Source organism: Streptomyces erythrochromogenes, assembly GCF_040684695.1.
Taxonomy (GTDB): Bacteria; Actinomycetota; Actinomycetes; order Streptomycetales; family Streptomycetaceae; genus Streptomyces; species Streptomyces erythrochromogenes_C.
This window is the reverse complement of record NZ_JBFBGM010000023.1, coordinates 1-56,561: the sequence shown is the minus strand read 5'-3', so window position 1 is coordinate 56,561 and position 56,561 is coordinate 1. Positions and strand designations below refer to the sequence as shown.

Annotated in this window: 46 protein-coding genes, 1 tRNA gene and 1 riboswitch (1 of these 48 running past the window's edge); of the genes, 24 read left to right on the top strand and 23 right to left on the bottom strand. The window is 72.2% G+C overall.

What is annotated here, in order from left to right; translation table 11 throughout:
* From AB0O53_RS28220 to AB0O53_RS28160, 13 genes are all read left to right on the top strand, one after another.
* Nucleotides 1-1,956: the 3' portion of a phage tail tape measure protein gene (locus AB0O53_RS28220; RefSeq protein WP_365199244.1), read on the top strand. 114 nt of this gene lie to the left of the window's left edge; 1,956 of the gene's 2,070 nt are visible here — the last part of the coding sequence; its start codon lies off the left edge, out of view; it ends in the stop codon at nucleotides 1,954-1,956.
* Nucleotides 1,957-1,969: 13 nt separating this feature from the next.
* Entirely contained in the window at nucleotides 1,970-5,284 is a 3,315-nt protein-coding gene (locus tag AB0O53_RS28215; protein WP_365199241.1) for a hypothetical protein, read from the top strand.
* An 11-nt stretch (nucleotides 5,285-5,295) separates the two neighbouring features.
* Nucleotides 5,296-5,769, top strand: coding sequence for a hypothetical protein (locus AB0O53_RS28210; protein ID WP_365199238.1), 474 nt, complete (start codon nucleotides 5,296-5,298; stop codon nucleotides 5,767-5,769).
* Entirely contained in the window at nucleotides 5,766-6,023 is a 258-nt protein-coding gene (locus tag AB0O53_RS28205) for a hypothetical protein (RefSeq protein WP_365199235.1), read from the top strand. Before AB0O53_RS28210 ends, AB0O53_RS28205 begins: the two co-directional genes overlap by 4 nt.
* A 64-nt stretch (nucleotides 6,024-6,087) precedes the next feature.
* Complete coding sequence (locus AB0O53_RS28200) at nucleotides 6,088-6,900, top strand: N-acetylmuramoyl-L-alanine amidase (protein ID WP_365199232.1); 813 nt, start codon at nucleotides 6,088-6,090, stop codon at nucleotides 6,898-6,900.
* 16 nt (nucleotides 6,901-6,916) lie between these two features.
* Nucleotides 6,917-7,174 carry a hypothetical protein gene (locus AB0O53_RS28195; RefSeq protein ID WP_365199230.1) on the top strand — a complete coding sequence of 86 codons (258 nt, stop codon included), beginning with the start codon at nucleotides 6,917-6,919 and terminating at the stop codon, nucleotides 7,172-7,174.
* On the top strand, nucleotides 7,174-7,653 hold the full coding sequence (locus AB0O53_RS28190; RefSeq protein WP_365199227.1) for a hypothetical protein: 480 nt from the start codon (nucleotides 7,174-7,176) through the stop codon (nucleotides 7,651-7,653). The genes AB0O53_RS28195 and AB0O53_RS28190 overlap by 1 nt, the downstream gene beginning before the upstream one ends.
* Nucleotides 7,643-7,987 (top strand): hypothetical protein, encoded by a 345-nt coding sequence (locus AB0O53_RS28185; RefSeq protein WP_365199225.1) that lies wholly within the window; start codon nucleotides 7,643-7,645, stop codon nucleotides 7,985-7,987. The genes AB0O53_RS28190 and AB0O53_RS28185 overlap by 11 nt, the downstream gene beginning before the upstream one ends.
* Before the next feature lie 12 nt (nucleotides 7,988-7,999).
* Entirely contained in the window at nucleotides 8,000-9,634 is a 1,635-nt protein-coding gene (locus AB0O53_RS28180) for a hypothetical protein (protein ID WP_365199222.1), read from the top strand.
* Between the two features lie 123 nt (nucleotides 9,635-9,757).
* A complete protein-coding gene (locus AB0O53_RS28175) occupies nucleotides 9,758-11,014 on the top strand; it encodes a helix-turn-helix domain-containing protein (RefSeq protein WP_365199219.1) in 1,257 nt (418 codons plus the stop codon).
* An 87-nt stretch (nucleotides 11,015-11,101) separates the two neighbouring features.
* Nucleotides 11,102-11,389, top strand: a complete 288-nt coding sequence (locus tag AB0O53_RS28170) for a DUF6415 family natural product biosynthesis protein (protein ID WP_365199217.1) — start codon at nucleotides 11,102-11,104, stop codon at nucleotides 11,387-11,389.
* Nucleotides 11,390-11,493: 104 nt separating this feature from the next.
* The gene (locus AB0O53_RS28165) at nucleotides 11,494-11,946 is read left to right on the top strand and encodes a glycine-rich domain-containing protein (RefSeq protein WP_365199410.1); all 453 of its coding nucleotides are present in this window, start codon (nucleotides 11,494-11,496) and stop codon (nucleotides 11,944-11,946) included.
* Nucleotides 11,943-12,254 (top strand): hypothetical protein, encoded by a 312-nt coding sequence (locus AB0O53_RS28160; RefSeq protein ID WP_435886680.1) that lies wholly within the window; start codon nucleotides 11,943-11,945, stop codon nucleotides 12,252-12,254. Before AB0O53_RS28165 ends, AB0O53_RS28160 begins: the two co-directional genes overlap by 4 nt.
* A 324-nt stretch (nucleotides 12,255-12,578) precedes the next feature.
* Here the strand turns inward: AB0O53_RS28160 and AB0O53_RS28155 are convergent, their stop codons facing one another.
* Nucleotides 12,579-12,815 carry a helix-turn-helix transcriptional regulator gene (locus AB0O53_RS28155; RefSeq protein ID WP_365199214.1) on the bottom strand — a complete coding sequence of 79 codons (237 nt, stop codon included), beginning with the start codon at nucleotides 12,813-12,815 and terminating at the stop codon, nucleotides 12,579-12,581.
* A 263-nt stretch (nucleotides 12,816-13,078) separates the two neighbouring features.
* Between AB0O53_RS28155 and AB0O53_RS28150 the strand changes: the two genes are divergently transcribed.
* Nucleotides 13,079-13,285: a hypothetical protein gene (locus AB0O53_RS28150; protein ID WP_365199212.1), complete on the top strand. Its 207-nt coding sequence runs from the start codon at nucleotides 13,079-13,081 to the stop codon at nucleotides 13,283-13,285.
* A 1-nt stretch (nucleotide 13,286) separates the two neighbouring features.
* On the opposite strand, the gene AB0O53_RS28145 is transcribed toward AB0O53_RS28150, so the two are convergent.
* Nucleotides 13,287-14,525: a tyrosine-type recombinase/integrase gene (locus AB0O53_RS28145; protein WP_365199210.1), complete on the bottom strand. Its 1,239-nt coding sequence runs from the start codon at nucleotides 14,523-14,525 to the stop codon at nucleotides 13,287-13,289.
* A gap of 102 nt (nucleotides 14,526-14,627) precedes the next feature.
* Nucleotides 14,628-14,709: transfer RNA gene (locus AB0O53_RS28140), tRNA-Leu, on the bottom strand.
* 410 nt (nucleotides 14,710-15,119) lie between these two features.
* Between AB0O53_RS28140 and AB0O53_RS28135 the strand changes: the two genes are divergently transcribed.
* Complete coding sequence (locus AB0O53_RS28135; protein WP_107064705.1) at nucleotides 15,120-15,884, top strand: ABC transporter ATP-binding protein; 765 nt, start codon at nucleotides 15,120-15,122, stop codon at nucleotides 15,882-15,884.
* Between the two features lie 59 nt (nucleotides 15,885-15,943).
* The gene (locus AB0O53_RS28130; RefSeq protein WP_350994203.1) at nucleotides 15,944-18,493 is read left to right on the top strand and encodes an ABC transporter permease; all 2,550 of its coding nucleotides are present in this window, start codon (nucleotides 15,944-15,946) and stop codon (nucleotides 18,491-18,493) included.
* A 101-nt stretch (nucleotides 18,494-18,594) separates the two neighbouring features.
* On the opposite strand, the gene AB0O53_RS28125 is transcribed toward AB0O53_RS28130, so the two are convergent.
* The 9 genes from AB0O53_RS28125 to AB0O53_RS28085 form a co-directional block, all read right to left on the bottom strand.
* Complete coding sequence (locus tag AB0O53_RS28125) at nucleotides 18,595-19,971, bottom strand: class I SAM-dependent methyltransferase (protein ID WP_350994205.1); 1,377 nt, start codon at nucleotides 19,969-19,971, stop codon at nucleotides 18,595-18,597.
* A 146-nt stretch (nucleotides 19,972-20,117) separates the two neighbouring features.
* Entirely contained in the window at nucleotides 20,118-21,503 is a 1,386-nt protein-coding gene (locus AB0O53_RS28120; protein WP_350994207.1) for an NAD(P)/FAD-dependent oxidoreductase, read from the bottom strand.
* Nucleotides 21,504-22,033: 530 nt separating this feature from the next.
* Nucleotides 22,034-22,984: a Ppx/GppA phosphatase family protein gene (locus tag AB0O53_RS28115; RefSeq protein WP_350994209.1), complete on the bottom strand. Its 951-nt coding sequence runs from the start codon at nucleotides 22,982-22,984 to the stop codon at nucleotides 22,034-22,036.
* Nucleotides 22,981-23,523 (bottom strand): DUF501 domain-containing protein, encoded by a 543-nt coding sequence (locus AB0O53_RS28110; protein WP_350994211.1) that lies wholly within the window; start codon nucleotides 23,521-23,523, stop codon nucleotides 22,981-22,983. The genes AB0O53_RS28115 and AB0O53_RS28110 overlap by 4 nt, the downstream gene beginning before the upstream one ends.
* 44 nt (nucleotides 23,524-23,567) lie before the next feature.
* Nucleotides 23,568-24,056, bottom strand: coding sequence for an FtsB family cell division protein (locus AB0O53_RS28105; protein ID WP_350994213.1), 489 nt, complete (start codon nucleotides 24,054-24,056; stop codon nucleotides 23,568-23,570).
* 99 nt (nucleotides 24,057-24,155) lie between these two features.
* Entirely contained in the window at nucleotides 24,156-25,436 is a 1,281-nt protein-coding gene (gene eno, locus AB0O53_RS28100) for a phosphopyruvate hydratase (protein WP_350994215.1), read from the bottom strand.
* 278 nt (nucleotides 25,437-25,714) lie between these two features.
* Entirely contained in the window at nucleotides 25,715-26,434 is a 720-nt protein-coding gene (locus tag AB0O53_RS28095) for a transglycosylase family protein (protein ID WP_350994217.1), read from the bottom strand.
* Nucleotides 26,435-26,437: 3 nt separating this feature from the next.
* Nucleotides 26,438-26,609, bottom strand: a riboswitch (cyclic di-AMP (ydaO/yuaA leader).
* 279 nt (nucleotides 26,610-26,888) lie between these two features.
* Nucleotides 26,889-27,929: a transglycosylase family protein gene (locus tag AB0O53_RS28090; RefSeq protein ID WP_365199204.1), complete on the bottom strand. Its 1,041-nt coding sequence runs from the start codon at nucleotides 27,927-27,929 to the stop codon at nucleotides 26,889-26,891.
* 88 nt (nucleotides 27,930-28,017) lie between these two features.
* Complete coding sequence (locus AB0O53_RS28085) at nucleotides 28,018-29,295, bottom strand: cytochrome P450 family protein (protein ID WP_350994221.1); 1,278 nt, start codon at nucleotides 29,293-29,295, stop codon at nucleotides 28,018-28,020.
* A 179-nt stretch (nucleotides 29,296-29,474) separates the two neighbouring features.
* Between AB0O53_RS28085 and AB0O53_RS28080 the strand changes: the two genes are divergently transcribed.
* Nucleotides 29,475-30,656: a globin domain-containing protein gene (locus AB0O53_RS28080; RefSeq protein WP_365199201.1), complete on the top strand. Its 1,182-nt coding sequence runs from the start codon at nucleotides 29,475-29,477 to the stop codon at nucleotides 30,654-30,656.
* A gap of 24 nt (nucleotides 30,657-30,680) precedes the next feature.
* Here AB0O53_RS28080 and AB0O53_RS28075 read toward each other — a convergent pair whose 3' ends face one another.
* Complete coding sequence (locus AB0O53_RS28075; protein WP_350994225.1) at nucleotides 30,681-31,733, bottom strand: nucleoside triphosphate pyrophosphohydrolase; 1,053 nt, start codon at nucleotides 31,731-31,733, stop codon at nucleotides 30,681-30,683.
* Between the two features lie 28 nt (nucleotides 31,734-31,761).
* Nucleotides 31,762-32,382, bottom strand: a complete 621-nt coding sequence (locus AB0O53_RS28070) for a SurA N-terminal domain-containing protein (RefSeq protein ID WP_350994227.1) — start codon at nucleotides 32,380-32,382, stop codon at nucleotides 31,762-31,764.
* A gap of 193 nt (nucleotides 32,383-32,575) precedes the next feature.
* Here AB0O53_RS28070 and AB0O53_RS28065 point away from each other — a divergent pair, with 193 nt between their 5' ends.
* Nucleotides 32,576-34,927 (top strand): YfhO family protein, encoded by a 2,352-nt coding sequence (locus tag AB0O53_RS28065; protein ID WP_365199197.1) that lies wholly within the window; start codon nucleotides 32,576-32,578, stop codon nucleotides 34,925-34,927.
* Between the two features lie 24 nt (nucleotides 34,928-34,951).
* On the opposite strand, the gene AB0O53_RS28060 is transcribed toward AB0O53_RS28065, so the two are convergent.
* The 3 genes from AB0O53_RS28060 to mfd form a co-directional block, all read right to left on the bottom strand.
* Nucleotides 34,952-36,475, bottom strand: a complete 1,524-nt coding sequence (locus tag AB0O53_RS28060; RefSeq protein WP_435886686.1) for a protein kinase domain-containing protein — start codon at nucleotides 36,473-36,475, stop codon at nucleotides 34,952-34,954.
* A 56-nt stretch (nucleotides 36,476-36,531) separates the two neighbouring features.
* Nucleotides 36,532-37,158 carry a hypothetical protein gene (locus AB0O53_RS28055; protein WP_350994233.1) on the bottom strand — a complete coding sequence of 209 codons (627 nt, stop codon included), beginning with the start codon at nucleotides 37,156-37,158 and terminating at the stop codon, nucleotides 36,532-36,534.
* A gap of 168 nt (nucleotides 37,159-37,326) precedes the next feature.
* Entirely contained in the window at nucleotides 37,327-40,860 is a 3,534-nt protein-coding gene (gene mfd / locus AB0O53_RS28050; protein ID WP_365199192.1) for a transcription-repair coupling factor, read from the bottom strand.
* A 305-nt stretch (nucleotides 40,861-41,165) separates the two neighbouring features.
* Between mfd and AB0O53_RS28045 the strand changes: the two genes are divergently transcribed.
* On the top strand, nucleotides 41,166-42,581 hold the full coding sequence (locus AB0O53_RS28045; protein ID WP_403138401.1) for a DUF2079 domain-containing protein: 1,416 nt from the start codon (nucleotides 41,166-41,168) through the stop codon (nucleotides 42,579-42,581).
* Nucleotides 42,582-42,729: 148 nt separating this feature from the next.
* On the opposite strand, the gene AB0O53_RS28040 is transcribed toward AB0O53_RS28045, so the two are convergent.
* Together AB0O53_RS28040 and AB0O53_RS28035 are read right to left on the bottom strand one after the other, a co-directional pair.
* The gene (locus AB0O53_RS28040) at nucleotides 42,730-45,315 is read right to left on the bottom strand and encodes an ABC transporter permease (RefSeq protein ID WP_365199189.1); all 2,586 of its coding nucleotides are present in this window, start codon (nucleotides 45,313-45,315) and stop codon (nucleotides 42,730-42,732) included.
* Complete coding sequence (locus tag AB0O53_RS28035; RefSeq protein WP_276566535.1) at nucleotides 45,312-46,088, bottom strand: ABC transporter ATP-binding protein; 777 nt, start codon at nucleotides 46,086-46,088, stop codon at nucleotides 45,312-45,314. The genes AB0O53_RS28040 and AB0O53_RS28035 overlap by 4 nt, the downstream gene beginning before the upstream one ends.
* 338 nt (nucleotides 46,089-46,426) lie before the next feature.
* On the opposite strand from AB0O53_RS28035, the gene AB0O53_RS28030 reads away from it, so the two are divergent.
* Both AB0O53_RS28030 and AB0O53_RS28025 read left to right on the top strand, forming a co-directional pair.
* A complete protein-coding gene (locus AB0O53_RS28030; RefSeq protein WP_350994238.1) occupies nucleotides 46,427-48,040 on the top strand; it encodes an MDR family MFS transporter in 1,614 nt (537 codons plus the stop codon).
* A gap of 81 nt (nucleotides 48,041-48,121) precedes the next feature.
* Complete coding sequence (locus tag AB0O53_RS28025; protein ID WP_350994239.1) at nucleotides 48,122-48,964, top strand: hypothetical protein; 843 nt, start codon at nucleotides 48,122-48,124, stop codon at nucleotides 48,962-48,964.
* Between the two features lie 19 nt (nucleotides 48,965-48,983).
* Here AB0O53_RS28025 and AB0O53_RS28020 read toward each other — a convergent pair whose 3' ends face one another.
* Nucleotides 48,984-49,532 carry a CGNR zinc finger domain-containing protein gene (locus AB0O53_RS28020; protein WP_350994241.1) on the bottom strand — a complete coding sequence of 183 codons (549 nt, stop codon included), beginning with the start codon at nucleotides 49,530-49,532 and terminating at the stop codon, nucleotides 48,984-48,986.
* 82 nt (nucleotides 49,533-49,614) lie between these two features.
* Between AB0O53_RS28020 and AB0O53_RS28015 the strand changes: the two genes are divergently transcribed.
* Nucleotides 49,615-50,481, top strand: coding sequence for an alpha/beta fold hydrolase (locus AB0O53_RS28015; RefSeq protein WP_350994243.1), 867 nt, complete (start codon nucleotides 49,615-49,617; stop codon nucleotides 50,479-50,481).
* 171 nt (nucleotides 50,482-50,652) lie between these two features.
* Here the strand turns inward: AB0O53_RS28015 and AB0O53_RS28010 are convergent, their stop codons facing one another.
* The 3 genes from AB0O53_RS28010 to AB0O53_RS28000 all read right to left on the bottom strand — a co-directional run bounded on the left by AB0O53_RS28010 (nucleotide 50,653) and on the right by AB0O53_RS28000 (nucleotide 55,065).
* Complete coding sequence (locus AB0O53_RS28010; RefSeq protein WP_350994245.1) at nucleotides 50,653-51,525, bottom strand: cellulose-binding protein; 873 nt, start codon at nucleotides 51,523-51,525, stop codon at nucleotides 50,653-50,655.
* A gap of 161 nt (nucleotides 51,526-51,686) precedes the next feature.
* On the bottom strand, nucleotides 51,687-54,062 hold the full coding sequence (locus tag AB0O53_RS28005; RefSeq protein ID WP_365199184.1) for an SUKH-4 family immunity protein: 2,376 nt from the start codon (nucleotides 54,060-54,062) through the stop codon (nucleotides 51,687-51,689).
* 7 nt (nucleotides 54,063-54,069) lie between these two features.
* Entirely contained in the window at nucleotides 54,070-55,065 is a 996-nt protein-coding gene (locus AB0O53_RS28000; protein WP_350994249.1) for an SMI1/KNR4 family protein, read from the bottom strand.
* Nucleotides 55,066-55,295: 230 nt separating this feature from the next.
* On the opposite strand from AB0O53_RS28000, the gene AB0O53_RS27995 reads away from it, so the two are divergent.
* Nucleotides 55,296-55,856, top strand: a complete 561-nt coding sequence (locus tag AB0O53_RS27995; RefSeq protein WP_350994251.1) for a YwqJ-related putative deaminase — start codon at nucleotides 55,296-55,298, stop codon at nucleotides 55,854-55,856.
* 2 nt (nucleotides 55,857-55,858) lie between these two features.
* Nucleotides 55,859-56,374: an SUKH-3 domain-containing protein gene (locus tag AB0O53_RS27990; protein WP_350994253.1), complete on the top strand. Its 516-nt coding sequence runs from the start codon at nucleotides 55,859-55,861 to the stop codon at nucleotides 56,372-56,374.
* The last annotated feature ends 187 nt before the right edge of the window (nucleotides 56,375-56,561 follow it).

Here is a 56,561-nt window from a genome sequence, read left to right as displayed (position 1 = left end):
GGTGCGGCCGCCGGCGCCGCCGTCGGCGCGATGTTCGCCGTCGGCCTGGCCAACGCCATGGACGCCAGCTCGGCCAACGCGAAGCTGTCCGCCCAGCTCGGTCTCTCCGAGGCCGAGGCCGAGCGCGCCGGCCACGTCGCCGGGGAAGTCTTCTCCGCCGGGTTCGGGGAGTCCATCGATGGCGTCAACGACGCGATCGCCGGGGTGTCCTCCGCGATGGGCGGCCTCGGCGCGATGAGCGACGCCGAGCTGCAGTCCCTCACCACCAGCGCCCTGGTCCTCGCCGACACCTTCGAAATCGACGTCGCCGACGGCGCGACAGCGGCCGGCCAGCTGATCCGGCAAGGCCTGGTGAAGGACGGCAAGGAGGCCTTCGACGTCCTCACCGCGGCCGCGCAGTCCCTGCCGAAGAGCATGGTCGCCGACATCCCGGCGATCGTCACCGAGTACGGCACCCACTTCAAACGCATCGGCCTGGACGCCAAGACCGCGTTCGCGATGATGGGCCAGTACGTGGCGGCCGGCGGCCGCGACCTGGACCAAGCCGCCGACGTGCTGCACGAGTTCGCGCGCATCACCTCCGAGGAGACCGACCGCGCCACCGAGGCCTACAAGGAGCTCGGCCTCAACGCCAAGCAGATGCTGGACGACGTCGGCAAGGGCGGCCCGGCCGCACAGAAGGCGCTGCAGACCTCCCTCGACGCGCTCGAGAAGGTCAAGGATCCGGCCAAGCAAGCACAGCTCGCCGTCGCCCTGTTCGGTGACATGGCCGGTGAATCGGCCTCCGCGCTGTGGGCGATGGACCCCGCCACGGCCGTCGCCTCGGGCGGCATGAAGAACGTCGAGGGCGCCGCCCAGCGCGCGCAGGAAGCGCTCGCCGCATCGCCCATGCACTCCTACGAGGCCATCACCCGATCACTGTCGACGGCCCTCGGGGAGTTCCTCGCGCCCGCCCTCGCCACGGTCGCGGACTTCGCGCACGACCACCCCGAGGCGTTCAAGGCCATCGCCGTGGCCCTCGGCATTTTCGCCGTCGCCATGGCCATCGCGGCCGCCGCGCAGTGGGCGATGAACATCGCGATGCTGGCCAACCCGATCACGTGGATCATCATCGCCGTGATCGCGCTGATCGCCGTGATCGTCCTGATCGCCACCAAGACCACGTGGTTCCAGACCGCGTGGAAGGCCACCATGGACGCGGTGGTCGCCGCCGCAGTGTGGCTGTGGGAACAGATCACCGCCGCGTTCATGAAGATCGGCCAGTTCTTGCTCACCTGGACCGGCTGGCAATTCGTGATCGACCACTGGGACAAGATCAAAGCCGGAGTCGGGGCGGCCACCGACTGGGTGACCGGCAACGTCGAGGAAACCGTCGCGGAGATCACCTCCACGATCGACTACCTGCAGGCCCTGCCGGGCCGGGTCGGCTCCTACTTCAGCGGCATGGCCACCGAGGCCAAGGCCAAGGGCGAGGCAATGCTCGCCTGGGTGCGCGGCATCCCGGGCAGCGTCGAGCGGGCCGTGGGCGACCTCGGCGGGCTGCTGCGCGGCGCCGGACGCTCCATCATTCAGGGCCTGATCGACGGCGTCACCGGCATGATCGGCAGCCTCCAGCGGCGGTTCTCCACGATCACCAACATGATCCCGGACTGGAAGGGCCCCATGTCCCTCGACATGCGGCTGCTGACCCCGTCCGGCGAGGCCCTCATGAGCGGCCTCATGGACGGCGTCGAGGACCGGCTGCCCGCCGTACGCCGCCTCTTCCAGGGCGTCACCTCCGACATCCCGCACAACGTCAACGTCGGCGTCGGCGCGGCCGGCGGCGGCCGCCAGGAAGTCGTCGCCCGACTCGTCATCGACAGCAACGTCGACTCCGCCTTCGCCACCGCCATCAAGAAGTCCGTCCGCACCGACGGCCGCGGCGACGCCGGAGGCTACTTCAGCACCGGCCGATAGACAGGGAGCACCCATGGGCCACGGCCTCCTGACCGAGCTGCAGATCGGCGGCGTGTGGACGCCCATCCAGAACGACGTGTACGCGCGCTCGCCCGTCGTCCTCGAGCGGGGCCGCCGCGATGAGGACTCCGTCGTCGGCCCCAGCAAGGCCCGGCTGCAGCTGAACAACCGGGACGGCGACTACAGCCCGGGCAACCCCCGCTCGGCGAACCACGGGCTGTTCGGCCGCAACACCCCGATCAGGTTCTCCGTCCCGGGCGAGTCCTACCTCGAGCTGACCGGGCTCAGCCCCGACCTGATCAGCACCCCGGACCATGCGAGCCTCGACATCACCGGGGACATCGACCTGCGCATCGAGGCGACCGTCGACTGGGAGAGCGACACCGCGACGATCCTCATGGGCAAGTGGTCCGCGACCGCCGGCCAGCGCTCCTACCGGCTGTCCGTGATCTCCAACTACCTGCAGCTGGTGTGGACTACCGACGGGACGACGATCCTGTTCGCGCAGGCGCCGCTGCCCGCAACCATCCCCGCCCGGGCGGCCGTGCGCGGGGCCCTGGACGTCAACAACGGGGCCGGAGGGTGGACGGCGCACCTGTACTGGGCGCGGTCCCTGGACGGCCCGTGGACGGAACTCCTGGAGGGCACCCAGCTGTCCGGCGTCGGGGTGACGAGCATCCACTCGGGGACGTCCGCGCTGCAGATCGCGCCCACCTCGGGAGCCGTCCTGCCGATGGCCGGCCGCGTACACCGGGCCGAGGTCCGCAACGGCCTCGCCGGGAGCGTCGTCGCCAGCCCGGACTTCCGCGCGAAGGCCGTCGGCACCACCTCGTTCGCGGACGGCGCGGGCCGTACGTGGACCGTCGCCGGGGTCGCCGCGATCCGCAACCGCTGGTACCGGCTGCACGCCGAGGTGTCGTCCTGGCCCACCCGCTGGGACGTCTCCGGCCGCGACGTCTACGTGCCCATCACGGGCGCGGGGATCCTGCAGCGCCTCGGGCAGGGGCAGAAAGCCCTCGCCTCGACGCTGGCCCGCCGGCTTCCCTCCCAAGGGCCGGTCGCCTACTGGCCGATGGAGGAAGGCCGCGACGCCGTACAGGCCTACTCGCCGCTCGTCGGCTGCGCCCCGCTGACCACGCCCGGGTTCTCCTTCGGCCAGGACGACAGCTGTCCCGGCTCGTCGGCCCTGCCGTCGATCGGTGCGGCCGCCATCATGGCCGGCGCGGTGCCCGAGTACACCAGCACCAGCAACGGCTATTTGATCAGCCTGGTGTTCCAGCTCGACGCACCCAGCGGATCGAAGCAGCCGTGGCTGGCGTTCCGTACCTCCGGCACCGCGGCTGGCATCGTCATGAGCTACACCTCGGGCACCATCGAGATCGACGGCTACGACGCCAGCAACACCCTCACCTGGAACGAGTCCTTCGGGAACTCCGACACCTACGGCCCGGGCCGGTGGTGGCGCTTCGACTTCTCCGCGCAGCAGAACGGCGGGAACGTCGACTACCACGCCGGGTGGGTCGAGGTCGACGGCGTCGGCAGCGCATGGAACTGGACCGAGGCCGGCACGGTCGGCACCGTCAAGCGGTTCGAGACCGCGTTCGGGGCGGCGTTCAGCGGCATGAAGATCGGGCACCTGACGGTGTTCCCGAGCTCGAACCTCGGCGTGTGGGGCGGCAGTGACAACGGCTACGGCGGCGAGTCCGCCGAAGGCCGGCTGACCCGCCTCGGCGCCGAGGAAGGCGTCGAAATCAGGACCCTCGGCGGCTCCACCCCGCTCGGCGCCCAACGCCCCGGCTCCCTGCTCTCGCTGTTCGGCGAGTGCGAGGCCGCGGACGGCGGCGTGCTGTTCGAGGACCGGGAACGGGTGGCCCTGGTCTACCGGGGCCGGGAGTCCCTCTACACCCAGCCCGTCGCACTCACCCTGGACTACAACACCAAGGGCCACGTGTCGCCCCCGCTGGAGCCGATCGACGACGACCAGCGGACCCGCAACGACTGCACGATCACCCGCACCGGAGGCTCCTCGGCCCGCGCGGTCGACGAAACCAGCCCCCTGTCGGTGCTCCCGCCGCCACTCGGCGTCGGCCCCTACGACACCTCCCGCACCCTCAACCTCCGCTCCGACAGCCAGGTCGAGCAGATCGCCGCATGGGACCTGCACCTGGGCACCTGGAACGAGCCCCGCTACCCGACCGTCCACATCAACCTGGCCGCAGCCCCGGAGCTGATCCCGGCCGTCCTCGCCCTCGACATCGGCGACCGGATCCAGATCATCAACCCGCCGCAGTGGCTGCCGCCCGGCCCGATCGACCTCCTCGTCGAGGGCTACACCGAGACCTTCGGCCACCCGAACAGCTGGGACGTCCTCCTCAACTGCAGCCCGGCCGGCCCCTGGAACGTCGCCATCGTCGGCGACCCCCTTTACGGCAAGGCCGACGTCACCCGGTCCGTGCTCGGCGCGGCTGCCACCAGCTCGGCGACCACCCTCGTCGTGCACACCGAGCAGACCGCGGTCGCGTGGTCGCGGTCGCGGTGGAGCCAGGACCCCGCCGAGTACCCGGTGAGGCTGCAGGTCGGAGGGGAGCACGTCGACGCGACCGCCGCGACGTCCCTCGCCGAGGACACCTTCACGAGGTCGGTCGCCGCGGGCGGCTGGGGCACCGCGTCCGACGGCCACGCCTGGACCCTCACCGGCGGCGTCTCGAGCTCCGAACGGTCCGTGTCCTCCAACCGCGGCGTCATCACCGTGACCGGGTCGCAGACCCTGCACCGGCAGCAGACCGTCTCCGAGACGTGCATGGACGCCGACGTGCGCTGCCAGGTGGCCGTGTCCGCCACGGCCACCGGCGGCACCCTCAACGCCTGCGTGCTGCTCCGCTGGACGAGCACCACCGCGCACTACCGGGCGCGCGTCGAGTTCACCACCGGCGGCGGCATCTCGGTATCGGTCACCAACGGCGCCACGATCATCGGGACCAGCGTCGTCACCGGCGTGACCTACGCGCCCGGCGACACGATCGAGGTCCGCGTGCGGATCATCGGCTACCGGATCCTGATGCGAGTCTGGCGCACCGGCACCCTCGAGCCGGTCCTGTGGCACATCGACCGCACCGACGTCGCCAACACCAACCCGGCCGGCGCGGTCGGCCTGTCCGCCCACGGCGGCACCGGCAACAGCAACGGCAGCGTCGACTACCGCTTCGACAACTTCCTCGTCGAGTCCCCGCAGAGGATCACCGTCACCCGCGCCGTCAACGACGTCGTCAAGGCCCACGCGGCCGGCGCACGGATCCGCCTCGCCCAACCCGCCCGCGCAGCCCTGTAGGAGGGAGACCAGTGGACGCCGGTCAGACCATCGACGCTGACTTCCTCACCCTCCTGGAACGGCCGCCCCTGGCCGTCCTCTACCAAACCGTGGTGCAGTCCGTCCCCAACGGGACCTGGGGCGTGATCACGTTCGACGCTGAGATCGTCGACACCTACGGCGGGCACTCCACCAGCAGCAACACCAGCCGCTACACATGCCAGTACGCGGGGTGGTACCGCGTCGGCGGACGCGCGGCTTTCGACCCCAACTCCACCGGGTCCCGGGGCTCCCGCGTCCACATCAACGGGAACTACATCAGGGGCGCCGCGACCCTGGGCGGGGCGGGAAACCTCTCCGGCATCCCGTACACCGAGCACATCCTCTACCTGCAGCCCGGCGACTACGTGGAAATCGCCGGCGGCCAGAACAGCGGCGGCAGCCTCTCCACCGCCAACGCGAACGAGGCCGCGTCCTACATGTACGTCGAATGGATCCACGCATGATGACCTGCAGCACGTGCGACGCCTCCGCCGTCGTCCAGTGGCAACGCCTCCTCCCCGACAGCACCGACACCGAGCCCGTCGGCGGATGCTTCGACCACGCACTGGCCCCCGACTTCGCCGGCTACGTACACCAGGCCGCATGCACCGGCCCCGGCAAGAACGGCACCTGCCTCTGCCCGCCGCCGTCCAAGGTCGAGTTCCCGTTTGAGGACCCGGCCGCCGAGCTCACCCGCCGCCTTCCGCCCGGCTGGTAATCCGCCTGCCTTCCCCGCCGCCCCGCGCCGCTGGCCGGGGCGTTTCTCATGCCCTGGAGGCACCATGGACCTGATCCGCAGATCCGCGTACGGCCTGCCCGCCACCTCCCAAGCCGCGTTCATCGCCAGTACCGAGGGCACGAAGGTGCACTACCTCGGCAGCGAGTACCTGAGCCGCCGGCACGACCTGTGCGACGACTACGTGAGGGCGATCCGCGCCAGCCACCTCGCCAACAAGGACGAGGGCTACGTCGACATCGCGTACACCGCGGCCGTGTGCGAGCACGGCAGCGTCTACGAGGGCCGCGGGGCCAACCGGCGCTGCGGCGCCAACGGCACCGCCGCGCTGAACTCCAAGCACTACGCGGTGGTCGCCCTCGTCGCGAAGGCCGGCGGCGGCCTCGACACCCCGACCGACGCGCAGCTGCACGGGATCCGGGACGCGATCGAGTGGCTCCGCGCCGAGGGCGAGGCCGGCGACTACATCGGCGGGCACCGCGACGGCTACGCCACCACCTGCCCCGGGGCGCCGCTGTACGACTGGGTGAAGCGCGGCGCACCCCGCCCCGGCGGCGCACCGACGCCGACCACGCCCGTGGTGGACCTCTCCCGGCTCATCTCAGCCGCGAGCGTCGACCCGCCCAAGTCCGGGACCCCAGTGTCGTACGCGGGCGTCCGGACCGTCGAGGCCGCCCTGCGTGCCGAGGGACTCCTGGCGCCCGCCCTCGTCGACGGCCACTTCGGCACGTCGACCATCACCGCTTACCGGGCGTGGCAGAAGCGCTGCGGCTACAGCGGCGCGGACGCCGACGGCATCCCCGGCAAGACCTCCCTGACCCGCCTCGGGAACGCCCGCGGCTTCACCGTCATCGACTGATCAAGGAGACCCATCCATGTCCGCATACTCCCTGCCCTCCGCCGAGACGGTCATCAAGACCGGCAAGACCTACGGCCGCGACCTCCTCGAGCGGGTGCTGTCCACGTTCCTGCAGGGCACCATCGGCGGCATCGTGATCACGCAGCCGCTCGACGGATCGATGTGGTACGCCGCGGGCGCTGGCGGCGTCGCCGCGGTTGTCGCCCTCGGCAAGGGCCTCGTCGCCCGCTGGCGCTCGGTCGCGAACTCCGCGTCCCTGGCCAAGGGCGTCTGATGCGAGGCGCCTGGCAGCAGGCCGGGCGCCGCCTCGGCTACCGCGGCGCCGCGCTGCTGATCGCCGGGGTGGCGTGGATCAACTTCGGGGCCGGCCTGCTGGCCGACCCCCGGTACGGAACCGTCCGTGGCGCGGCCGCGCTCACCTCACTCGCCCCGCTGTCCGTATGGGCGTGGGTATGGGTGTGCACCGGCATCGCCTCGTGCGCGGCCTCCGTCCTACGCTCCGGGCAGGACTGGTGGGGGTGGCTGTGCGCGGCGGCCATGCCTGCCATCTGGGCTGTCGCGTACACCGGCGCCCGGCTCCTAGGAGAGTTCCCGCAGGGCTGGTACTCGGGGATCACCTGGGCCGCGTTCCCGGGCCTCCTCGCGGTCCTGGCCGCCGCAACCCGCCGGCTCGTCCAGCTGCACCGGGAGGTGGCCAAGCTGCGGCGGACCGCACAGACCTGCACCACGAGGGGGGTGGCAGATGTTCAGTGACGCCTGGATGGGCGCCATGTCGATCACGGTCGGTGGTCTCGCGTCCATCGCGGTCGCCTGGATCTCCCGGCCCCGCGCGGCACCCGCCACCGAGGACACGGCCGGCCCCGACCTGACCACCATCGCCGGAATCGCCGCGGTCGTCGCCCAGCAGGGAGAGAAGCTGGGCGCCGCAGAACAGCGCATCGGCGAACTGGAGACCGGCCGCGCAACAGACGGCCGACTCATCCGTGCGCTCCGGCGCCGCTGCGCCCAGCTGGAGGAAGCGCTCCGCCAGCTCGGCGCAGCCGTGCCCGAACCTGCGCCGGACGACGCACCACTGATCAAGGGCTGAGAGGAGGCCAGCATGGCGCAGACCACCCGGACCATCATCGGCACCTACACCAACCCGGCCACCCAGCAGCCGGCCACCGGCCGAATCGTGCTGTACACCCTGCCCGCGGTCTGGACGGACGCGGACGGCGGAGAGATCCTCGCCGGCGGCGGAACCTTCGAGGTCGCCAACGGGCAGCTCTCGCAGCCGCTGGTGGTCACCGACGGGGCGGGAGTCGAGCCCGCGACGGGCCGGTACTGGGTGTACGAGGAACGCCTCGACGACCTGCCATACCGGCGGCGCGTGTTCGAGCTCCCGACCGGCGACGGTAGCCCGATCAAGGTCGCGGCCATCATCGACGCCAACCCGGCACAGGCCGGCTACACCCCCGTAGAAGGACCGCCCGGACCGGCCGGACCGACCGGTGCCACGGGTCCCGCAGGCCCTGCAGGTCCGACCGGTCCGGCGGGGGCGACGGGGCCCGCCGGACCGACCGGAGACCCGGGCCCGACCGGGGCAACCGGCCCCACCGGGCCAACGGGAGCGACCGGAGCGACCGGAGCGACCGGCCCGGCAGGATCCGCCGGCGCAACCGGCGCCACCGGACCGACCGGAGCACAGGGCGTGATGGGCGCCTCCGGCACGGTCATCACCACCAACAGCGCCGAGATCACCGACGGCACAGTCTCCGACCTGCCCTCGTCCACACCGTGGGTCATCGTCACCACCAGCGCCGGCACCCCGCTGAAGTGCACCATCCCGGCCGCCGTCGGCGACCGCATCGACGTCGACCTCGCCATGATGTACAACGGCGGCCACTACCTCGACGTCGCCCTCCTCACCAGCGCCGGCGCCATCTCGATCTACGGGGCGTCCAACAGCAGCAGCCCGCTCACCGAGGGCGCCCCGTGGCTGTACCCGTCGACGTCGTTCTCCAAAGTCGTCAGCGAGATGTTCACCGTGCAGGCCGGGCACATCGACGGCTCCGGCAACGTGACCGTCGCCCTGGTCCACAGCGGCACCAGCCCCGGCCGCGTGTACGCCAACGCGGTCTACCCATGGGGCATGCGGCTATGGAACTTCGGGCCGGTGGGCGGCTCGGCGGCCGGCTCCTGGGCGGGCCGCCCGTCCGAACAAGGGCTCATCACCTGGACCTACGACCCCGACATGGCCGGGCACGTCACCGCCCAGTCCGCCGGCGGTGTCGCAGGCCGGATCACGCTGGTGAAGATCCCGATCCGGGAACAGGTCACCATCTCCAACGTCTGGCTCGGCCTCTCCGGCATCGACGCCGGAGCCAGCCTGACCAACTGCTACCTGGGCATCTATGACGCCGCCGGCAACCTCAAGGCCACCACCGCGGACATCTCCGCCTCCCTGATGACCGGCGCCGTCGCCAAGCCCCTGGCGCTCGTCACACCGTTCGTCGCCGCGCCCGGCTTCTACTACATCGCCATGCTGCTGAACGGCACCTGGGCGACCAACAGTTTGCACTTCAAGGCGTCCGGCGCGGGCGTCTCCGTGAACGCCGGCCTGACCGCACCGAACCTCCGCTACAGCAACATCCTCACCGCTCAGTCCTCGCTACCGGCCTCGCTCAACCTGGCGAACCAGTCCACGAGCACCATCAACACCGGCTGGGCATCCCAGTGGTACGGCCTCTCCTGAACAGCAGCGCCCCCTCTCGCCTTCGGGCGGGAGGGGGCGTTCTTGTGCGTTCTGGATCACACAGAAGCGGCCTTGCCCCATACCCTGTCAGTGTCGAGCTGCAAGGTAGGAGGGCAAGGCCTTATGTCTCCTGATGCTACCCCGGACCCCTACGACAACCCCGTCGCGTTCGGGCAACGTGTCCAGATCTACCGCAACCGCCGAGGGATGACCCGCGAACAACTGGCCGGACTGCTGGGCCACCACGCGTCGTGGGTCAAGAAAGTCGAGACCGGAACCATGCGCATGCCGCGCCTGCCCGAGATCCTCCGCATCGCGGAGGTACTCCGCGTGCGCCGCCTGAACGACCTCGTCGGCGACGTCGGCGCCGAGCCGCACACCGACCTGTTCCTGGGGCCCGGTCACGACCGGCTCCCCGCCGTTCGCGCCGCGCTCGCCGCCTACCCCGCGCCGGGGACGAGGCACGCTCCGTCCCGCGAGTTCCTGCGCGCGGCCCTGGATTCCGCGTGGTCCGCCCGCCACGGCGCAGCGAACCACCGGGACGTGATCGGCGGCCTGTTGCCTGGCCTGATCCGGGACGTGCAGCTCGCCGTGCGGGAAGCCGAGACGGCGGCCGACCGGCGGGCGGCGCTGGCTCTGCAGGCGGAAGCGTTCTTCCTGACGCAGTTCTTCGTTGCCTATCAGCCGGACCCGTCGCTGCTGTGGCGTGTGGCCGAGCGCGGCATGGCGGCCGCGCAGGAGTCCGAAGACCTGCACGCGATCGGCGTCGCGTCGTGGCTGTCCGCGCAGGCGCACCGCGACTCGGGCCCCGGCCACTACGACGAGGCCGACGACGTCGTGATGCAGGCCCTCGAGCTCCTGGAGCCCCACCTCGAGGGTGCTACGCCCGACGTCCAGGCCGTCACTGGTGCGCTCCGCATCGAGGCTGGCCTGACCGCAGCCAAGCGCCGCGACACCGGCACCGCATGGGGCTGGTGGGACCGCGCCGACGGCATCGCGCGGCGCCTTCCCGCCGGCTACTTCCATCGGGTGACCAGTTTCGGAAAGGCCGTGATGGGCGCGCACGGCGTCACCGTCGCGGTGGAGCTCCGCGCCGGTGGTGAGTCGGTGAGGCAGGCCAACCGTGCCGAGGCGGACACGATCCCGTCGCGGCCGCGGCGGGCCCGGCACCGCATCGAGCAGGCCCGCGCCTACTACCTCGACGGCCAGCGGCAGACCGCCCTGGCGACACTGGAGCAGGCGCACGCGGCAGCTCCCGAGACGATCCGCTACAACGGCTACGCTCGCTCGATCGTGCTCGAGGAGACGACGTCCCGCGTGCCGGAGCGACGGCAGAGAGCCAGTCAGCTGGCAGTAGATATCGGCCTGTTGGCCGCGTAGCGAAGGGGCCCGAACCGGGCCCCTTCTTCGTTTGCCCTGCCCTCACCCTGGTGCTTCCACCCGTTGACGACGGCAGGGAGCCTTGGCATGCAGACCGGTCCGAACACGGACAGCACCCTCGTGACGAGGGCCCTCGGCCCGTACAACCGGAAGCCCGACGACGTCGAGACCGCGTGCATGGTCGACGACCTGCTGCGCCAGGGCGAGGAGCTCCTCGCCCGCGTCGCCGGGTACGAGGCGGCCGCGGCCGCGCTCGGCGACTGGCACCGTCTCACCGCCGAGGGGCCCACGGACATGCCGCTGGGGAACTGGAACCACGCGCGCGCCCTGGCCCGTGCCATCCGGACCTTCCACCGCGTGCTGGGCGAGCAGTGACCGAGCTCGCCCGCCAGGTCCTGTACGTGACCATCCTGCTCGGCCTCCTCGCCGCCATCGTCATCGGCGCCTGCTGACCCACACCCCAATCTGAAGGAGCAGCCATGTCCACCCCACCACCGCCACCCTGCGGCGCCGGCCGAGGGGAAGTACCGACGCCCGCCGTCGGCGCCACCCTCGTCGCGCCGTCCAGGCCCACGGTCCAGGAGCTCCTGTCCGCGGACGACTTCACGATCGTCACGGCCACCCTGGCCCGCACCCACCCCGACCTGGGATGGGTCGCTGCGGAGCAGCGGGTGACCGAGGCCCTGAAGTTCGTGGCCACGATCGCCGGCTGCTCGGCCGAGGACCTCGTACCGTCCGGCCCCGTCGACGCCGCCTGGCACGCCCTCATCTCGAACACCGAGCTCTACGCCGAGCTCTGCGCACGGCTGGGCACCTTCGTGCACCACCGCCCTGCCGTCACCGGCACCGAGGCACCCGCCCCCGGCTGGCGCGAACGCACCCAGGCCGCCATCGAGGCGGCCGGGTTCGAGGTCTGTCCGGACCTCTGGTGATCACCACCGAGTTCGACGTCTCCCCCACCGACGTCACGGCCTGCGAGGCCTGCTGGGTGGCACCAGTGGAGACCGCCCGCACGGCGGAGCACCGGCACGGCCGGGACCTGCTGTGCATCCCCTGCGCCGAGGCCGGCTACCGGCCCCGCGTGGACCTGTTCCCCCCGTTCGGTATCTACAAGCTCAGCGGAAGGATCTTGAAGATGGGTAAGCACGGCAGCCCCGGAGGACCTCAGATGCCGCCGGACCCCGGCCCGCCCCTGCCGTCGCCGGCGCCTACCCCGACCCCCGGCCGCCCTCCGGTGTAGGTGACTCGACGACAGCCAGCCCGGCCGCTCCCCAGCGGCCGGGCCCTCGGCGTTCGGCTGATACAAGGCGCAGCCTGGCGTATCCGACTTGGCGGAATCGCGCAGCTCGACCGCCAATCTCCCTGTTCGCTGTCCGCACTTTGAGAAACAGGAGCGTGTGGCCCATGGCGCATGGCATGTGCTGCTGGCAACCTACAGCTAGGGGTTGTTTACGGATGGGTGTTCGAGTGGTTCGATCCGTACGTGAGGAGAGCAGCGATGCCGAGGCCTAGACACCCAGGGGCGGTAGCGAGCAGACCCCGCGCTGGGCCGGCCGTCACAGCCTCACGGCTGGACGAGGTCGGCGAGGGAGACGCGTAAGGCATCGGCCAGTCCCAGCAGGACGCTGAGGGTCGGATCCGAGGTGCCGTACTCGATGCGATGCACGGTCTTGTTGTCGATCCCGACGGCCTCGGCGAGCGCCTCTTGAGTAAGGCCAGCGTCCGTACGGGCGGCCCGGATGCGGGCGCCGATGATGCGGCGACGGGCGAGCACCCTGTCGGGCTCGGAGGGTGGTGGCACCCATACACGGTGAAGTGATCTTGGGTGGAAGTCCTTACCTGGCCAGGTAAATGTGTGAGCCATGTGCCAGCGGGTAAGGGGCTGACCTAAAGTGACTTCAGGCCAACCGGCTGGAATCACTCTCCGCCTAAGTAATTACAGTTTGTACTGTTGAAGCTACAAATAGGCGGTATAGCCTACGCACCACAGAGACATCAGGTAGGTGCCGCGCCCTCACGGGACACCCCCCACGGCAGCCCTGCAGTGCACAGCTGGGAGAGGCGATGTACGACACGGTTTTCGAGATCATCACCCTGGTGCTGGTAGTCGTCGGCACCACCGCCTGCGCCGTACACAAGCGGTCCGTCACCCGCCAGGTGAACGCGCTGCGCGCCGAGGTCGCGTGTGCCCGCATTGAGGGTGTCCTGGGCAAGCAGCCGCGCGCCGGGGAGAAGCCCGCTGTCCCCGCTCCGGCGCGCGGCCAGCGCTGAGCTACCCGACCGACCGCAGGGACGGCCGGCCGCCCGCCAGGGACGCCTCGATGGTCGCCATCGCGTCGTCGTCAGCCTCCGGCAGGAGGTGGCCGTACACATCGTTCGTCGTCTGGATCGACTCGTGCCCCACACGCCGCTGCACGTAGGGCAGACCGTGGCCGGCGGAGATGAGCGCGGCTACGTGGGAGTGGCGCAGGTCGTGGGGGGTCGGCTTCTTACCGGCGGTGAAGACTCCCGCCTCTCGGGCAAGCCGCACGGCACGAGCCCAGCGATCACCGAACGTGCTGTAGTGCAGGCGGGTCCCGCCGGCCCCGGTGAAGAGCAGCTGCTCGTCCTGCAGCTCGTACAGCCCCAGCTCGTCGAAGGCCTCGAGCACCGAGCTGGAGATGCGGATGGTACGCCGGGCCCTCTTCGTCTTGGGCGGGCCAAGGAAGTACCCGCCGTCCTCGTCCCGCTTCCAAGCGCGCTGTACGCGCAGCTTCGGTTTGGTGGTGTTCCGGTCGGTGATGTCCTGGGGCATGAGGGCGGTGAGCTCGCCGAACCGCAGGCCGGTGCCGTAGGCGACGGTGACGAGCAGCTGGTCCTGGCGGACGCTGAAGCACCTCATGAGGCCGTCGACTTCCTGCGGCGTCATGAAGCACATCTCGTCGTCGATCTGGTCGTCGGCACGGGGGAGGTTGCTGAGCTTGCAGGGGTTGCGGTCGCGCAGCGGGGGTTCGGCGAGAACGGCGCGCTCGAGGATGGAGGACAGCAGGCCGTGCAGGTTCCTGATCGTCTTGGGGCTGAGGCGCTTCTTGTCGGGGCCGCGCCAGATCCACGTCTGCTCGAGCTTGCGGATCCAGGCGTCGATTGTGTCGGAGCTGAAGTGCTCGACGCTGCGGACGTCGCACTCGCCGAAGGTCGGGAAGAGGTAGGTCTTCAGGTCGCGGTGGCAGTCCTTGCGGTACCGCTCCTCGATGCCGGTCCGGTTGTCGATCATGGTTGTCGCGTACTGCCGGAAGCGGTACCGGTCCTCGGGCTGGGCGGGCTGGGCCGCGATGTAGCCCTGGCCTTTCACCCATCCGGGGGGCCAGTGCTGGCCGGCCTCGTCGACGGCCGTCTTGAAGACGCCGGCGGAGTCCTGGTCCTCGAACGTCTCGGATTGCCAGGCGCCGTCGCGGCCGCCGCCGTCGCGCCATTTGACCTGGAAGCTGGTGATCTCTCCTGCGCGGTTCTTCCGCGGGTGCACGCTCGCCATGGGCGCATGCTAGCGCCGGTGTTCCCGATGTGTTCCCGCGCTCGCAAAAGATCATGCGATGGGGTGGCCATACGCCCTGCTCAGAAGGGGTGATGGGGGTTGTGCCCGGAGCCGGACTTGAACCGGCACGGCCCGAAGGCCAGCGAGGTTTAAGCTCGCCGTGTCTGCATTCCACCATCCGGGCAGGGCGTGGCGGCCCCCGTGGAAAAAGCCTTGAACGCTGTGCCGAGCCTATCCGGAACACACTCGCCGCCGACCGGCCGCCTATCCGATGTTGTCTGATTTTATTGGCGCTTGAGGGTCCGTCAGGCCCCAGAATGCACGGTCGGCCCGTTCTGGACGTCGATCACCACCTGTACGGGAATGACGGGATTTCGATGGCCCGCGCCACCCCGTGCGCCACCCTCCGCGCCACCCCGGGCCACCGCCCGCCGATCAGGGCTCCTGTCATACCAGAGGAGGAGGCGCGCCCGCCCGCCGTCAGTCTGGAGTGGGCCCGGGAACAGGCACGGCGGCTGATCCGCAGCAGGTAAGGGCGCGGTGAAGATGGAGGGGTCCCCGCACAACAGACCGAGGAGCCGTCCTGTGACCACCATGAACTACGCCCCGCACACCGCCCAGGCCGTGGCCGCCCGCGCCACCGGCCTCTCCAAGGTGTACGGCCAGGGCGAGACCCAGGTGGTCGCCCTGGACAACGTCTCCGTGGACTTCGGCCAGGGACAGTTCACCGCGATCATGGGCCCCTCGGGCTCCGGCAAGTCCACCCTGATGCACTGCGTCGCCGGCCTGGACACCTTCTCCGCCGGCTCCGTCCGCATCGGCGAGACCGAGCTGGGCTCCCTGAAGGACAAGCAGCTCACGCAGCTGCGCCGGGACAAGATCGGCTTCATCTTCCAGGCGTTCAACCTGCTGCCGACGCTGACGGCCCTGGAGAACATCACGCTCCCCATGGACATCGCCGGCCGCAAGCCCGACAAGCAGTGGCTGGACACGGTCGTGGACATGGTCGGCCTCTCCGGCCGCCTGGGCCACCGCCCCACCCAGCTCTCCGGCGGCCAGCAGCAGCGCGTGGCCGTGGCCCGCGCCCTGGCCTCCCGCCCCGAGATCATCTTCGGTGACGAGCCGACCGGAAACCTGGACTCCCGCTCCGGCGCCGAGGTGCTCGGCTTCCTGCGCAACTCCGTCCGCGAGCTCGGCCAGACCGTCGTGATGGTCACCCACGACCCCGTCGCCGCCTCCTACGCGGACCGCGTCATCTTCCTCGCCGACGGCCGGATCGTCGACGAGATGCTCAGCCCCACCGCCGACGGCGTGCTGGACCGCATGAAGGCCTTCGACGCCAAGGGCCGCACCAGCTGATCCCGGGTCCCGCCCCGGCCCTTCCTCCAAGACTTCCAGCCCCAGGACTGAGATCTCCCATGTTCCGTACCGCCCTGCGCAACGTCCTCGCGCACAAGGCCCGGCTGCTGATGACGGTGCTCGCCGTCACCCTCGGCGTCGCCTTCGTATCCGGCACCCTCGTCTTCACCGACACCCTCAAGAAGTCCCTCTCCGGCCAGTCCGCCAAGAGCTACGAGGGCATCGCCGTCTCGGTCACCTCGTACGGCCAGGGCCGCAACGAGGAGGGCGAGAAGGAGGGGGAGCCCGGCCTCGGCCAGCAGACCCTCGACAAGATCAAGGCGCTCCCGGGCGTCGACACCGTCTCCGGCCGCGTCTCGGGCTTCGCCGGCGTCGGCGACGAGAACGGCAAGCTGATCGGCTCCGGCTGGTCCAACCAGGGCGCCAACTACACGCCCGTCAAGGACGGCAAGGACCCGCGCTACGCCTTCACCCAGGGCGCCGGCCCGGCCAAGGCCGACGAGGTCGCCCTCGACAAGGCCACCGCCGACAAGGGCAACTACAAGGTCGGCGACAAGGTCCGCGTCGCCACCAACGGCCCGGTCAAGGAGTACTCCCTCGCCGGCGTCTTCACCACCGAGGACGGCGCCGTCCAGGCCGGCGGCAGCCTGGTCCTCTTCGAGACCAAGGTCGCCCAGGAGCTCTACCTCAAGCCCGGCTACTTCACGGAGGTGTCGGTCGCCGCGAAGAACGGCACCTCCGCCGACAAGCTGCTCGCCGACATCAAGCCGCTGCTCGACAAGAACGCCAAGGCGCAGACCGGCGCGGCGCTCGCCGCGGACCAGGCCAAGCAGATCGAGAAGGGCCTCAGCAACCTCAGCACGATGCTGCTCGTCTTCGCCGGCATCTCGCTCTTCGTCGGCATCTTCCTGATCTACAACACCTTCACCATGCTGGTCACCCAGCGCACCAAGGAGCTGGCCCTGCTGCGCGCCGTCGGCGCCAACCGCGGTCAGGTCATGCGCTCCGTGCTCACCGAGGCCCTCGTCGTCGGCGTCCTGTCGGCCGCCGTCGGCCTGGTCAGCGGCATCGGCCTGGCGATCGGCATCCGCTCCGTCATCGGCTCCCTCGGCGCGAAGCTGCCGGGCGGCGCCCTCGTGATCGCCCCGGGCACCATCACCGCCGCCCTCGTCATCGGCGTCGTCGTCACCACCGTCGCCGCCGTGCTGCCGGCCTGGCGCACCGGCCGGATCGCCCCCGTGGCCGCCATGGGCAGCGCCCACCTGCCGGCCACCTCGAAGTCCCTGCTCGTCCGCAACATCCTCGGCTCGGTCATCAGCCTCGGCGGCATCGGCCTGGTCTTCCTGGGCGTGTCCACCGGCGGCAACTCGGGCCGCATGACCATGGGCGCCGGCGCCTTCTTCATGCTGATCGGCATGATCGTGCTGCTGCCGCTGCTCTCCAAGCCGGTCATCGGCGCCGTCCGCCCGCTGCTGCAGAAGGTGTTCGGCGTCCCCGGCAAGCTGGCCGCCCAGAACGCGGTCCGCAACCCGCGCCGCACCGCCGTCACGGCCGCCTCCCTGGCGATCGGCCTGACCCTGGTCACCACGCTGTCCGTGCTCGGCATCACCGTCGGCAAGGTCGTCGACCGCATGAGCACCGAGAAGCTCAAGGCCGACTACCGGGTCTCCATGTCCTCCGACGCCGGCAGCCTCGACAAGTCCGTGGCCGAGACCCTGGCCAAGGCCCCCGGCATCAAGGCGGTCTCCCCGCAGACGGCCGGCTACTTCCTGGTCGACGGCGACTTCCGGGCCGCCTCCGGCGTCAACCCGGCCACCATCGGCCAGCTCCTCAACGTCGAGGTCCTCAGCGGCTCGCTCGACAGCCTCGGCAAGGGCGACGTCGCCGTCGCCGAGAAGACGGCCAAGAAGCAGAACTTCACCGTCGGCTCCGCGATCAAGGTGAAGTACGACGACGGCCGGGAGGCCTCCGTCAAGGTCGGCGCGATCTTCAAGGACATGGAGGGCCTGCTCTCCCCCTACGTCATCGACAACAAGATCCTCAGCGAGCACAGCGAGGAGATGTACATCCCCGAGGTGTACGTCAACGTCGACGGCGGGGCCTCCAAGGCCGCCCAGCAGAAGGTCGTCGACGCCCTCGGCAAGAACCCGGCCATCACCGTCGCCACCCAGCAGGACATGCGCAACGAGATGGGCGGCATGATCAACACGATGCTGAACATCATGTACGGCCTGCTCGGCATGGCCCTGGTCATCTCGGTGCTCGGCGTGGTCAACACCCTGGCCATGTCCGTCTTCGAGCGGACCCAGGAGATCGGCATGCTGCGCGCCATCGGCCTGGACCGCAGCCGGGTCAAGAACATGATCCGCCTCGAAGCCGTCGTGATCTCGCTCTTCGGAGCGGCCCTCGGCGTCGTCATCGGCATCTTCCTCGCCTGGGCCGTCGGCTCCACGCTCGCCAAGTCCATGCCCGGCTACGAGCTGATCCTCCCGTGGGACCGCATCGGGATCTTCCTCCTGCTGGCCGCCGTGGTCGGCGTCCTGGCCGCCATGTGGCCGGCCCGCAGCGCCGCCCGCCTGAACATGCTGACCGCCATCAAGACCGAGTAGCGCGGCGCGGCGCGGAGCGAGGACACGGAGAAGGGCCCCGGGGGGACACGCCCCGGGGCCCTTCCCGTCGTCCTGAGCAGCGCGGTGCGGTGCAGGAACGATTACGCCGGCTGCGCGCCCCAGGTCCGCAGCCGCAGCGGCAGCCCCGAGTCCCCGCGTGCCGCGGAGCGCACGGCGAGCACCTGGTTGACCCCCAGGCGCCCCCGTTCGAATCCGAGGGCGGAGGCGGCCATGTAGAGCTGCCAGACCCGGGCCCGGCCGGCCGAGGTGAGGGCCACGGCCTCGTCCCAGTGCTCCTCCAGCCGGGCCACCCAGGCCCGCAGGGTCAGGGCGTAGTGCTCGCGCAGCGCTTCCACGTCGCGGACCTCGAAGCCGGCCCGTTCCAGCTCGCCGACCGTGGTGCCGACCGGGGAGAGCTCCCCGTCGGGGAAGACGTAGGCGTCGATGAACTCGTCCACCCGGTAGGCCGCTTCGTCGGCCTCCGGCGGGCGGGCGATCTGGTGGTTGAGCAGCAGGCCGCCGGGGCGCAGCAGGGCGTGCAGGGTGCGCGCGTAGTCGCGGTAGCGGTCGGCCCCGACGTGTTCGGCCATCCCGATGGAGGAAATGGCGTCGTAGGGGCCGTCCTTGACGTCCCGGTAGTCCTGGATGCGGATCTCGACCAGGTCGGCCAGGCCCTCGTCCGCGACCCTCTTGCGGGCGTACACGGCCTGTTCGCGCGAGAGCGTGACCCCGGTGACGCGGGCGCCGTACTCGCGGGCCGCGTGCAGGGCCATGGAGCCCCAGCCGCAGCCGACGTCGAGGAGCCGGTCCCCGGGCTTCAGGCCGAGCTTGCGGCAGACCAGGTCGAGCTTGTCGTGCTGGGCCCCCTCCAGGGTGGAGCCGGGGGTCCAGTAGGCGCAGGAGTACACCATGGAGGGGCCGAGGACCCGTTCGTAGAAGTCGTTGCCGACGTCGTAGTGGTGGCTGATGGCCTGCCGGTCGCGGCCCCTGGTGTGCCGGGGTCCGCCGCGCCGGGCGGCCTCCTCCGCGGGCGGCGCGGGCGCCGGCCACGGCCTGGCCAGGGCGACGAGGTCCCGTACGGCGCCCCGCGCGTCCGCGTCGCCCAGCAGCGCGGCGGCGGCCGCGGCGGTGTCCGCGGCGGCCGAGACCCGGCGGGGCAGGCGCGGGCGCAGCGGGCCCAGGAGGGACGGGGGCGGGGCGGGCTCGCGGTCCCGCTGCCAGAGCAGGCCGGCCACCCGGTCCAGCAGCTCGAACAGGTCCCCCTCGACGGTCAGGTCGCCGGCCACCCAGGCCCGGGCCAGGCCCAGCTCTCCGGGCTTCCACAGCATCCGGCGCAGGGCACGGCGGCCCCGGACGACGAGTACGGGGCCGTCGGGCGGCCCGGCCTCGGTTCCGTCCCACGCGCGGATGCGCACGGGCAGGGGGCCGCCCAGCAGGGTCTCGGCAAGAGCGGCCAGCCGCGGAGCGGCGTCGGTCATGGCGCACCTCCACAAAGTTCCGACCCATCCCTCTACCCATCCGCGGCCCCGGGTACGCCGAAGGGGCCGCCCGCACCACGGATGGCGGGCGGCCCCTTCGGGGTCGTACATTCGGCCGGCTCAGCGGCCGGGCTCCCGACGCAGGGTCAGGAGGCCTTGGCCTTCTCGGCCGGGGCAGCGGCGGCGGCCGGGGCCGGCGCCGGCTTGGCGGCCTCGTAGAACTCCTCGCGCGGGGTCTCCAGCGCGCCGAGGGAGACGACCTCGCGCTTGAGGAACATCGCGAGGGTCCAGTCGGCGAAGACGCGGATCTTGCGGTTCCAGGTCGGCATGGCCATGCCGTGGTAGCCACGGTGCATGTACCAGGCGAGCCGGCCCTTGAGCTTGATCTTCGTCTTGCCCATGACGATCATCGCGACGCCCTTGTGGAGGCCGAGGCCCGCCACCGCACCCTTGTTGGAGTGCGAGTACTCGGCCTGCGGGAAGCCCCGCATGCCCGAGATGACGTTGTCGCCGAGGACCTTGGCCTGGCGCAGCGCGTGCTGGGCGTTCGGCGGGCACCAGGCGTTCTCGACGCCGGCCTTGCGGGAGGCCACGTCCGGAACCTGGGCGTTGTCGCCGGCGGTCCAGATGTAGTCCGTGCCCGTGACCTGGAGGGTCGGCTGGGCGTCCACGTGGCCGCGGGGGCCCAGCGGCAGGCCGTAGCGGGCCAGCACCGGGTTGGGCTTGACGCCGGCGGTCCAGACGATGGTGTTGGAGTCGACCTCGAGGCCGTTCTTCAGCACCACGTGGCCGTCCACGCAGGAGTCCATGGAGGTGTTGAGGTAGATCTCGATGCCGCGGGACTCGAGGTGCTCCTTGCCCCAGGTGCCGAGCTTGGGCCCGACCTCGGGGAGGATCTTGTCGGCCGCGTCGACCAGGATGAAGCGCATGTCCTCGCGCTTGATCGTGGAGTAGTACTTCGCGGCGTCGCGGGCCATGTCCTCGACCTCGCCGATCGTCTCGGCACCGGCGAAGCCGCCGCCGACGAAGACGAAGGTGAGGGCCTTGCGGCGGACGTTCTCGTCCGTCGTGGACTCGGCCTTGTCGAGCTGCTCGAGTACGTGGTTGCGCAGGCCGATGCCCTCCTCTACACCCTTCATGCCGATGCCCTGCTCTGCGAGACCGGGGATCGGGAAGGTGCGGGAGACGGCGCCGAGCGCGATCACCAGGTAGTCGAAGGGCAGCTCGTACGCCTCGCCGACGAGCGGCGTGACGACGGCGACCTTGCGGTCCTGGTCGATGCTGGTGACCCGGCCGGTGAGAACCTCTGCCTTGGGCAGCACGCGTCGCAGCGGGACGACGACGTGCCGAGGCGAGATGCTGCCTGCGGCCACTTCGGGGAGGAAGGGCTGGTAGGTCATGTACGAGCGCGGGTCGACGACCGTGACGGTCGCCTCGCCGTAGCGCATCTTCTTCATGATGCGCTTGGCTGCGTACAGGCCTACGTACCCACCTCCTACAACGAGGATCCTGGGACGCTCCGTGGTGCTCATGAGAACGAGTATCCAGCACCCATTGGGGTGTTGCTCGTGAGCCCCTTCACAAGGAGCGGGAGGGCCTCTGCTACACTCCGCCGCCCACGTGACGGACGTCATGACGCGCAACGGGAACCAAGGGGTATCCGGAGTCGTTGTTCACCCGCCCTGAACTGGCCTCCAAGGCTCTGACCGGAGTAGACCACCGGGTTTCGTCCGTACCTCCGACACGAAACCAGTCGCCTCCGTCGATCGCACGAACGCGAGACAAAAGGGGCCAGGGACCCTCCGGAAGGCCCCGAAGGGCCCTTCCTCGGACCCAGCAGGCCCCTTTTCCTTGTGAAGAACTTCACGAACTTTTTCTGGATCATGGCCTCCACGACCCCCCACACCCTGGTTCGAAGGTCGTTCGGCCGATGGACCAGATGATTCCACCGGTCATTCCGGGTGAGGCCATGGCTCGCGACGGCTGCCGCGACATCTGAGAACGGCGACGGCGCTCCGGTCGGGGGACCGGAGCGCCGTCGTGGTTCGGGCGGCTCAGGGGCTTACGCGGTGCCCGCGACGCTCCAGGCGATGCCGTCGAGGATGTCGTGCTCGGAGACCACGACCTCCTGGGCGCCGGTGCGCTCCATGATGGCCAGCAGGACCAGCGCGCCCGCGCCGATCACGTCGACCCGGCCCGGGTGCATCACGGGGATCGCCGCACGCTCGTCGTGCGTGGCCGTCAGCATCCGGTCGGTGATCTCCCGGACCTGCTCGTAGGAGACCCTGGCGTGGTGGATCTCCGACGACCGGTACTCGGGCAGCCCCAGCGCGATGCCCGCGATGGTGGTCACCGAGCCCGCCAGGCCCACCAGGGTGCGCGCCTCGGCCAGCGGGACGGTCTCGGACGCCAGGTCCAGCGCGGCCTCGACATCGGCCCGGATCGCGGCGACCTGCTGTTCGGACGGCGGGTCGGTGACGACGCCGTCGACCACCAGGTGGCGTTCGGTCATCCGGACGCAGCCCACGTCCACGGAGCGGGCGGCCCGCACGTGGTCGTCGCCGACCACGAACTCGGTCGAGCCGCCGCCGATGTCGACCACCAGGAACGGCCGCTCCAGCTGCTCGTGCGCGGTCAGCTCCCGGGTGGCGCCGGTGAAGGAGAACTCCGCCTCCTGGTCGCCGGAGATCACCTCGGGCTCGACGCCCAGGATCTCCACGACGCCGCGCACGAAGTCGTCCCGGTTCTCGGCGTCGCGCGAGGCGGAGGTCGCCACGAAGCGCACCCGCTCCGCGCCGAACTCCTTGATGACCGCCGCGTACTCGCGGCAGGCCGCGAAGGTGCGCTCCAGCGCCTCCGGGGCCAGGCGCCCGGTCCTGTCCACGCCCTGGCCGAGCCGGACGATGGTCATCCGCCGGTCCAGCTCGACCAGCTCGCCCGTGGCCGGGTCGCAGTCCGCCACGAGCAGCCGGATGGAGTTGGTGCCGCAGTCGATGCCCGCGACCCGGGTCACCGGGACTCCTCTTCCTTCTTCTCGCCGCACGGCGTGACGCAGGCGCCCTTGGCCCACCACTCGGGCAGCATCGCGAGGGCCTCGTCGCCGAAGGGGTTCACGCCGGGGCCGGCGGCCAGGGAGTGACCGACGAGCACGTGCAGGCACTTGACCCGGTCCGGCATGCCGCCGGCGCTCGGGAAGCCCTGGAGCACCTCGATGGCGTCGCGGCGCCGGATGTAGTCCTCGTGCGCGGCCTGGTAGGCGGCGGCGAGTTCCTCGTCCTCGGCGAGCCGCGCCTGCATCTCCTTCATCACGCCGTTGGCCTCCAGCGTCCCGATGGCGGAGGCCGCGCGCGGGCACGTCAGGTAGTACAGCGTCGGGAAGGGGGTGCCGTCGGGAAGCCGCGGCGCGGTCTCCACCACGTCGGGCTGCCCGCAGGGGCAGCGGTGCGCGATGGCGCGCAGCCCGCGCGGCGGGCGGCCGAGCTGCTGCTCGAACGCCTCGATGTCCGCGTCGGTCGGCTCGGTCCGGTCGGTCTGGGGCGGGGGCGTCTGCATGCCTGGAGGAAGTCTCTTCGTTCTCGTGGATGGGTGATGCGGTTCTAGTCGCCCGGGCGGTCGGCCTTGTCGACGCCGTCCCAGACGTTGGAGTACCAGGGGCGGTCGGAGCCGGCCTGGCCGGTCCGGTGCGGCTCCGGGGGCCGTGATCCGGGGTCGCTCATGATGTAGCCGACCTCCCCCGGACGCAGGAAGTGCAGGTGCTTGCGCGCCTGCTGCTCCGCGTAGGCGTCGTCCTGCCAGCGGGCCTTCTCGTCGCGGAGCCGCTCCAGGCGGTCCCGCGCCGCCGCGGCGGCCCGCTGCTGCTCCGCGATCTCCGAGCGCTGGGAGACGTACTGGCGCATCGGATACGCGAGGGCGACGACCAGCGTACAGAGCACGAGCACCAGGAGCGCGGCCCTGCCGGTGAGGCGGCTGCGGCGCACCTGGCGGCGCGACTGCGAGCGGTAGACATGGGCCGCGGTCCGCTCACCGAGCTGCTTGAGCCGCGTCGCGGTGGAGAAGGTGGAGAACCGATCCCGGTTCCCGGCCATTGGTCCGCCTCCCCTTTGTACGCACTACGCAATACGTCCCCGCACACGGTACGGGACCGAGTGCGGGGACGTACGGAGGCCAGCCCCTCAGGGGGGTGATTAGCCCTTGAAGCGCGGGAAGGCGCTGCGGCCCGCGTAGACCGCGGCGTCGTCGAGGATCTCCTCGATGCGCAGCAGCTGGTTGTACTTGGCGACGCGGTCCGAGCGGGCCGGGGCGCCGGTCTTGATCTGACCGCAGTTCACGGCGACGGCGAGGTCGGCGATGGTGACGTCCTCGGTCTCACCGGAGCGGTGCGACATCATGCACTTGAAGCCGTTGCGCTGGGCCATCTCGACGGCGTCCAGGGTCTCGGTCAGCGAACCGATCTGGTTCACCTTCACGAGCAGGGCGTTCGCGGAGCCCTCCTCGATACCGCGGGCCAGGCGCTCCGGGTTGGTGACGAACAGGTCGTCACCGACGATCTGGACCTTCGAGCCGAGGCGGTCGGTGATGGTCTTCCAGCCGTCCCAGTCGTCCTCGAACAGCGGGTCCTCGATGGAGACGAGCGGGTACGCCTCGACGAGCTCGGCGTAGTAGTCGGTCATCTCGGCGGCCGAGCGGGACTTGCCCTCGAACTCGTACTGGCCGTCCTTGTAGAACTCGGACGCGGCGACGTCGAGCGCGAGCGCGATGTCCGTGCCCGGGGTGTAGCCGGCCTGCTTGATGGCCTCGATGATGAGGTCGAGCGCGGCGCGGTTCGACTCCAGGTTCGGGGCGAAGCCGCCCTCGTCACCCAGGCCGGTGGAGAGGCCCTTGGTGTGGAGGACCTTCTTGAGGGTGTGGTAGACCTCGGCGCCCCAGCGCAGCGCCTCGGAGAAGGACTCCGCGCCGATCGGGGCGATCATGAACTCCTGGATGTCGACGTTGGAGTCGGCGTGCGACCCACCGTTGAGGATGTTCATCATCGGAACGGGCAGCAGGTGCGCGTTCGGACCGCCGAGGTAGCGGAAGAGCGGGAGGTCCGAGGCCTCGGACGCGGCGTGGGCGACGGCAAGCGAGACGCCGAGGATGGCGTTGGCGCCGAGCGAGCCCTTGTTGTCGGTGGCGTCCAGGTCGAACATGGCCTGGTCGATCAGGCGCTGCTCGGTGGCGTCGTAGCCGACGAGCTCCGGGCCGATCTGCTCGATGACGGCGAGGACGGCCTTCTCGACACCCTTGCCGAAGTAACGGTCGGGGTCACCGTCACGGAGCTCGATGGCCTCGAATGCACCGGTGGAGGCGCCGGACGGAACGGCAGCACGGCCGGTGCTGCCGTCGTCGAGGCCCACCTCGACCTCGACCGTGGGGTTGCCTCGGGAGTCCAGGATTTCCCGGGCTACGACGACGTCGATGGACGGCACGAGCATCTCCTTCTGGGATGTGACGCTGGGTGTGCGGTGGCGTCAGGCCGTGGGATGGCCTTGCCGCCTAGAGCCTAACCGGCTTCCGGGGTTCGACCGGCCGACCGCCCGACCCCTGGGACGAAAAAGGGACCGAATACCCCTCTTCCGGGACATACGACCCTTGATCATCGGCTCACGGGCCCGCACACACCGCCGCCCGGCGCGTGGGGGGAAGGGGCGCCGGGCGGTGGGAATTCTGCGCGTTGCATACGCTTTTGCGGCTATTGCCGCGGTGTTCAGCTGAGCTTCAGCTTCTGACCGGGGTAGATCAGGTCGGCGTCCGAGACGATGTCCTTGTTGAGCTCGAAGAGCTGCTGCCAGCCGCCCTTGACGCCGTTGGCCTCGGCGATGGTGCCCAGGGTGTCGCCCGCCTTGACCTCGTACGAGCCGTTGCCGGTCTTCGGCGCGGCCGGAGCCTCGGTGCGCTCGGAGCGGGTGGTCGGGACCTCGGTGCGCTTGGTGTCCTTCTTCGGCGCGGCCTTGGTCTCGGTCTTCTTCGGGGCGGCCTTGGTCTCGGTCTTCTTCGTCTCGGCCTTCGGCTTGGTGGAGGCCGGGGTCTCGGTGGAGCCGCCACCGGTGTAGGACGAGTTCGACAGACCCTTGCCGCAGTGCGGCCAGGCGCCCTTGCCCTGCTTCTTGAGGACCTTCTCGGCCACGGCTATCTGCTGCGCCTTCGAGGCCTGGTTGGCCTGCGGGGCGTAGGACTTGCCGCCGAAGGAGGACCAGGTGGAGGACGAGAACTGCAGTCCGCCGTAGTAGCCGTTGCCGGTGTTGATGGACCAGTTGCCACCGGACTCGCACTGCGCGACCTTGTCCCACTCGGACGCGGTGGCGGCGCTGGCGGCGCCCGCGGTCATCAGGGGGGCCGCGACGGCCACACCGGCGACACCGGCGAGCGTGACGATGCGAACGGCCTTGGAACCGCGACGATGCTTGCCCTTGCCGGAAAGCAGCATGGAGTTTCTCCTCACCGACGCCTACGAGGTGAGCTGTCGGGTTCGGGCCTGTGAGTGCCCGGCGGTGCGACCTTGCGCCCCGCTTAACCCCAAGCCGGTTGCGTGACCGTCTCTCAACGGCCGCTCGCGGCACCTACCTTGGTTCCCCCGCTCCTGCCTTCGGCGCTTGACGCGACGACTGTTCCCCCCGTCCGCCGGCAGGATTCGGCGATGCGGTCGAAGGAGCCCGCGGTGGCGGGCGACTCAGAAGGTAGACATGTCCCTCCCCGATGCTCAACCAGGAGCATCGGGGAGAAACGGCCCCTACTTGCGCTCCCCGCAGGGGTGTTTGCGCAGGTGAGAACGGGGTTTGCGGAAGCCCCCGGGCGGGACACGCCAGTTGACCGGAAGAGACACATGTCTCACTTGCAGAAAACAGACAATCAGGTCTTTCCGGTCGAACCAACTGTCCTTATTAGGTGGTTAGATCCAGGTTCTGGCCGGGCTTGATCAGGTTGGCGTCGCCGCCGATGACCTGCTCGTTGGCCGCATAGAGGCCGCTCCAGCCGCCCTTCACGCCCTTGGCAACCGCGATGGTCGCCAGGCTGTCGCCCGCCTGCACCGTGTAGACGGGGTCCGTCGCGGCATCGGACGGGGTGCCCTCCTCCGGGGAGGGGGCGCCGCGGTGCTTGCCGTTGCCCTCGGCGGGAGTGGCGTCCGGGGTCGCCGGGGCCGTCGGGGCCACGGGGGCCGTCGGGTCGGCCGGGTCGGTCGGGGACGGACTCGGGGTGACCGGCGGGGTCGTGGGCGCCGTCGGGTCCGTCGGGAGGGTCGGGACCGTCGGGTCGGTGGGGGTCACCGGCGGGGTCGTCGGGTCGGTCGGGACGACCGGGGTGCCCGGGTCGACCGGAGGCGTCGTCGGGACGTCGGGCGCGGGCATGACGGGCAGTCCGACGGACGGCGCGTCGGGAATCAGGAAGGGGCTGCCCGAGGGGCTGGGGGTCTCCGCGGTCGGGAGCCCGAAGTCCGTGGCCGGCTTGCCGCCCGTGGTGGAGGGCACGGTGTCGTCGGGGCGGGACGGCGCGGGGCCGACCGCACCGGGGCTGCCGGGCAGGCCGGGATCGACGACGGCGGCCGGACCCTGCTGGTCCAGTCCGGCGGAGGCCGCGCACAGCGGCCAGGCCTGCGGGCCCTGGGAGGCCAGTACGCGCTCGGCCACGGCTATCTGCTGCGAACGGCTCGCCAGGTCGGCGCGCTCGGCGAAGTCCAGACCGCCGGCGCTCTGCCACTCCTCCTGGGTGAACTGGAGCCCGCCGTAAGCGCCACTGCCGAAGTTGGCGCTCCACGAGCCGCCGCTCTCGCACTCGGCCACCTTGTCCCAGGTGGCGGTGTCGGCAGCGGTCGCGCTGGTGGCGGCCAGCAGCGGCATGGCCAGCGCGGAGCCAGTGACACCGGCTGTGACGACCAGCGCGGGGACCTGGCGGGGGCGTCTGTGACGGCCGTTCCCGGAGAGCATGAGGGATCACCTTTCGCATAACAGCGGGGTAACGGCAGAACCTAGCGGCCTTCGAACGATTGTCACAAGTTCAAGCTGAATCTGACTTTTAATCAGAAGTCGCACAAGTGTTTTGAGCCGTGAAGCGAACGGGAAGAGTACGCAGCCCACGCATGATCAACCCCCCACGCCAGCGCAGGTCTTGGGGTGGAACGGCCAGTTCCAGATCGGGCAGGCGCGTCAGCAGGGTGGCGAGGGCGGTCTGTCCTTCGAGCCGGGCGAGCGGCGCACCCAGGCAGTAGTGGATGCCGTGCCCGTACCCGAGGTGCTGGTTGTCGGTCCTGGAGAGGTCGAGGGTGTCCGGATCGGCGAACCGCGCCGGGTCCCGGTCGGCGGCCGCGAGGACGACCAGGACCGGATCACCGGTCTCGATCCGCTCGCCGCCGAGCGTCAGCGGCTGCGTCGCGAACCGCCACGTCGCCAGCTCCACGGGGCCGTCGTAGCGCAGGAGTTCCTCGACGCCGGTGGCCAGCAGTCCGCTCTCCCCGGCGGCCAGGGAGCTCTGCAGCCGCTCGCGCTGGACGGGGTTCATGAAGAGGGAGTGGACGCCGTTGCCGATGAGGTTCACGGTCGTCTCGAAACCGGCGAAGAGCAGGATGAAGGCCATCGCCGTGGCCTCGCCCTCCGTCAGGTGGTCGCCGTGGTCGCTCGCCCGGATCAGGTCGGAGATCAGGTCGTCGCCCAGATCATCCCTTTTGCGGTGGATGAGTTCGCCGAGGTAGGTCCGCATCTGCTTCACCGACCGGGCAACGCCGCCGCGCGGACCGCCGCCGTGGCGGATCATCATCCCGGCCCAGTCCCGGAAGTCGTCCTGGTCCTCGCGCGGTACGCCGAGCATCTCGCAGATGGCGTAGATGGGGAGCGGGAAGGCGAACTCGTGGATGAGGTCCGCCTCCCCCCTCCCCGCGAACCCGTCGATGAGGTGATCGGTGAGCGCCTGCACCCGCGGGGTGAACTCGGCGACCCTGCGCGGGGTGAACGCCTTCGACACCAGGCGCCGCAGCCGGGTGTGGTCCGGCGGGTCGATGTTCAGCAGGTGCGTCATCAGCTCCGCCTTGCGCTCCCCCGGGATCCCGGTCTTGCCCTTGGCGTGCGCGGGCTCCGCGTGGTGCGCCGGATTCTTGCTGAGCCGCTGGTCGGCGAGGGCCTGGCGGGCGTCCGCGTACCGGGTCACCAGCCAGGCGTCGACCCCGCTGGGGAGCTTGGTGCGGTGCACCGGCGCGTGCTCGCGCAGCCACGCGTAGGCCGGGTACGGGTCGGTCGCGAACTCCCACGTGAAGAGTTCGGGCGCCGCGCCGACGGGGGGAGTGGACGACTGATCGTGCATGTCCCCGACCCTAGCCGCCACCCACCGGCGCACCGGCGCGGGCCGCGACCCGCCGGGCCGCCACCCCATATGACTGCTTCGTCGCGGCTGTCCGCAGATCGGACAACACTTGACCTCGCCCCGTCCGGCACTCCTACTTTCGGTTGGTGGACGTGAGGATCTTGAAAAGCAGTTTCGCGGTGGTGGAGAGACGGGCCGAGCACGCCGTCAAGTTCTTCTACTCGCACCTCTTCTGGCACAACCCCGGAGTCCGCGACCTCTTCCCGCTCTCCTCCGAGGACATGGAACGCCAGCGGGACCGGCTCTTCGCCGCACTCACCCACGTCGTCTCCCGGCTCGACGACGAGACCCTCGGCCCCTACCTGCGCGACCTGGGACGCGACCACCGCAAGTTCCTGGTCCGGCCCGAGCACTACGCGGTCGTCGGCTCCAGCCTGCTCGCCGCGCTCGCCGAGACCTCCGGGGCCGCCTGGACCCCGCAGGTGGAGAAGGCCTGGACCGAGGCCTACCAGCTGATCGCCGACGCCATGCTCGCCGGGGCCGACGCGAGCGAGGACCCGCCGTGGTGGGACGCGGAGGTCGTGCGCCACCTCCAGTACGGGCGGGACATCGGCGTGCTGACCCTGCGTCCGCACGCCCCCTTCCCCTATCTCCCCGGCCAGTACACGAGCGTGTGCAGCGAGCGCGTTCCCAGGACCTGGCGCACCTACTCCCTCGGCAACGCCCCGCGCCCGGACGGCACCGTCGACCTGCACGTCAGCCGAATCGACGGCGGGCGGCTCAGCACCGCCCTGGTCCACGAGACGCGGCCCGGCGACGTCCTGAGACTCGGCGCCGCGGGCGGCCAGCTGACCTTCCGCCGCTCGGACCGCCCGGTCAGCCTGATCGCCGCCGGCACCGGCTGGGCCCCGATCCGGGCCATGCTGGAGGAGCTCGCGGACCGGCCGCCCGATCAGGACGTACGGCTCTTCGTGGTGGCCCGTGACGGCGCGCACCTCTACGACCGGCCGCTCATCGACGCGTACGGCACCTCGTGCGGCTGGCTGGACGTCACCTACATCACGCCCGCGCCCGGACGGCACCGCAACGAGGCCACCGACCGGCTCGCGACGGCGCTGTGCAACCGGGGGCTCTGGCCCGACCAGGACGTCTACCTCAGCGGGCCGGCGCAGTTCATCGAGGAGACCGCGCGGCTCCTGGAGGGCCTCGGCGCCCGCCCCGGCCGCCTCTTCCACGACTCCGTGCCCGCCGGGGGCACCGGCAACGGGCCCGGGGGCCGCCCGCTGGGCTTCGGCGAGTGGTTCCTGAACCGGCCGCAACCGCACTGGCACGACCCCTCGGCCCGCGCCCCCCGGGAGTAGGGAGCACGGAGCGGACCGGAGGAACTACCGCGCGGGGGTTGCGACGCCCTCGGCCGCCCGGATCGCGTCCCGGTAGACGCGGGCCGCCGCGCGCAGCGCTGTCTCGGGGTCGACGCCCTCCGCCTCGGCGCGCGCCGCCAGTTCCAGCAGTTCGTACCCGATGCCCTCACCGCGGGGCAGTTCCACGGCCACGCCGCCCGCACGGGCCCGGCCCGCGAGCTTGGCCGCGAGCGCGAGGCCCGGCTGGCCCACCGGGACCCCGTCGGTGACCGACTCCCGCCGCTTCTCGACCGCCTTGGTGCGCTGCCAGTGCGCGTGGACGTCCTCCGGGGTCTCGGCCTGCGCGTCGCCGAAGACGTGGGGGTGCCGGTGGATCAGCTTCTGCACGAGCGCCCCGGCCACGTCGTCGATGGAGAAGGCCCCCAGGGCCTCCTCGTCGTCCCCGGCGTCCTCGTCGTCCCCGCCGTCCGCGCCCGCCGGGATCCCCTCCTCGGCGATCCTGGCGTGGAAGACCACCTGGAGCAGTACGTCGCCGAGCTCCTCGCGCAGCTCCTCCCGGTCCCCGTCCTCGATCGCCTCGACGAGCTCGTACGCCTCCTCGATCGCGTACTTGGCCAGGCCGCGGTGGGTCTGCCGGGAGGTCCACGGGCATTCGCGGCGGACCCGGTCCATCACCTGGACCAGGTCCAGCAGGCGCGCGCCCGGCAGGTCGTAGGAGCCGGGGAGCAGCTCCAGGTCGGGCATCGGGACCCGGCCGGAGCCGGCCAGCCGGGCCAGCCCGTCGGTGAGCCGCTGGTCGCCCTCGCCGCTCGGGAGCACCACGACGGTACGGCCGCCCGCACAGGCCGCCACCAGCTCCTGCGCGTCCGGAGCGGTCTGCTCGACCTCGACGCCCGCCTCCCGCAGGTACGGCAGCTGCGGGTGGCCGGGGTCGGCGCACAGCACCCGGTCCGCGGCGTGCAGGGTCTGCCACGCCGGCCAGGACAGCACCCCGGGGGCGACCCGGTGGCTGGTGGTCAGCAGGACGATGCGGCCGGTGGGCTCGGCGGCGGCGGTGGACTGGGAGTGGTCGGTCACCCTCCGAACCTACCTCCGGCGCGGGACGTCAGGCTCCGGCGGGTTCCTGCTCGGGCCGGGTCCGCTGGGTGATCCACGCGGTGTCCGCCGGGCCGAGGCCGACCTGCTTGGCGTCCCAGGCCCCGTAGCGCGGGTTCACCTCGATGTGCAGGGCCTCCGCCGCCTTGGTGAGCGGCTCGATGATCTTCTCCTCGCCGAAGCGCTCGCTCAGCTTGTCGAGCAGCAGCCGGAAGCGCAGGTCCTCGTCGATCTGCCCGGGCGCCAGCGGGACGCGGGCCTGGAGGGCCAGCTGCTCCAGCGCCGCCGCGCCCTTGTCGCCCTCCTGCGCCTTGCGGGCGTCCTCGATCTCCTTGGTCGTGACCGTGATGCCCGCGTCCTCGGCCGCCCGCTCCAGCACCCGCAGCTGGATCATCTTGCCGAGCTTGGTCCGCTCCAGCTGCGGGGTGTTGGCGATGAGGGTGGCGGCCTGCTCGGACCGGTTCTGTGCGGCGCGGACGTCGCTGACCTGGGCCTGGAGAGCGGAGGTGGTGATCCGTTCACCGCCGACGACGGCCGCGGTGCCGGGCCGGGTCTCGCCCGAGCAGGCGGACAGCAGGGGCGCCGCCACGAGCAGGGCGGCGGAGACGGAGAGCGCAGTGCGACGGTGCAAAGGAGCCTCCAGGGCCGGGAGATTGTGCGTCAATGCACAAGGGCCGTGCGGTGATCGATGGTATGCAGTAAGGGTGGCCCGGGCCACCGGTTCGACCAACGATTCACGGGGTGTCCGGGGTACGTGTCTGTTCGTGTGGCAGCCACTCCGCGGCCATCCCCGCTTCCCCCCGTGCTGCCAGGGTCGGCCCACCATGTCGACACCGCACCGCTCGCCGCGCCGCCGCAGTCTGTCCGGTTCGGCGCTCGCCGCCCTGCTCACGGCGGTGGCCGTGTGCGCCGGGGACGCCGCCGCCCGTGTCTTCCCGTACGGATCGCGCCACCGCAGCATCAACGACCTCGGCAATCAGTTCGTACCCTTCCACGCGCACCTGTGGGACCTGCTGCACGGCCGTGCGCGGGGCGGACTGCTGTTCAACTGGCAGTCCGGATACGGCACGAGCTTCCTGCCCGACCTCGGCACCTACCTGACCAGCCCGTTCTCCGTCCTCGTCGCCCTCTTCCCGCGCGCCGACATCGACCTGGCCGTGTACGTCGTCACCGTGCTGAAGACGGCGGCCGCGGCGGCGGCCATGGCCTGGCTGCTGCGCACCCTGCACCGGGGGCCGTGGTGGGCGGCCGGCCTGCTCGGCGCCTCCTACGCGCTGTGCGGCTGGTCGGTGATCGAGGCCTCCTACAACCCGATGTGGCTGGACGGGCTGATCGCCTTCCCCCTGCTGTGCCTGACCGGTGAATGGGCCCTGCGCGGGCGGCGGGTACTGCTCGCCCCGGCGGTCGTCGCCGTCTGCTGGACGGCGAACTTCTACACCGCCTACATGGCGACGCTCGGGGCCGCGCTGGTGCTGCTGGTACGGGTGGTGCTGACCCGGGAGGGCGTGCGGACCCGGCTCGCGGTGATCGCGCGGGCGGCCGGCACCACGGTGGCGGGCATCGCGCTGGCGGCGCCGGTCCTGCTGCCGCTGTTCCTCAGCTCGGGGCAGGCCTACCCGGGATGGGTCAAGGAGTTCCGGCCGGTGTCCTGGGCGGACCTCTTCGCACGGCTGCTGCCCGGGACGTACTCCTTCTCCTCCCCCGCCGTCTTCGTCACCACCGCCACCCTGCTGCTGGTCGCCGCGCTGCCCTTCCACCGGTCGCTGCCGCTGCGCGACCGGCTGTGGTGGACGGGGCTGACGGCGGCCGTCGCGCTCTCCCTGCAATGGGCGCCGACCCACCTGGCCTGGCACCTGTTCGCCACCCCGAACGGCAGCCCCTACCGGCAGACCTTCGTCCTGGCCGGGATCGCCGTCATCGCCGCCTGGACCGCGCTGGAGGGCGGCCCGCCGCGGCTGCCCGCACTGGCCGCGGGCACGGGCCTGCTGGCGGCCGCCGCCCTGTGGGCGCACGGCAGCACCCTGGCCACGAACTGGGGGTTCGCGCTGTTCGCGGCCGGCCTGGCGCTGGCCGGCCCGGCCTGGTGGGCGCTGCGCCACCGCCGCCTGGCGCTCCCGGCGGCCGCCGTGCTGGCCCTGGTCCTGCTCGCGCAGGCCGCGGCGACCACCGCCTTCGGCCACCGGGGCAAACTGGGCGGCCTCGACGACTACCCGTCCTGGGGGCGGAGCCACACCGCGCGCGCCCGGGCCCTGGCCGCCGCCGAGGGCTGGCCGGCGTACCGCACCGACCCCAGCCGGCCCGCCCTGTCGGGCAACGACCCGCTGCTGCTGGGCGGGGAGGGCGGCTCCTACTACAGCAGCCACACGCCCGACGTCCTCACCCGGACGATGGTCGCGCTCGGCGCCGGCTGGACCTCCCGCGGCCGCAATGTCCAGAGCATCGACAACCCGGTCACCGATGCCGTCTTCGCGGTCGGCGCCCGCCTCCGGCCGGACGGCTCGGTGCTGCGCGCCGAGGTGCCCCCGCTGGTGACGACCCGCCCGCCCGGCACTCCCCCCGCCTACGGCGACTCGCCCTTCGCCAACCAGGAACTGCTGCTGGGCGCCCGCGTGTACGAGGACCCGCTCGCGCCCGGGGTCTGCCGCGCGGGCACCGAGGCCTACCTGTGGGCGCCGGAGTACAACGCCACGGCCCGCCTCGCCGACGGCCCGCCCTTCCGGCTGAACGGCAACGCACCCCGCAACCGGGCGGCCCTCCAGCCGATGGGCGTCTCCCGCGGCGCCTCCTCGGCGCTGGTCTTCGAGGCGGCCCCGCCGCCCCGCTGGACCCTGTCCTGCCTGGACCGCCCCCGCCTCGACGCGGCGGCGGCCGCCCTGCGCGCCACGGCCGCGACCTCGGTGGACGTCGGCTCCTCCGGGGTGCGGGCCGTGCTGCCCGCGGGCAGCACGGGCACCGCGGTCCTCTCCGTCCCGGCGATCGCCGGCTGGACCTGCAACGGCCGCCCCGCATCGGCCCATCTGGGGCTGGTCGCGGTCCCCCTCGACGCCGGCACCACGCGGGTCGCCTGCTCCTTCCGCCCGCCCGGGCTGCTCCCCGGGCTGTCGGTGGCGGCGGTGGCCCTGGCGCTCCTCGCGGTCACCGCCCTCGGGACCCGCCGCGGCCGCCGGCCGGCGTGACGGGGCCTTCGGCGGTCCGGGCGTTCAGCGGACCTGGCTGAGCCACTGCAGGGTGCGGCGTATCTCCGACGGGAAGGGGTGGGCCGGGCCGTGCAGGCGCTCCGCGTCGAACAGCAGCCGGGCCAGGGTCTCGTGGGCCGCCGGGCGGTCGCCGAGGGAGAGCAGCAGGTGCGCGATCCGGCGGCGGATCTCCAGCGGCAGGGCCTGGTCCGGGTTGGCGTAGCGGTTCTCGAAGTACGGCAGCAGCGAGCGGTACTCCGCCAGCGCGGCGGCCGGTTCGCCCAGCTGCTCCAGGCACTGCGCCGCGTCGTAGCGGAACCGCAGCGACTGCGGGTCGCCCGCCGGGAACTCCTCCGCGAGGCGCCGCAGTTCGGGCAGGGCGCGCCGGTACTGCCCGTCGTCCATCAGCGTGGCCGCGTACTGCTTGCGCAGGGAGCGGACCACCGGTGAGTGCTCGCCGTGCTCGGCGGCCGCCGCGGGGAGGATGCCGCCGAGGATGTCCACGGCCTGCGTGAGCAGCCCCTGGTCCAGGAGCGTGCGCGCCTGGTCCACCGCGCCCGGGATGTCGGGCTTCTGCTGCACCGGGACCGGCGCGGGGGTCCGCACCGGCGTGGGCGCGGAGGTGGGCGGCGCCGGGGTTCCGGTCGGCACGGCCGTCGGCGGGGTGGTCGGACGCGGCGGGATCACCGCGGCCCGGTCCGGCCAGGGCGCCTGGGGCCGTACGAAGGGCCGGGTCGGGTCGAGCGGCCCGGACGCGCCGCGGCCGTCGCGGGCCGGGAGCAGCGGGGCGAGCGCCTCGTAGACCTCCTGCGCCGAGGACGGGCGGTCCTGCGGGTCCTTGGCGAGCAGGCGCATCAGCAGCGCCTCCAGCTCCTGCGGGACCTCCGGGCGCTGCGGGCGGACCGGGACCGGGGCCTCGTACAGGTGGCGGTGGAGCACGCCCAGGGCGGTGGACCCGGCGAAGGGGACGTTGCCGCTGAGGAGTTCGTAGAGGAGCACACCGAGCGCGTACAGGTCGGTGTACGGGCCCACGGCACCGCTCATCGCCTGCTCGGGCGCCATGTACGCGGGGCTGCCGATGGGCGTGCCGGTACTGGTGAGGCGGGTGGTGTCGGTGTCCATCACGGAGGCCACGCCGAGGTCGAGGACCAGGACGGTGCCGTCCGGGCGGACCATCACGTTGCGGGGCTTGAGGTCGCGGTGGACGATCGGCACCGCGTGCACGGCCGACAGGACCGAGCACAGCTGGGCGACGACCGCGACCGCCCACTGCCACGGGTAGGGGCCGTGGGCGGCGAGGTGGTCGGCGAGGTCGGAGCCCTCGACGTAGCCCATGACGAGGAACAGCTCGTCGCCGTCGCTGCCCGCGTCATGGACGGTCACCAGGCCCGGGTGGTCCACCTGCGCCGTCACCCGGCACTCGCGCACGAAGCGGCGGCGCAGTTCCTCGGCGACCGTGCCGGGACCGGCGACCTTGTCGGGGCGCAGCAGCTTGACGGCGACCCGGCGGTCCAGGCGGCGGTCGTACGCCGTCCAGACCTGGCCCATGCCGCCCTGTCCGAGGATGCTCGCCAGCTGGTAGCGGTCTCCGATGAGGCGGTCGGTCACTGCTGGGGGTCCCGGAAGGGCGTCTGGTTCGGGTCCTGGTGGTGCCCGCCGGGCGGCGGGGTCTGCTTGCGCAGCAGCTCGCTGAGCTCGTCGAGTTCGGCGCGGACCTGCCCGATGCGCGGGGGCGGGGTCGGCTGCGGCGGCACCTGCGGGACGGCCGGCGTCTGTCCCGAGACCACGGTGGGGGCCTGGGAGTGCGGGTAGCCGTAGGAGGGCGAGGTCTGCTGCGGGTTGTAGGCCGCGGGCTGCCCCGGGTACCAGGGGGCGGGCGCGGCGGACCGCAGGGCCTCGTGGTACTTGATGTCGGCGACGAGGAAGTACACGCAGACCGCGAAGCCGGTGAGGATCGAGCCGCCGGCGCCGAGGTTGCCCTGCCAGCCGTTGACGTCGGGGGTCGGGTCGATCTGGATGAACGTCATCCAGACGACGGCCAGCACACCGCTGAGCACCAGCAGCGCCCAGTCCCGGGACTTCCGGGTGACCAGCGCGAGCCGCAGCATCGAACCCCACGCCAGGAAGCCGCAGCTCAGGATGGGCAGCAGCATGAACACCACGCGCAGTGTCACCACACCGCCCGAAGGGGACTGGGGGGCGTGCTGCGGCGGAAGGCCGGGGCCGTGCATCGCTGCTCCTGACGGGCCGTGCGGAAGGGGTTTCGGGTCTGAGGGTATACAGCGTTCCCGGCCATCAGTGAGGGGATGCGCGCAACCGTTGCAGGGTCGCAGCACGGCACGGCCGTGGTGGGGGCCGCGGCCGGGGAGCCCCCGCTCCCCCGCCGCGGCCGCCGGCGTCTAGGAGCCGAGGATGGCGGTGAGGAACTCGCCGGTCCAGGCGAGCAGTTCCCGGCCGACCACCGGCTTGCCGCCGATCCTGCCCGCCTTGGGGCGGGGGACCAGCACCTGGGAGGTGGCGGGCTTGAGCACCGTTCCCGGGTAGAGGCGCCTCAGGCGCAGCTCCTGCGACTCGCGCAACTCGACGGGGCCGAAGCGGATGTTGTTGCCCTGGAGGGTGATGTCGCCGACCCCGCAGGCCCGCGCCAGCATCCGCAGTCCGGCCACCAGCAGGAGGTTCTCCACCGGCTCCGGGAGCTTGCCGTAGCGGTCGGTGAGCTCCTCGCGCACGGCCTTGATGTCCGCCTCGGAGGTGGCCGAGGCGATGGACCGGTACGCCTGCAGGCGCAGCCGCTCGCCGGGCGCGTAGTCGTGCGGGACGTGCGCGTCGACCGGCAGCTCGATCTTGACCTCCAGCGGCGGCTCCTCCTCCACCCCGCCCTCGACGGCCGCCCGGTAGTCGGCGACGGCTTCGCCGACCATGCGGATGTAGAGGTCGAAGCCGACGCCGGCGATGTGACCGGACTGCTCGCCGCCGAGCAGGTTGCCCGCGCCGCGGATCTCCAGGTCCTTCATCGCCACGTACATGCCGGCGCCCATCTCGGTGTGCTGGGCGATCGTCGCGAGCCGCTCGTGCGCGGTCTCCGTGAGCGGCTTCTCCGGCGGGTACAGGAAGTAGGCGTAACCGCGCTCGCGGCCGCGGCCGACGCGGCCGCGCAGCTGGTGGAGCTGCGAGAGGCCGAAGTTGTCGCCGCGCTCCACGATGAGGGTGTTGGCGTTGGAGATGTCGATGCCGGACTCGACGATGGTCGTCGAGACGAGCACGTCGAACTTCTTCTCCCAGAAGTCGACGACGACCTGCTCCAGCGCCTGCTCCGACATCTGGCCGTGGGCCGTCGCGATCCGCGCCTCGGGCACGATCTCGCGCAGCTTGGCCGCCGCCCGGTCGATGGACTCGACCCGGTTGTGGATGTAGAAGCACTGGCCCTCGCGCAGGAGTTCGCGGCGGATGGCCGCGCCGATCTGCTTCTCCTCGTACGGGCCGACGAAGGTGAGCACCGGGTGGCGCTCCTCCGGCGGGGTGGTGATCGTCGACATCTCGCGGATGCCGGTCACCGCCATCTCCAGGGTGCGCGGGATCGGCGTCGCGGACATCGTCAGCACGTCGACGTTGGCGCGGAGCTTCTTCAGCTGCTCCTTGTGCTCGACGCCGAAGCGCTGCTCCTCGTCGACGATGACCAGGCCCAGGTCCTTGAAGCGCGTCTCCTGCGAGAACAGCCGGTGGGTGCCGATGACCACGTCCACCGAGCCCTCCTTCAGACCCTCCAGCGTGGCCTTCGACTCGGTCTCGCTCTGGAAGCGCGACAGCGCCTTCACGTTGACCGGGAACTGGCTGTAGCGCTCGGAGAAGGTCCCGAAGTGCTGCTGCACGAGGAGGGTGGTGGGGACGAGGACGGCGACCTGCTTGCCGTCCTGGACGGCCTTGAAGGCCGCCCGGACGGCGATCTCGGTCTTGCCGTAGCCGACGTCGCCGCAGATCAGCCGGTCCATGGGGACCGACTTCTCCATGTCCTCCTTGACCTCGGCGATGGTGGTGAGCTGGTCGGGCGTCTCCGCGTACGGGAAGGCGTCCTCCAGCTCGCGCTGCCAGGGGGTGTCGGGGCCGAAGGTGTGCCCGGGGGCCGCCATGCGGGCGCTGTAGAGCTTGATGAGGTCGCCGGCGATCTCCTTGACGGCCTTCTTCGCGCGCGCCTTGGTCTTGGTCCAGTCGGCGCCGCCGAGCCGGTGCAGGGTCGGGGCCTCGCCGCCGACGTACTTGGTGACCTGCTCCAGCTGGTCGGTGGGGATGTAGAGGCGGTCGCCGGGCTGCCCGCGCTTGGCCGGCGCGTACTCCACCAGCAGGTACTCGCGGGTGGCGCCCTGCACCGTGCGCTGCACCATCTCGACGTAGCGGCCCACGCCGTGCTGCTCGTGGACGATGTAGTCGCCGGCCTCCAGCGTCAGCGGGTCGATCGTCTTGCGGCGGCGGGTCGGCATCCGCCCGAGGTCCTTGGTGGCGGTGCGCTGCCCGGTCAGGTCGGTCTCGGTGAGCACGGCCAGGCGCAGGACCGGGTCGACGAAGCCGTTGTCGACCGAGCCGCAGGCGACGTGGACCAGGCTCGGCTCCAGCGTGCCCAGGTCCGGCTCCAGCCGGGCGGCGATGCCCTCGCCGGCGAGCACCTCCACGGTGCGGGAGGCCGGGCCGTGGCCCTCGGTGAGGTAGACGGTGTGCCAGCCGTCGGCGATCCAGCCCTTGGTGTCGGCCAGCGCGCGGGCGGTGTCGCCGCGGTAGGCCTCCGGGGCGTGCATGCCGAGCTTGAGGGTGTCGGAGCCGGACGCGTCCTGGTCGGCGGCGAACGGGGAGACCGACCACCACATCATGTCCAGCTCGCGGGCCCGGTCGCGGACGTCCGCGATGCCGCGCAGCGAGGCCGCGCCGACGTCGATGGGTGCTTCGCCGCCGCCCGCGGTGGCCGCCCAGGAGGCCATGAGGAACTCCTGGCTGGTGGCGACGAGGTCGGCGGCCCGGGTCCGTACCCGCTCCGGGTCGCAGACCACGGCCATCGCCCCGGCGGGCAGGACGTCGATCAGCAGCTCCATGTCGTCGACGAGGACCGGGGCGAGGGACTCCATGCCCTCCACGGCGATCCCCTCGGCGATCTTGCCCAGCAGTTCGCCGAGCTCCGGGTGCGCCTCGGCGAGGGCCAGGGCCCGCTCCCGTACCGCGTCCGTCAGCAGCAGCTCTCGGCAGGGCGGCGCCCACAGGCCGTGCTCGGCGATCTCCAGGGACCGCTGGTCGGCGACCTTGAAGTAGCGGATCTCCTCGACCTCGTCGCCCCAGAACTCCACGCGCAGGGGGTGTTCCTCGGTGGGCGGGAAGACGTCGAGGATGCCGCCGCGCACGGCGAACTCGCCGCGCTTCTCCACGAGCTCGACGCGTGCGTACGCGGCCGCCGCCAGGGCCTCGGTGACCTCGCCCAGGTCCGCGGTCGCCCCTTGCCGCAGGCTCACCGGGACCAGCTCCCCCAGGCCCTTGACCTGCGGCTGGAGCACGGACCGGATGGGCGCCACGATCACGCTCACGGGCCCCGCGGCCGGGTCGTCCTTGCTGGGGTGCACCAGGCGGCGCAGTACGGCCAGCCGGCGGCCCATGGTGTCGCTGCGCGGGCTGAGCCGCTCGTGCGGCAGCGTCTCCCAGGACGGGTACTCGGCCACCTCGTCGGGCGGCAGCAGGGAACGCAGCGCGGCGGCCAGGTCCTCGGCCTCGCGCCCGGTGGCGGTGACCGCCAGGACGGTCCGCCCGGTCTGCCGGGCCAGCGCGGCGATCGCGAAGGGGCGCGCGGCGGCGGGTCCGACGAGGTCCACGTGCATGCGGTTGCCGTCACCGGCCGCGGTGACCGCCTCGGTGAGGGCGGCGTCCCGGGTGACGGCGTCGAGCAGTCCGTGCAGGCTCATGAGGAGGCTTTCCGTCCGGTGGAGGGGCAACGCGAAGGACCCGACACGTCGTACGGGCCGGGGGTTCCCACCCTACGACGGCGCCCTCGGCGACGCGCGAGGGATTCGGGTCATGGCGCGGGACGCGGGGTACGGGCAGGGGCGCGGGCGGCGGCGCGCGGGCGCGGGCGGCGGCGCGCGGGCGCGGGTCCCTCGTCATCCTGGAGGCGTTGCTCCCGCTTTACGATGTTCACGTAACCACCGCCTGAGCTCGCCGCGTCCTTGACCGCAGGAGTTCATGCCGAACGGCCGAGGAGCACGAGTCCGTGACGAGCGATGCCATAGCCCGCCCGGCACCGGCGGCACAGGCCCCCGTGAGGGCGGCCGCACCCCGGTGGGCCGGACCCTGGCTGGTGGCCTCCGGGCTGTTCCTCGTCTACCTCGTCCTGTCGGTCGGCCGGTTCCGGCGCATGGACTGGGCCTCCTGGGACCTGGGGATCTTCGAGCAGGCCATCCGCGCGTACGCCCACCTCCAGGTGCCCGTGGCCGACCTGAAGGGGCCGGGGGCCAACATCCTCGGGGACCACTTCAGCCCGGTCATCGCGCTCGTCGCCCCCGTCTACCGGGTCTTCCCCGGGCCCGTCACGCTGCTGGTCGTACAGGCCGCGCTGTTCGCGCTCTCGGCCGTCCCGGTCACGCGGGCGGCCGCGCGGTTCCTCGGCCGGCCCCGCGGCATCGCCGTCGGTGTCGCGTACGGCCTGTCCTGGGGCGTGCAGCGGGCGGTGGAGTTCGACTTCCACGAGATCGCCTTCGCCGTGCCGCTGCTGGCCTTCGCCCTGGAGGCGGTCCTGGCCCGGCGCTGGCGGGCCGCCCTGCTGTGGGGGCTGCCGCTGCTCCTCGTCAAGGAGGACCTGGGTTTCACGCTGGCCGCCCTGGCCGTCGTGGTGGCCTGGCGCAGCCGGACCGCGGACCGGCGCACCGCGGTGACCGCGCTCGCCGTCGCCGCGGCCGCCTGTGTCTTCGCCGTACTGGTGTTCACCGTGTTCATACCGGCCTTCGCGACCGACGGCTACGGCTACTGGCACAAGATCGACGGGGCCGGGCCCTTCGCCGGCACCGGTACGAAGCTGGCCACGCTGGGGTGGGTGCTGATCCCCACCTCCGGGCTGCTCGCCCTGCGCTCGCCGCTGCTGCTGGTCGCCGCCCCCACCCTCGGCTGGCGGTTCCTGTCCGGGGACGACCACTACTGGTCGACCGACTGGCACTACAGCGCCGTGCTGATGCCCGTCGTCGCCCTCGCCCTGGTCGACGCCATCGACACCGTCCGGCGCGGGGAGCGGCCCTGGCTGCGCTCCTACGCCCTCCAGCTGCCCACGGCCGTGCTCGCCGCCTCCCTCGCGCTGGCCATGACCAGCATGCCGACCGCCAAGCTCACGGAGGCGTCCACGTACGAGAAGCCCGATCGCGTCGTCGCGATCGAGAAGCTCCTCGACCGGATCCCCGACGGGGCCACCGTGGAGGCGGACACCACCCCGCTGACCCGGCTGACCTCGCGCTGCCGCGTCCTGTGGATCGGCGGCAGCAAGGGCGTCGTCCCCGACTGGATCACCATCGACAACGGCAACAAGTGGGCCGGTGAGGACCCGACGCAGTACGCCTCCCAGCTCCACCCCGGCGAGCGCTACACCCTCGTGGGCGAGGCCGGCGGGATCGTCCTGATGCAGCGCGACACCACCGGCTGACCGCGCGCCGCCACCCGCCGGGCCGACCGGCCGACCGGCCGACCGGCCGACCGGCCCGGCCGGGCCCGTACCGGAGGCGGAAAAGGCACAGGCCCGGGACCGATGCGGTCCCGGGCCTGTGCCTACCCCCGTACGAACACGGCGCCGGCTACTCGCTCGCGATCGCGTTCAGTACGTTCATCCGTCCCGCCCGGAAGGCCGGGACCAGCGCGGCGAACAGGCCCACGAAGGCCGACGCCGCGAACACCCCGATGATCGTCGGCCACGGGATCTGAAGGACCTTCAGGCCCTCCAGCGCCAGCAGCTGCTGCGCGGTGGCCCCCCAGCCCATGCCCAGCCCGAGGCCGAGGAGGGCGCCGAAGAGGGCGATGACCACCGACTCCAGGCGGATCATGCGGCGCAGCTGGCGGCGGGAGAGGCCGATGGCGCGCATCAGGCCGATCTCCCGGGTCCGCTCGACCACCGACAGGGCCAGGGTGTTCACGACGCCCAGGACCGCGACGATGATGGCGAGGCCGAGGAGCCCGTAGACCATGTTCAGCAGCTGGCCGACCTGGTCCTTCAGGGCCTGCTTGTAGTCGGCCTGGTTGCGCACCGCGTACTGCGGGTACTCGCCCATGGCCGCCTTGACCGCCGTGTACGCGGCGGCGTCGGACTGTCCGTCCTTCGCGGTGGCCAGCATCATGAAGGGCAGCGGCATCCGGTCGGCGGGGACGTTCGCCCGGGCGGTCTCGGTGCTGATGTACTTCATGCCCTTGTCGAGGTTGCCCTCGTCGCTGGTGATCGCCGCGACCTTCAGCTTGACCGTGCTGCCGCCGGTGAACGCCACCGTCATCTCGTCGCCGAGCTTGATGCCGTGCGCGGTGGCGTACAGCGAGCCGACCGACATGGAGCCCGCGCCGTAGGCCGCCGCGTGCTCGCCGGCCGTCATCTTGCGCCGGATGTCCTTGGCGTACGTCGGGTCGGTCGCGCCGAGCTCCGTCGTCTCGGTGGTGCCGTCGGGCGCGGTCAGCCTGGCCTCGACCTGGCGGTAGGCGGTGACGTGGTCGAGGCCGGCGGTGGCGCGCAGGGCCTGTTCGGCCTGCGGCAGGACGGGCTGGCCGGACTCGGAGGCGACGATGTAGTCCGCGCCGACCGACCGGTCGAGCTCGTCGGTCGCGGAGGCCACCATCGAGGAGCCGACCACCGACAGGCAGGCGACCAGCGCGAGGCCGATCATCAGCGCGGCGGCGGTGGCGCCGGTACGGCGCGGGTTGCGCAGGGCGTTGCGCTCGGCGAGCCGGCCCACGGACCCGAAGGGCCGCAGGACCACGCCGGAGAGCACCCGCACCACGCCCGCGGCGAGCAGCGGGCCGATCACGATGAAGCCGACGAGGGTGAGGACGACGCCCAGGCCCAGCCAGAGGGATCCGGCCGCGGCCTTCTCGGCGACCGCCGCGAGGTAGAGGGAGCCGCCGCCGACGGCGGTGAGGACCAGGCCGAGGGCGGCCCGGATCCGGCCCGCCTTCTTGTCGCCCGGGGTGCCGGACTCGCGCAGTGCGGCCATCGGGGAGACCTTGCCGGCCCGGCGGGCCGGGACGAAGGCGGAGACGACGGTCACGACGATGCCGAGGACGACGCCCACGACGGGGGTGGTCCAGGCGACCGTCAGGTCGTCGGTGGACAGGTGCATGCCCATCTGGCCCATGAGTGCCATGAGGCCGACGGCCAGGCCCACGCCCGCCGCCACGCCGAGGACCGAACCGACCACGCCGAGCAGGAAGGCCTCGACGACCACGGACTTCAGGACCTGCCCGCTGTCGGCGCCGATGGCGCGCATCAGGCCGATCTCGCGGGTGCGCTGGGCGACCAGCATGGAGAAGGTGTTGAAGATCAGGAAGATGCCGACGAGGAAGGCGATGCCGGCGAAGCCGAGCATCACGTACTTCATGACGTCGAGGAAGGCTCCGACGTCCTTGCGGTTGGCGTCCGCGGCTTCCTTGGCGGTCTGCAGCGTGTAGGCGTCCGCGCCGACGGCGCGTCCGATGTTCGCCTTGAGCTGCTCGTCGCTCACCCCGTCCTTCGCGGTGACGTTGACGTGCGTGAAGGAGTCGGGCGAGCCGAGCAGCGACCGCTGCGCGGTGGCGGTGTCGAAGTAGACGACGGCCGCGCCCGGGTTGGTGACGGTGAAGGCGGCGATGCCGGTGATCTTCGCGCGGATGTCGCCGGTGATGGCGATGGTGCGCAGTTCGTCACCGAGGGCCAGGCCGTGCTTCTTCGCGGTGTCGGCGTCGACCATCACCTCGGTGGGGCCGCGCGGGGCCTGACCCGAGGTGATCTTCATGGACTTGAGCTCGTTGTCGCTCCAGTTGCCCGCGATGGTCGGGGCGCCGGTGGTCGAGCCCATGTTCTCGTTCTTGGAGTTGACCACCGTGACGGCCATCGAGACGACGCCGCCCTCGGCGGCCTTGACCCCCTCGGCCTTCCTGACCTGCTCGACGACCGAGCCCGCCAGCATCTCGGGCTTGCCCCGGTCGGGGGTCTCCTCGCCGCTCTCGGCGGCCTTGGGGCTGACCGTCACGTCGGAGTTGGTGACGGCGAACAGCTTGTCGAAGGTGGTGTTCATCGTGTCGGTGAACACCAGCGTGCCGCAGACGAAGGCGACGGAGAGCAGGACCGCGACGGCCGAGAGTGCCATCCGCCCCTTGTGCGCGACGAAGTTGCGCCGCGAGGTCTTCAGGACGGTGTTGCTCATGAGGTCCGCCCGCGCGCGTCGAAGTCCTTCATCCGGTCCAGGACCTGGTCGGCGGTGGGCGCGTGCATCTCGTCGACGATCCGGCCGTCGGCCAGGAAGATGACGCGGTCGGCGTAGGAGGCTGCCACGGGGTCGTGGGTGACCATGACGATGGTCTGGCCGAGCTCGTCCACCGAACGGCGCAGGAAGCCGAGGACCTCGGCGCCGGCACGGGAGTCCAGGTTTCCGGTCGGCTCGTCACCGAAGATGATCTCGGGGCGGGCGGCGAGGGCGCGGGCCACCGCCACGCGCTGCTGCTGGCCGCCGGAGAGCTCGGTCGGACGGTGCTTGAGCCGCCCGGCCAGGCCCACGGTCTCCACCACGCGGTTCAGCCACTCCGCCTCGGGCTTGCGGCCCGCGATGTCCATGGGGAGGGTGATGTTCTCCAGGGCGTTGAGCGTGGGCAGCAGGTTGAAGGCCTGGAAGATGAAGCCGATCCGGTCGCGGCGCAGCCGCGTGAGCTTCTTGTCCTTCAGCCCGGTGATCTCGGTGTCGTCCAGGTGGATCTGGCCGCTGGTCACCGTGTCGAGGCCGGCGAGGCAGTGCATCAGCGTGGACTTGCCGGAACCGGACGGGCCCATGATCGCGGTGAACTGGCCGCGCATGATGTCCACGTCCACCTCGTCGAGGGCGACGACACGCGTCTCCCCGGAGCCGTAGGCCTTGACGACCTTCCGCGCTCGGGCCGCGACGGCAGCATGCCCTCCAGTACCCCCGTGCCTGGTTTCGGTCATTGCCGTTGTCACGGTCTTTCTCCTTCTTCGAATGCGTGCGTCTGTGTCGTTGCGTCGCCGTGATGAAGTCTGTGGCGCCGCGGCCCACGGCGCGCTGGTGCCCGTAGCCGTATCCGCCCGGGGGTTATCCCCACCCGCGCCCCCGGTTCGTATGGTCCAGTTAAGGAGACGCCCGACGCCTCCACCTCCTCCGCCGGGAGGAAAGACCCCTGGCCCGTAGTGCGGAGGGACCCCTAGGGGTTGTCCGCCCTTCGGACTACGCGGCCTGAGGGATACCGCCCGCAGGGCGGCGGTGAGATGGTGTCCCCCGCAACTACGTGCAAGGGGAAGGAATCTCGGTGCCCGCAGCGGACAGCACGGACGGAGGTCCGGACGGCATACCCGCCGGGCGCGCGGGCGCCTCCCCCGGTGCGGCCGTTTCGGCCAAGGGCACGGGCGACGCCGCGGCCGGCCCGCCCCAGGGGCGCCCCCCGACCCCCGTGGTCGTCTCGCTCATGCTCGGCATGGCCCTCGTCGCCCTCGACAGCACCATCGTGGCCACCGCCGTCCCCCAGATCGTCGGGGACCTCGGCGGCTTCTCCGTCTTCTCCTGGCTCTTCTCCGGCTACCTGCTCGCCGTCACCGTCACCCTGCCGGTGTACGGCAAGCTGTCCGACACCTTCGGCCGCAAGCCCGTCCTGCTCTTCGGCATCGCCCTCTTCCTCCTCGGCTCGCTGCTGTGCGCGTCGGCCTGGAACATGGCCGCCCTGATCGCCTTCCGCGTCGTCCAGGGCCTCGGCGGCGGCGCCCTCCAGGGCACCGTCCAGACCCTGGCCGCCGACCTGTACCCGCTCAGGGAACGACCGAGGATCCAGGCCCGCATGTCCAGCGTCTGGGCCGCCTCGGCCGTGGCCGGCCCCGCCCTCGGCGGGCTGCTCGCCTCCTACGCCCACTGGCGGTGGATCTTCCTGATCAACCTGCCGCTGGCCGCCCTCGCCCTGTGGATGGTCGCCCGCCACCTGACCGAGCCCGTCCGCTCGCCGGGCCGCCGCGGCCGCGTCGACTGGGCGGGCGCCCTCGGCGTCTTCTGCTGCGGCGGGCTGCTCCTCTTCGCCCTCGTCCAGGGCGGGGTCGCCTGGCCCTGGCTGTCCGCCCCCTCGCTGGGCCTGCTGGGTGCGAGCGCCGTACTGGCGGCCGTGGTCGTCCGGGTGGAACGGCGGGCGGAGGAACCGATCCTGCCCGGCTGGGTGTGGCGCCGGCGCACCATCGCCGCCGTCAACCTGGCCATGGGCGCCCTCGGCCTGCTGATGGTCGCCCCGATGGTGTTCATGCCGACGTACGCCCAGTCCGTACTCGGCCTCGGGCCCGTCGGCGCCGGACTCGTCATGTCCGTGATGACCCTCAGCTGGCCCGTCACCGCGGCCCTCAGCCAGCACGTCTACCGGCGCATCGGATTCCGCAACACCGCGGCCGTCGGCATCGCCCTGGCCGCGCTCGTCCTCTTCTCCTTCACCCTGCTCCCGTACCCCGCCCGGCCGTGGCAGCCCGCCCTGATCATGCTGCTGCTCGGCGCCACCCTCGGGCTCTTCCAGCTCCCGCTGATCGTCGGCGTCCAGTCCACCGTCGGCTGGGCCGAACGCGGCACCACCACCGCCTCGGTGCTCTTCTGCCGCCAGGTCGGCCAGAGCGTGGGCGCCGCCCTCCTCGCCGCCGTCGCCAACGCCACCATCGCCGCCCGCCTGGCCGACGCCCCCGTACCGGGGCTCCCGCACCACCTCGACGACGTGGCCGAGGCCCTGGAGCACCCGGGCCTGCTCCCCCCGGCCGCCGCCGACCACCTGCGCGCAGCCGTGGCCGCGGCCGTCGAGCACATCTTCCTCGGCGCGACGGCAGCCGCCGTGGCCGCGCTCCTCGTCCTCCTCCTGGTGGCACCCCGCAGGTTCCCGGTCCTCCCCGAACTGCGCGACGACTGAGGCCCGCGCGCCGTGTCGCCTTGTCATGACCAGGGCAGTCGGCGACCCTCGTACGCAGCACCGACACCCCGGGGGGACACCATGGCATCAGCGCTGTGCGCACTGCTCTTACTGGCCGCACTGGCCGGCCCGATCTGCCTGCGGCTGCGCCGCCACCCGGCCTTCGTCACCGGCCGCGACGGCCGGCTCTCCACCTCGACCGCACTCGCCCTGGCCTGGACGGTGATCCTGGTCTGGCTCCTGCTCGCCATCCTGGGACACGGCCTCACCGCGGGCGGCGGCGTACGGTACTTCAGCGGCCCCGACGGCCCGCTGTCCACCCTGACCACGGTGTACCTCCCGCTGCTCGGCGGCCCGTACGTGGCGCTGATCGCGGCCAAGGCGGTCGTCGGCCTGCGGGTGGAGCGCGGCAGCCTCGCCAAACCGGCGGCCCCGCCCACCGCGTCGGGCCGGCGCCCGCTGCGGGAGCTCATCGCGAACGACAGCGGACGCACCGACCTCGTCGACCTCCAGTACGTCGCCCTCAGCGCGGTCACGATGCTCTACGTCGTCCTCTTCTTCCTCGCCGACGTGGGTGCGGGCCTCCCCCGCCTCCCCGAGGAGATCTGGGCCCTCACGGGCGCCCCGGCCGGCGCCTACCTCGTCAACAAGATGGCCACCCGCCCCAACCCGGTGATCACCGGGGCCTCGGTCTCCGGCGACCGCCTCACGGTCGAGGGCGGCGGCTTCACCGACGCCCGCCTCACCGTCGACGACACCGCGCTGGAGGCGCACCCCGACCCCCTGACCGGCGCACTGACCGCCACCCTGCCGCCGACGTCCAAGCCGCCCCTGACGGTGGTGGTCACCTCCCGCGGCCTGCGCAGCGACCCGTACCGCTACGAGGGCCCCGCCATCCCGGCCCAGCCCGCCGCGCGCGACTAGGCCGCCGTCGGCACGGGCCTCAGGCGTCCTTGTGGCGGGCGTAGTAGCGGGCCACCCGGGCCCGGTTGCCGCAGACGCCGGCCACGCACCAGCGGCGCCGCGGGTGCGCGGGCAGGAACAACAGCAGGCAGTCGTGCGCCTCGCACTCCCGCACCTGTCCGGCCCTCGGGTCGGTCAGCAGCTCCGCCACCGCGTCGGCCAGTTCGGCCGCGAGCCGCCGGGCGGGGTCCGCCGCCCTGCGCACGGCCGCGCCCAGGCCGGCGTCCTCGCTCCAGGCCAGCACCCGGTGGGACGGCGCCGCGGCCAAGGCCCCGTTGAGCACGCGCAGCGCCTGCGCCGGGGGCCGCTCACCGCGCCGTACGGCGTCGAGCGCCGGGCGCGCGGCCTCCCGTACCTCCCGCACGGCGGCCACCTCGGCCTCGCCGACGAGTTCGACGGGACCCAGCCGCCCAGCCTGCTCCGCGAGCCAGGCGGCGAGGTCCGCCGGGCGGGCGACGAGGTCCCCCTCCGCGGTCCGGGTGTTGAGGAGGTCCAGGGCGAGGTGCTCACCGATCAGAGGAAAGGTCACCCCACTAATGCTAGTGCACCTACTTGACCCATTAGCAATCACGGCCCCAAACTAATGGGACCAAGGACACAGGAGGCATGTGATGACCGCTCGCCGCACCATCCCCACCATCCGGCACCGCACCGTCGACGTGGACGGGGTGCAGGTCGCCTACCGCGAGAGCGGCCCCGCGGACGGCCCCGTGCTGCTCCTCCTGCACGGCTTCCCCACGGCCTCGCACCAGTTCGCCCGCCTCATGGACGCCCTCGCCGACGCCCCCCACCGCCTCGTCGCCCCCGACCTCCCCGGCTTCGGCCACACCACGACCCCCGCCGGCTTCACCCACACCTTCGACCGGCTCGCCGACATCGTCGAGGGCTTCACCGACGCCCTCGCCCTGAACCGGTACTCCCTCTACGTCTTCGACTTCGGAGCCCCCGTCGGCCTGCGGCTCGCCACCCGCCGCCCCGACCGGATCACCGGCCTCATCGTCCAGAACGGCAACGCCTACGACGAAGGCCTTTCCGACACCGCCCGCGAGTTCGCCGGGCTGCGCCGCCCCGCCGACGAGGACCGCGTCCGCGGCCTCTTCACCCCGGAGGGCACCCGCTTCCAGTACGAGACCGGCGTCGCCGACACCACCCTGATCTCCCCCGACAGCTGGACCCTCGACGTCCACCACCTCGGTCGGCCCGGCCGCACCGACGCCCAGGCCGACCTCGCCTTCGACTACGCGTCCAACTTCGCCCACTACCCCGCCTGGCAGGCCTGGCTCCGCGACGCCCGCATCCCGGTCCTGGTCGTCTGGGGAGCCGGCGACCCCTTCTTCACCCCGGCGGGCGCGAAGGCGTACCTGCGCGACGCCCCGGACGCCGCGGTCCACGTCTTCGAGGACGCGGGTCACTTCGCCCTGGAGACCCACCTCCCGCAGATCGCCCCACTGATCGAGGACTTCCTCCAGCAGCTGTGACAGCCGCCGAGGGAGCGAGGACGCGACTCACCCCGGCCCCACCCGCCGCGCCCGGCGGGGGCGATGACGCAGGCCCCGCCCGACCCGGGCACCGGCCCACCCCGGCCCGGGCGGCCACACCCGCGCCGCCCCCGCCCGGCCAGGGCAGCGGCAGCGGCAGCGGCAGCGGCCTCAGCCCTCCGCCGGGGCCCGCCCCGTCAGCGCCGACAGGCTGGCCCTGACGTGCGCCATGTGAGCCCGCATCTCCTCCTGCGCCTCCGCATGCTCGCGCAGCACCCGCTCCGTCTCCCGCGAGACCCGCTCCTGCGCCACCCGCGCCTGCGCCACCAGCTCCGCGGCCCGCGCCTCCGCGTCCTCCTGGCCGTGCCGCGCCGCCTCCTCCGCCTCCGCGAACCCCCGCCGCGCCTCCGCCAGCCCGGACTCCGCGTACCGCTCCGACTCCGCGAGGCGCGCGTCCAGCTCCGCCTCCCGCGCCGCCAGCTCCCGCCCCGCCGCCTCCCAGCGCTCCCCCTGCTCCCGCTCCCGCTCCGCGCGCTCCGCTTCCGCCCGCCGCCGCACCTTCGCCAGCGCCGCCGCCGCGTCCGCCCGCCACGCGGCAGCGTCCTGGCGCGCCCCCGACCGCAGGTCGTCCGCCTCCCGCTCCGCCCGCAACAGCCCTTGCCGCGCCCGGACCTCGGTCTGCTCGCGCACCGCCTCCGCGTCACCGCGCGCCAGCTCCGCCGCCCGCTCGGCACGCGCCCCGGCCGCGTCCAGCGTCGCGGACGCGTCCGCCCGCGCCTCCGTCCGTACGGCCTCGGCCTCCTCCTGCGCCAGCAGCAGGATCCGCCGGGCACGCTCGCCCAGTTCGTCGTACGTCTGCGGGGCGAGCCCGGCCACGACCTCGCGCAGCCGCGCCGCCTCCGCCTCCATCTGCTTGGCCAGGACCGTCAGCCGCGCCACCCGCTCCCAGGCCTCGTCGCGGCTCCCGGAGAGCCGGGCGAGATACCGGTCGACGTCTTCCATGCGGTAGCCGCGACCGCGCACGGTCGCAATGGGTGCACTCATCCTGGATGCGCCTCTCTCGCGGGGATTCCCGTCAAGGATGCGCCATTTGATCCCTGAAGCCCGAATGGCCGGGCCGAGACCCCCTCCGAGGGTCCCGACCCGGCCACTCGACCGATCACGCCATGCCTCGATACCGCGATACCGCGATCGGACGGACTACGTCACAACAGCCCGTCCCACATCTGCTCCAGCAGCACCGACCACCAGCTCTCCGGCGACGACAGCGCCGCACTGTCGAGCCCCGCCAGGTTCGCCTGGAAGTCGACGGTCCAGCGGCCCGCCTGCTCCGGCGTCAGATGCTGCCGCAGCCGCCACATGTGACCCAGCATCGCCATCGAGCGCACGAACTGCGGCAGGCTCGAATTCACGAACTGCGGCGGTACCGGAGCGCCGCCCGGACCGCCCTCCACCGGCACCGCCACGATGTGCGCGGTCCCGTACTGCACGCACAGCGCCTTGCCGAAGTCGCTGCCGATCACGAGGTACGAGCCCGCGTCCGACGCCGGCTGCACCTGCCGCTGCGCCGCCAGCTCGGCCAGCGTCGGCACCGGCTGCCCCGGCACCGCCTGCGCCCAGAAGAACGGCCCGAAATCGACCGGCAGGCCCGCCCACATCAGCGTCTGCGCCACGATGTCCGGCACACCCTGACGGGACACGGCCCGCTGGTCGAAACGGAACACGCCCTGCGGCCCGAACGCCGCCGCCAGCTCCTGCCCGATCGCGTCCAGCGGGATCGCCGGCTGCAGCGGAACCTGCGGCAGCGGCGCGCGGACCGGCGCCGGGCGCGCCGGACCGTCCGCGACCTGGTGCAGCTCGCCCTGGTGGGTGAGCAGGTGCCGCATGCCCTGCTGCCGGCCCGCGTGGTCCTTCCCGTACGGGGCCACGCTGGTGATCCGCACCTGCGGCCACGTCTCCCGGATCATCCGGGCGCAGTAACCGCCGGGCAGCTCGCAGGACTCCAGCTCGGTGTGCAGCTCCAGCACCTGCTGCGGCGGCACGTTCATCGCGCGCAATTCGTAGAGGATCTGCCACTCCGGGTGCGGGGTACCGGGTGCCGAGCGGCGGATGAGCTGCTGCTCGGAACCGTCGGGCGCGCGGTAGCGCAGCACGGCCTGGTAGCCGGGGCCGACCGTGGGCGCACCCGTCGGTGCCTGCGGCTGCGCCGCGGGGCCGCCCGGCGGCGGGCCGGGCGGACCGGGAGGCTGCGGCACACCGGGACCGGCGAGCATCGTCGCGGCATGGTCGAGCCCGCCACCGGGGGCGCCCGGCGCACCGGGAGCCCCCGGCGGACCGGGAGGCTGGGGTACGCCGGGACCCGCGAGCATCGTCGCAGCGTGATGGGCTCCACCACCGGGCGCACCGGGCGCACCGGGAGGTCCGGGCGGGCCGGGAGGCTGGGGCGCACCCGCACCCGGAGCCCCGGGCGGACCGGGAGGCGCGGGCGGCTGCCCGGTCACAGCGGGACCGGCCAGCATCGTCGCGGCATGGTCCAGCCCGCCGCCCAGCGACCCCGGAGCCCCGGGCGGACCCGGAGGCGCCGGCGGCTGCCCGGTCACAGCGGGACCGGCCAGCATCGTCGCGGCATGGTCCAGCCCGCCGCCCAGCGACCCCGGAGCCCCGGGCGGACCGGGAGGCGTCGACGGCTGCCCCGCACCCGGGGCCTCGTCGGCGCCGGGCCGGGAGACCCGGGCCCTGCTCGTCGGCGCGTCCGCGATGTCCTGCGGGGAGGACCCCAGCGCGGGCACCACGGCGGTCCTCGGGAGCTGGCTGCCGCCCGGCATCAGCGTCGTCTTCGCCTCGGGGGCCACCCCGGACGACGGTGCGTCCTCCAGGTCCGACCCGGACAGCGGCGGCGCGAACACGGTCGCCGGCAGCGGCACGGACGCGTCGTCCGAGCCGGAGTTCACATCGGTACCCGCCCACGGCGTGGCCCCGATCGGAACCCCGTCGTTGGCCGTCGGCTCGTACGGGATCTCGCCCCCGCGCCGCAGCGGCACCGCGTCCGCGGCACCCGGAACCGCAACCGGCCCCGACTCAGCCGAAGCCGCATCGGCCGCCACAACCGAACCGGAACCGGAACCCGTACCGGACGCCGAAGCGGCAGGCTCCGCGGACGCCGAGGCGGAAGCCGCAGCAGCAGTCGCGGCCGGCCGCGGCGCGATCCCCGCCCGGTCCGCCGCCTCCTGCAGCCACTCCGGAGGACTCAGCATGAACGAGGTCTGCTCCGAGTCGATCCGAGGCGGCGGAACCGAAGCCTCCGAAGCCGCGTTCACGGCCGCGGCCCCGTACTCCTCCTCGTACCGGCGGATCACCTCACCCACCGGCAGCCCCGGCCACAACGTCACCTCGCCGCTGTCCCGGGCGATGACCAGCCGCTGCCGGCCGCCCCCCGACACCGGACCCGCCGCGCGGTCCTCCGCCCACACCACGAACCCGAGCCCGAACTCCCGTACCCGCACCTCCCGGTGCTGGTACGCGGGCACGTCCCCGTTGATCCATTCCTCGGCGCGCTCCTGCGCCTGCGCAAACGTCACCATCGCGCCGTCACCCCTCATCCGAACCGGCACGCGCCACCGGAACCGAACGCGCGAATCCGCCGTCCACCATCAGACCGGCCACCGTCTCCAGTTCCGGCGGATTACCCGCCAACCGCTCCAGGAAGGAGTCGAAATCACCGCCGCACGGCAGCAAAAGCCGCTCCACGCGCTCCTGCACCGACCATCCGTCCTGGTCGCGCGCGTCGTCGTAGGGGGAGAACCACACCGATCCGATGCCCTCGCCCTTCACCTTCAGCGCGAGCAGCCCGCCCTGCGCGAAGGCCACGCACAGGTAGTCCTTGGTCAGGTGGTCGCGCAGGCACTTGTTGACGTAGACGAGGTCGTTGACCGCCGCCTCCTCACGCACCGTGAAGAACGGCTGGTCCACCAGCAGGCCGAGCTCGACGTCCAGGCCGGCGCCCACCGGCGCGCAACCGCCCGCCGCCTTCAGGAACGAGCGGTACGCCTCCGGCAGCCGGTAGCCGAGGTCCTCCTCGACGCCCTGCACCTGGCTCTCGGTGACCGACACCACCGACTTCGGCAGTCCGATGTGGACCGGACGCACCTCCTGCAACGGCCGCGTCCCGCGCTTGTCGTGGTCCACCGGAGCCGTCGCCAGACCCGCGTGATGCCGCAGCAGCGCCTTCACCTCGACCGGGACCAGCTCCATGCGCCGCGAACCCGCCACGTGGTGCCAGGTCCAGCCGTGCGGGGTTGCCACCGGCCCGACGGTGTCCCACAGCTCGTGCCCGGCGGCCTTCATCGCCGCGTTCGCGGACACGCAGTCCGTCAGCCGCAACTCGTCCACGCCGAAGCCCTCGGGCGGCTCGGCGATCTCCACGGCCGCGCGCGCGTAGGCGGAGAAGTCCGGATACCCGTCGCCGTCCATCCGCACTCCGCGGGGATGCCGAGCGGCCCGGACCGGGTCCGGGAAATGCACGACCTGCCCCGAGTAAGCGGCGTTGGGTGGCGCGGCCTGCTGCCCGAGCCGACCTGTCGTCATGGCGGTAGCCCCCTGCTGGATCTGGCTGGTTCACCACAGCCTATGCGCTGGGGCAAGAGGCTCCCCCGCCCGCGACCCGCACACCAGCTCGACGGCCAGGAACATCCGAATTGATACGAAAATTCGACCCCGCTTCCGTATGACAGATGACATTTGGCAGGCTGTCCCCGCGGCACGGGGGCGTGCGCGACAGCGGTCACCACCGCCGCCACGGGAGGGAAAGCGCGACCATGCAGAACACGGCAACACGTACGGAACCGGGCGACGGCACCGCCGACGCGACAGGCACACCCGCCGAAGCGGGCAGCGCCACCGGCGACCCCCGCCTGCGCTGGAGCAGCAGCGACGGCCGGCCCGTCCCACCCGTCCTGCGCTTCCGCCGGGACGGCATCCTGCCCACCGTCGCCGCCGCGCTCTCCGTCCGCGGCGAGACGCTCACCGGCACCGCCGGCAAGGCCGACCAGCCGCCCGCGCTCCACCCCCTCGTCCAGGACTTCCTGGACACCCTCACCAGCGGCCAGCGCGAACGGTTCACCGGGCGATGTCCCGAAGCGATACTGATCTCCCGCCACCTGGCCTCCGTCGAGGCCGCGCGTTCCCGGCGCGCCTCCCGCAAGCCGCTCTCGCCCAGCGAGGCCCGCCGCTCCCTCAAGCACGCGAAGATCACCGCCCGGCGCATCCGCGAGGACGGCGACCCCCTCCACGGCAGCTACGCACCCCCCTGCCGCTCCTGCGACGCCCTCCTCGCCCACTTCGGCGTACGCCCCGTCGACCTCACCCCAGCCGAGTAGCCATGACGACCACCTCCGCCTCCTACGACCGCTCCTCGACCACCCGCTTCCCGGTCGCGGTGGACTCCGCGCTGCGGACCGCCGGCTGGGAACCGGGCCGCTGGGACGCCAAACAGGCCGAGTACTGGGCCGACGCCCTCCGGGACCACACCACCCCCGCCGGCCACCGGCACACGGTCTTCCCCGCCGCGGTCGAGGCCTGGGCGGAGTTCGGCGGCCTCACGGTCACCGCCGCCGGACCCGGCCGCCAGATCGCCCCGACCCCGATACGGATCGACCCCCTCACCGGGCTCCACCTCGCCCGCACCTTCGCCGACCTGGGGCGGGCCCTGTCCACCCAGCTCTGCCCCCTCGGGGTCGAGGCCGACGGGGGGTCCCACCTCGCCCTCGACCGGGAGGGCCGCGTCTACGGCATCGACCACACCGGCGACTGGTACCTCGGCTCCACGGTCGACGAGGCCCTCACCCTCCTCCTGACGGGCCTCCAGCCGACCCGTCTGGCCCTCCCGCAGGAGTAGACGCCGCTCCCCTCGCGGGAGGCGGGACGGAATCCGGCCTCGGTGCGGGTTCCCTCGCGGGAGGCCGGGCGGGATTCGGGCTCGGTGCGGGTGGGTCGCGGTGCCGCCGAGGGGTGTCTCCTCGGCTCGGCGCGTGCGGGCATGTCTCGGCTGTACCCGGTGGTTGCGCGCTCGTCCTGCGGGGACA

What these genes read in the sequence shown, in the direction of transcription:
- AB0O53_RS28215 (WP_365199241.1), top strand. Translation starts at nt 1,970, where the DNA reads ATGGGCCACGGCCTCCTGACCGAGCTGCAGATCGGCGGCGTGTGGACG.
- AB0O53_RS28205 (WP_365199235.1), top strand. Translation starts at nt 5,766, where the DNA reads ATGATGACCTGCAGCACGTGCGACGCCTCCGCCGTCGTCCAGTGGCAA.
- AB0O53_RS28200 (WP_365199232.1), top strand. Translation starts at nt 6,088, where the DNA reads ATGGACCTGATCCGCAGATCCGCGTACGGCCTGCCCGCCACCTCCCAA.
- AB0O53_RS28195 (WP_365199230.1), top strand. Translation starts at nt 6,917, where the DNA reads ATGTCCGCATACTCCCTGCCCTCCGCCGAGACGGTCATCAAGACCGGC.
- AB0O53_RS28190 (WP_365199227.1), top strand. Translation starts at nt 7,174, where the DNA reads ATGCGAGGCGCCTGGCAGCAGGCCGGGCGCCGCCTCGGCTACCGCGGC.
- AB0O53_RS28185 (WP_365199225.1), top strand. Translation starts at nt 7,643, where the DNA reads ATGTTCAGTGACGCCTGGATGGGCGCCATGTCGATCACGGTCGGTGGT.
- AB0O53_RS28180 (WP_365199222.1), top strand. Translation starts at nt 8,000, where the DNA reads ATGGCGCAGACCACCCGGACCATCATCGGCACCTACACCAACCCGGCC.
- AB0O53_RS28175 (WP_365199219.1), top strand. Translation starts at nt 9,758, where the DNA reads ATGTCTCCTGATGCTACCCCGGACCCCTACGACAACCCCGTCGCGTTC.
- AB0O53_RS28170 (WP_365199217.1), top strand. Translation starts at nt 11,102, where the DNA reads ATGCAGACCGGTCCGAACACGGACAGCACCCTCGTGACGAGGGCCCTC.
- AB0O53_RS28165 (WP_365199410.1), top strand. Translation starts at nt 11,494, where the DNA reads ATGTCCACCCCACCACCGCCACCCTGCGGCGCCGGCCGAGGGGAAGTA.
- AB0O53_RS28150 (WP_365199212.1), top strand. Translation starts at nt 13,079, where the DNA reads ATGTACGACACGGTTTTCGAGATCATCACCCTGGTGCTGGTAGTCGTC.
- AB0O53_RS28145 (WP_365199210.1), bottom strand. Translation starts at nt 14,525, where the DNA reads ATGGCGAGCGTGCACCCGCGGAAGAACCGCGCAGGAGAGATCACCAGC.
- AB0O53_RS28135 (WP_107064705.1), top strand. Translation starts at nt 15,120, where the DNA reads ATGAACTACGCCCCGCACACCGCCCAGGCCGTGGCCGCCCGCGCCACC.
- AB0O53_RS28130 (WP_350994203.1), top strand. Translation starts at nt 15,944, where the DNA reads ATGTTCCGTACCGCCCTGCGCAACGTCCTCGCGCACAAGGCCCGGCTG.
- AB0O53_RS28125 (WP_350994205.1), bottom strand. Translation starts at nt 19,971, where the DNA reads ATGACCGACGCCGCTCCGCGGCTGGCCGCTCTTGCCGAGACCCTGCTG.
- AB0O53_RS28120 (WP_350994207.1), bottom strand. Translation starts at nt 21,503, where the DNA reads ATGAGCACCACGGAGCGTCCCAGGATCCTCGTTGTAGGAGGTGGGTAC.
- AB0O53_RS28110 (WP_350994211.1), bottom strand. Translation starts at nt 23,523, where the DNA reads ATGCAGACGCCCCCGCCCCAGACCGACCGGACCGAGCCGACCGACGCG.
- AB0O53_RS28105 (WP_350994213.1), bottom strand. Translation starts at nt 24,056, where the DNA reads ATGGCCGGGAACCGGGATCGGTTCTCCACCTTCTCCACCGCGACGCGG.
- AB0O53_RS28095 (WP_350994217.1), bottom strand. Translation starts at nt 26,434, where the DNA reads ATGCTGCTTTCCGGCAAGGGCAAGCATCGTCGCGGTTCCAAGGCCGTT.
- AB0O53_RS28090 (WP_365199204.1), bottom strand. Translation starts at nt 27,929, where the DNA reads ATGCTCTCCGGGAACGGCCGTCACAGACGCCCCCGCCAGGTCCCCGCG.
- AB0O53_RS28085 (WP_350994221.1), bottom strand. Translation starts at nt 29,295, where the DNA reads ATGCACGATCAGTCGTCCACTCCCCCCGTCGGCGCGGCGCCCGAACTC.
- AB0O53_RS28065 (WP_365199197.1), top strand. Translation starts at nt 32,576, where the DNA reads ATGTCGACACCGCACCGCTCGCCGCGCCGCCGCAGTCTGTCCGGTTCG.
- AB0O53_RS28060 (WP_435886686.1), bottom strand. Translation starts at nt 36,475, where the DNA reads ATGGGCCAGGTCTGGACGGCGTACGACCGCCGCCTGGACCGCCGGGTC.
- AB0O53_RS28055 (WP_350994233.1), bottom strand. Translation starts at nt 37,158, where the DNA reads ATGCACGGCCCCGGCCTTCCGCCGCAGCACGCCCCCCAGTCCCCTTCG.
- mfd (WP_365199192.1), bottom strand. Translation starts at nt 40,860, where the DNA reads ATGAGCCTGCACGGACTGCTCGACGCCGTCACCCGGGACGCCGCCCTC.
- AB0O53_RS28040 (WP_365199189.1), bottom strand. Translation starts at nt 45,315, where the DNA reads ATGAGCAACACCGTCCTGAAGACCTCGCGGCGCAACTTCGTCGCGCAC.
- AB0O53_RS28035 (WP_276566535.1), bottom strand. Translation starts at nt 46,088, where the DNA reads ATGACCGAAACCAGGCACGGGGGTACTGGAGGGCATGCTGCCGTCGCG.
- AB0O53_RS28025 (WP_350994239.1), top strand. Translation starts at nt 48,122, where the DNA reads ATGGCATCAGCGCTGTGCGCACTGCTCTTACTGGCCGCACTGGCCGGC.
- AB0O53_RS28015 (WP_350994243.1), top strand. Translation starts at nt 49,615, where the DNA reads ATGACCGCTCGCCGCACCATCCCCACCATCCGGCACCGCACCGTCGAC.
- AB0O53_RS28010 (WP_350994245.1), bottom strand. Translation starts at nt 51,525, where the DNA reads ATGAGTGCACCCATTGCGACCGTGCGCGGTCGCGGCTACCGCATGGAA.
- AB0O53_RS28005 (WP_365199184.1), bottom strand. Translation starts at nt 54,062, where the DNA reads ATGGTGACGTTTGCGCAGGCGCAGGAGCGCGCCGAGGAATGGATCAAC.
- AB0O53_RS28000 (WP_350994249.1), bottom strand. Translation starts at nt 55,065, where the DNA reads ATGACGACAGGTCGGCTCGGGCAGCAGGCCGCGCCACCCAACGCCGCT.
- AB0O53_RS27995 (WP_350994251.1), top strand. Translation starts at nt 55,296, where the DNA reads ATGCAGAACACGGCAACACGTACGGAACCGGGCGACGGCACCGCCGAC.
- AB0O53_RS27990 (WP_350994253.1), top strand. Translation starts at nt 55,859, where the DNA reads ATGACGACCACCTCCGCCTCCTACGACCGCTCCTCGACCACCCGCTTC.